Here is a 48,415-nt window from a genome sequence, read left to right as displayed (position 1 = left end):
TCATTCTCTCCCGGCGCGGTGGCTCTAGTTCTTCTTTTGCCACCGTTCTCATCTTTATTTAGTCTAAACTACAGTTAATTCTTGACTGCATAGAAATTAAAGTGGTACTATTTTTGAATATATTTCAAGCTGTGAATATGACTTCAGATCCTTTTCTCCGCAAGCTAGCAGCCATAAATCAAGCTTTATCTTCCCTATCAGCAGAAACCTGCACCGCGCCCGGATGCAATCAAGCAGTTTCAAAACCCGGTCACAAATTATGCTACGAACATTGGAAAGCTAACAACGCTCAACCGGTGTCAGCGCCCAAACCTAAACCCCAACAACCCTCTTCTCCCTCACTTCTGTCCGCTACCAGCATCAGCGATAAACTAGAAATATCAAAGCACAAAGTCAACCCAATTTTAGCAGAGTTAGGATTAGTAAACAAAGAGCGCAACGGCTGGGTAGCAACTAAGCGGGGGATTGGTTTTGGGGCGGTGCAAAAAATTCACCCTCAAGACAACACTCCTTATGTGCTTTGGCCAGAATCTATACTGACAAATCAAGTTTTTCTGGTGACTATTGAGAGTCTTAAAGGTGAAAATTCAGAACAGAGCAAAACAGAAGTCAACACAAAGCTAGGGTTCCGCGAGAAGTTTCGGGCGAGTGCACAGCATCGAACAACCGACGGTCATTTTGTGCGGTCTAAAGCTGAAGTTTTGATTGATAATTGGCTTTATATGGCGGAGCTAGTTCACGCCTATGAACGCCGACTACCCATAGAGGAAGAAGCTTACTGTGACTTTTATATTCCTGGGGGAAAGGTGTATATTGAATACTGGGGATATGAGAACAACCCGGAGTATGCGGCGCGCAAGCAAGTAAAGCAAGAACTATATCAGAAGTACGAACTCAACCTGATTGAGTTAACAGATGAACATATCAAGAATTTGGATGATTATTTACCTAGAATGTTATTAAAATTTGGCGTAATTGTAAATTGATTGTAAAAGTACGATCGCACTTTTCATCCGCGTTCATCTGCGTTAATCTGCCTTGATCAGCGGTTGACAAAAAAATCAAAGAGCGATCGCCCTTAGACCATCCCTCAAACGCGATCGTCCTGATAGGATTATATTTTATATTTTAGCCAGCCTTACTCAACAAATCTAAAATATATTGTTCAATACTAACTCCTTTCCTTTCAGCATTGTCTGCTAAACTCCGGCGCAGAGATTTAGGGATTTCCAACGATAAATTTCCGCTATCTTCAATCTCTGTTGCAGGTAAAGGAATCTCATGCCCGCACTCATAAGCAGTCTCTATCCACAATTCCCTAGCTTCCTCAATGTTCTCCATTGATTCCGACAAAGTTTCCCCTACAGACATACAACCTGGAAGGTCTTTGATGAGGACTGTATAGCCTCCTTCTGGATCTGGGTAAAAACTTATAACATATCTCAGGCTCAAGTAATATTCTAAAGATTTATTCTTCACTTCTATCTTCTGATTCATTGCTCCATTCCTCCAGTTTCAATAGCACAACAATTTGCTTTACGTATATTCCTTTTACCTTTTGACCGCCTTTTTTAGGAACTGTAATCTTTAATCCATCAGCATTGACAAAAGTATGGTGGCTTCCTTTCGATCGCTTTTCTTCAAATCCAAAAGCAGTTAGGATATAGCACACATCGTCAAACCGCACTTCAGGTGGATTTGCTAAAAATTGTTCTACCAGTTTGCCTAACTTGCCCATTACTTTATACGGATGCTTGTACTATTCTAATAAAAAAGGGCGGGCATTGCCCACCCTCGCTATGAATCAGGTGTAATTCAAAAACTAAACCTTCGCCTCATTCTTCACCAAATTACCCCAACCCAAATCCTTCAGCGAATTATTCCGGCGCAACGGACGAGTCACCAACTCCAAAATATCCCGCGCATTACCAAAGCCGTGAATTTGAGCAAAAGTAAACTCAACTGACCATTTAGTATTAATTCCCCGCGCTTCCAAAGGATTAGCGTGAGCCATACCAGTAATCACCAAGTCAATATTCTGCGCGTAAATCCGCTGAAGCTGATTGTAATTGTCTGGTTTTTCGACAATCCGAGGTGTGGGAACTCCCATCTCGTGACAAGTTTTTTCTAACAGCGCTAACTCGGCTGCTTGATAGCGCTTGTCCATGTAAGGAATGCCGATTTCCGGGCAAGTCATGCCACAGCGAATCAAGAAACGTGCTAGGGAAATTTCTAGCAAATTGTCGCCCATAAAGAAGACTGATTTGCCGCGAATTATTTGTAGGTAATCTTCCAAACCTGCCCAGATTTGCGCTTCTCTTTCGTCTAAACCTTTGGGTTCGATTCCCAAAACCGAGCAAATCTTCTCAATCCAAGCGCGAGTTCCGTCTGGGCCGATCGGGAATGGAGCACCAATTAGCTTACACTTACGACGGCGCATCAACGTAGAAGCAGTACGAGACAAGAACGGATTCATGCCAGATACATAATAGCCTTCTTCCAAAACTGGCAATTCAGTGTAGCGCTTGGAAGGAAGCCAACCGGAAACTTTGATTCCTTGCTTCTTCAATTCTAAGGTTAGCTGAGTCACAACTGGGTCGGGCAAAGAACCGAAAAGTACCAGCGGCGTGTGCTTGACATATTCGGATTCATCTGCATCAACTTCCTCTTTTTTCTTGCCGAAATTCAGCAGTTGAGAGATAGCATTGCGTTCTTGTTTCTGAGATTCGATCACCGGCGCTTTCTCAGGACATTTAGCGGCCATCGCAGCTAAAACGGTGTCTTCTCCTTGGGTGAAAGCGTAATCTAAGCCGTTAGCGCGGGCTGTGACGATGGGGATGCCGATTTCTGCTTCCAGCTTCGGTGCTAAGCCTTCCAAGTCCATTTTGATGATTTCGGTGGTGCAGGTGCCGATCCAGACGATTACACTGGGGTTACGATCGCGCTTTATCTGCAAACACAGCCGCTTCAACTCATCATAATCGTTTAATTGAGCGGAAATATCGCCTTCTTCCAACTCAGCCATCGCATAGCGGGGCTCAGCAAAAATCATCACGCCCATTGCGTTTTGCAAGAAATAGCCGCAAGTCTTGGTACCGATGACCAAGAAAAAGCTGTCTTCAATTTTTTGATAAAGCCAAGCTACGCAGCTAATCGGACAAAATGTGTGATAATTGCCTGTTTCGCATTCAAAGTTTAAAGCTTCGGGTTCGGTAGTAGTAATAGCAGTCATATTTCAAGTGTTCTCCCTTTAAATTGTTTTTTGGATCGAACTGGACTTGCGCCCGATCGAGCAAATATTTGTTTTTTGCGAATCAGTAAATCCACCTAATTAAAGGTAAAATACGGCTCGCTAAAAAGCTGGCTGTGTATGTCTTCTTCCTTCTTCCTTCTTCCTTCTTCCTTCTACTTAGCGCTTTTGCAGCGAACAATAATAGAAATACTGGTTTTGGCGTAATTATTCTGAAAAATAGATGCAGCAAACTGAATATTTTTGCAGCAGCCACAGCATCCAAAATTCAAGGTAAAAAATTCTGTGCGAGGGGCTGTAATCCCTCACAGCAGCAATTTAGTATTGTTCAAATCTAGAGATAAAAAGCCATTTGATAGTTGTGAGTTAGAGTTAATTAAAAATTAACAACTCGCAACTCACAACTCACAAATAGAGCGGAAAACGTCAAGGCTAAGATATACTTTGGCGATCGCAACTTTACTTAAAATCAGACAAAAAACCCGAAATTTCTTCATCGTCATCATCGGAATCCAAATCGCCGAGACCTAGAGCATCTAAATCATCTTCATCAGGATCTCCGGTAGTTGCTTCCCCTAAATCGTCAAGTCCGAGATCGTCAAGATCATCGTCATCAGATACAGAGAAATCGTCAAGACCGTCTTCGTCCAAGTCGCCCAGATCCAGATCCAGATCCAGATCATCTGAGGTAGCTGCCCCAAACGGATCAGGTATTGCTTCGGCGACAAAATCTGCATCTTCTTCACCAAACGGATCTGATATCTCCGCTTCGAGATCCCCAGAGGTCAAAGTCCCAAATTCTGAGGCTTCATCTTCCTCGTCATCGAGGTCGAGACCGCCCAAAACCGAGGCTTCATCTTCCTCGTCATCGAGGTCGAGACCGCCCAAAGCCGAGGCTTCATCTTCCTCGTCATCGAGGTCGAGACCGCCCAAAGCCAAGGCTTCATCTTCCTCGTCATCGAGGTCGAGACCGCCCAAAGCCAAGGCTTCATCTTCCTCGTCATCGCCCATATCGAAGTCAGATATGGCGTCTTCCTCATCGTCGCCGAGGTCGAGACCGTCCAAAGCCGAGGCTTCTTCCTCATCGTCGTCCATGTCGAAGTCGGAGACAGATTCTTCCTCATCGTCGTCCATGTCGAAGTCGGAGATAGATTCTGCCTCGTCATCTTCCATGTCGAAGTCGGAGATAGATTCTGCCTCGTCATCTTCCATGTCGAAGTCGGAGACAGCTTCTTCCTCGTCATCCTCGAAGGATTCCTCCTCCGAACTCAGTGCTGAGGCTGCTGCGAGACCTGCGACTCCAGCGACTCCGGCGACTACTCCGGCTGCTGCCAAGGCCGCACCACCTAATTTATTAGACTTGGGGGCATCAGCGGGTGCAGCTTGCTCGATCGCGACTGCGGGTGCAGAAGTTGCTGTTTGAGTGGCTGCGGGTGCAGCGGTTGTCGCAGAAGTTGCTGTTTGAGTGGCTGCGGGTGCAGCGGTTGTCGCAGAAGTTGCTGTGACAATTGGAGATTGACCGGCCGTCTGTGGCGCGGTAGTTGAGGGCATACCCAACGCTATGTCTGGGTCAAAATTTAGCCCCAACACTTCGATCAGGCTGTCTGCATCCGGCTTTAGTCTTGAGAAGGGCAGCATTAATTGCTGGAGTTCCGGCTCCAGGGCAGCCGCAATTCCCAGGATGAGGTAAGAAACAGGCCTTTTCCCGCCGTCGGGTGTGGCGACCGTGTTGTCAGCCGTCATGTGCAGGAGCAGCCAAGCTCGATTCACCTGGTAATAGTCCAACCACTTCTGTTTGAGACCAACTGAAAAAGTATCAAAAAAAGCCATAACCTCTTTATCCTCATCCTGATCGCTAGACCTATTAAACCATCATCAGGTCTAGCTCATCTTCCTCCTTCTTGACCACTGGTTGAACAGGATTTAGATAAAAATCTGACAGCAACGAGAATAATTCGCGATCGGGCGTATCATTCGGCACTACTCCTTCGGGCATTGCCAAGATTTGGTCGGCGATGTTGAGGTAGTAATCGCAGACGTAGTTGAGGGAGGGATCGCTCTCGGCCATCTCAAATAAAGTTTTGCCTTTGACGCGAGAAACACGAATGTCTTCAATCAGCGGCAGCACTTCCAGCACAGGCATTGGTACGGTGTCGATGTACTTGTCGATCAAATCGCGCTTGGAGGTGCGGTTGCCAATTAAACCGGCGAGGCGCAACGGGTGAGTGCGGGCTTTTTCGCGGACTGAGGCGGCGATGCGGTTGGCGGCAAATAATGCGTCGAACCCGTTGTCGGTAACAATCATGCAGTAGTCGGCGTAGTTCAAGGGGGCTGCAAAACCGCCGCACACTACGTCGCCGAGCACGTCGAACAGGATGATGTCGTATTCCTCGAAGGCATTGAGTTCTTTGAGCAGTTTAACGGTCTCTCCGACTACGTAGCCGCCGCAACCAGCTCCTGCGGGTGGGCCGCCTGCTTCTACGCAGTCAACGCCGCCGTAGCCTTTGTAGATGACATCTTCGGGCCAAACGTCTTCGTAGTGATAGTCCTTTTCCTGAAGGGTGTCAATAATTGTGGGGATTAAAAAGCCTGTGAGGGTAAATGTGCTGTCGTGCTTTGGATCGCAACCGATTTGCAAAACTTTCTTGCCGCGTTTGGCTAGGGCAACGGAGATGTTGCAGCTTGTTGTCGATTTGCCAATTCCACCTTTTCCGTAAACTGCGAGTTTCACTGTTTGTTCTCCTATAGGTTTCTATCAAAACTATCAGGGCTGGGGTTTCACGCTTTGATTTTGCGATCGACCAACGGAGCTCAACGGAGCTCAACTGCAATGCTCTTACTGTCAAGTTGGGAGCAGGCCCTACGTCACCTCTTTGAAAGCATTATTAGCTAACTTGCGAGGAAATGAAAGGGGGCCTCCAAATGAAAATGCTAGTAATTTTGTTTATTTTGCATCTTTGGGAATCTTAGCTTCTTTTTTGATTTACCAATCTATTTTTATAATCTTTTTATCTTTTAAATCATTTTTAGAATACTTTCTTAATATAAAGAGGTACAAAAATAAAACAAAAATTAACTTCTCAAACAATCTGGGCTTTGGGCTTTGGGGCTAGGATGCAGGCAGTTGATGACTTGTGTGGCTAACTGGAAGGGGCATAAAGGTCCTGTTGGATGAGCAAAACCGGATAGTGAGTTCGATTAATTGGGCCTGGAGATGGCAAAGTGCTCTTAGCTTTCGGCTGTTGCAGGTGATTTTGCTGCGGTTTTGAGTTTTGTGTAAAAAATTGTTAATTTTTAGGAATTGACGGACAGTTGTCAGTGGGCAGTGGGCAGTGGACAGTGGGCAGTGGGCAGTGGGCAGTGGGCAGTGGGCAGTGGACAGTGGGCAGTGGGTAGTTGTCTGTTTATGGATTACACATCGGTGGCTAGAAATACGGTTTCTGCGAGTTTTGCGTTGGGTAACGAGAAATTACTAACAAACCGGGTTTCTGAGGGCGCAAGTGCGATCGCGAAATACAGTTTTCAGTTGTTAGTGGTCAGTTTTCAGTTGTTTTTGATTAATTAATGACAACCGCCAACTGCCAACCGCCAACCGCCAACTGTCAACTGCCAACTGCCAACCGCCAACTGTCAACGGCTAACTGTCAACGGCTAACTGTCAACTGCCAACTGACTTCTGGCGATCGGAATTTCGATCGCAAATTCAGTCCCCAGTCCAACTTCGGAAACGCACTCAAGCCGCCCCCCGTGCTTTTCCACAACTAAGTGGTAGGAAATAGACAGTCCCAGCCCAGTGCCCTTACCGACTGGTTTGGTGGTAAAAAACGGATCGAATAATTGGCGGCGAATCTCATCCGGTATGCCCCCGCCGTTGTCGGAAATGCGGATCGCCACAAAATCATCAACAACTTCAGTGCGAATTGTAATAGCCGGAAGAGTCAATAGTAGATTTTCCCCATTTCCCTTTGCCAATTGGCTATTCTGGATTGTTTCATCCAAAGCATCAATACCATTGCCGAGAATATTCATAAACACTTGATTGATCTGACCGGCACAGCACTCGACGGGGGGCAAATCGCCGTATTCCTTAATAATTTGAATACCTGGATGTGCGCCTTGAGCTTTGAGTCGGTGCTGCAAAATCAACAAAGTGCTATCGATTCCCTCGTGAATGTCCACGAATTTGATGTTAGATTGATCCGATCGCGAAAAGTTACGCATCGACAAAACTATTTGGCGAATGCGATCGGTTCCTACTTGCATAGAAGACAGGATTTTAGATAAGTCTTCCACCAAAAAATCGATTTCCATATCTGCTGCTGCTTCCCGAATTTCCGAGACTGGTTCGGGATAATGCTGCTGGTAAAGTTCCAACAGTTGAATCAATTCTTTGATGTAATGACTGGTGTGGGACAGATTGCCGTAGATAAAATTAACCGGATTGTTGATCTCGTGAGCAATGCCGGCAATCATTTGTCCCAAAGAAGACATTTTTTCGGTGTGGACTAATTGACTTTGAGTTTGCTGCAACTTCCGCACAGTTTCCTCTAATTGCTGCGCTTGATTTTTTAAGCAGCTTTGCTTTGTCCGCAGCACTTCTTCGACTCGCTGGCGCTTGATAATATCCCGTCTTAATAATTCATTTGATTCTAAAAGTTGAGCAGTGCGCTCTTCTACTTGTTGTTTTAAGTCGTCGTGAGCTTGGCGCAGGGCTTCTTGGGCGCGCTGGCGCTCTAAAATTTCTTGTTGCAAAATTTCGTTGGTTTTCTGTAATTGGGTGGCTCTATCGTCTACTGCTTGTTGCAAAAGCTCGATCGTCCCGTACATTTCAGATTGGTTAAAAACTTGGGGCAAACTTGTTTGAGAGACAACACCCAAAAGTTCTCCCTGAATGCCAACTACTACCAAACGGCGGACTCCGTACCGCTGCATGGACTGGTGCGCCCGAAACAGCGAATCGGCGGGAGATATGCAAAATAAAGGCGCACTCATCGTCTCGGCAATGGATATTTGCGAGAAATTTAATTCGAGGGCGTGAAATTGCACGATGTCCCGCTCGGTGACAATGCCGATCGGTATTTGGTAATTTTCTGTAGCTGCCGCCCGCTGTGGATGCTGAATTTGCTCTTCGATAATCACGATGTAACTGACTTGATGCTTGACCATGAGCTTGGCCAAATCGATGGCTGAGGCAGTTTTTGGGGCACAAATCACTTCCTGCGTCATTACATCTGCTGCACAGCGCAAATTGGTTACTAAGTTAACCGGTTGCAGGGCTTCGTGAATGGCTTCGCGGGTGATGATGCCGATCAGTCGCGAGTTCTCATCGACTACGGGCAAGTGCCGGATCTGGTGCTGGCGCAACGTGAACATCGCTGTGAAAATATCTTGAGACTCGGATTGTTTGAGGGTAATTAGCGATCGAGTCATTACATCACCAATCGTCAGTCCGATCGCACAAGCTGCCACGGTAGTTAGCTTAACAATATCCCGTTCTGTAAAAATGCCGATCGGGCGATCGTCCTCCACGACTATGACGCAACTGCGCTTTGTCGGGCCCGGAAGAACTTTTTGTTTTTCGCTACAAAGCTGACACGAAACGCGCATCGGGTTCATGATAGCTAACACTTGGGCGATCGGCGTTTCTGGAGCCACTGTGAGCGGGTGGCGATCGATCGATCGATCTAAAGGTGACAAGTAGATCGGTGGGCTGTTGCGCTCTACAGGGGATTCTGATGGTTTAATTACTTGTTGCGGGACTGAATCTAGGAAATGCTGTAAATGTTCTTCTTGTAGCATGGTGATTATTAATCTTTCTTAATGAATTGTTACAATTTGGCGGGCGCGGGTTGGCAGACTTAGCATTAATTAAGCGGCTTACCCGGCCGAAAAACGGATACAAGCATCCCCCCTGGCTGTGGTGAAAAGCCCCAAATTTTAGACTGATGTTCGGACTCTGGCGATCGATCTGTGAAGTAAATAGAAAATAGAAAATGGAAAATTGACTGACAAAAGATCGATCGCCTCAAATCTGATTGCTAGAAAACCTCTGATTAAATTTTTATTTGTTTAAATCCTATGTCGTGGACACCATTAAATCATCGAATTCATCACTTGCCGCTCATCCTGGCCGGCCCGATTTTGCGCCGGACAGAAACAGGGGCGGTGACAGTTTGGCTGGCTCTGAAAGCACCCCGCGAAGTAGAACTCAAAGTTTATTCGACTGAGGGCGGCATCGGCGAAGTTCTCGGTGCGCCGTTGCTCCAAGGTACGAACACTACCGTGGCGATCGGCAAATACCTCCACGTAGTGGCCGTGACGGCTAAACCGACCGACAGCAAAGCCTTGACATACGGACAAATTTATGCTTATGACATAGAGTTTGCTGCGAGTCGCGACTCGCCCTCGGAGGTTGCAGTTCCAGAAAATGAGAAAGAAAATCTCCTTTCTTGCTTGTGGCCTGCCTCCCCTAATTTGTCAGTTTCTTCGCCGGAGACGATCGGTTATTTCCCTCACGGGTTGCCGACTTTTGCCCTGCCACCGCAGGATTTAAACTATTTGCGTATCGTTCACGGTTCTTGTCGCAAGCCCCAAGGAGACGGCAGAGATGCGCTGCCAATCTTGGATAATTCGATCACACAGTTTGCAGGAATGGCAAATTTCCGTCCCCACCAACTGTTTTTAACTGGCGACCAAATTTACGGCGATGACGTTGCCGATCCGATGCTGTGGGCTTTGACGGATGCTGGAGATACACTTTTGGGCTGGGAAGAAAATTTGCCCCTGATGAATGATGCCCAAATTAAAAAGAATTTGTGTATCAGTATACCTAAAAATTCGGAAAACGAAAACGTAGCTGGCCAAAAAAGAGAAATTTTTAGAGAGTCGCCTATTCCGAAACAATCTAAGGCTGAGTCTGACTACAAAAAGCCAATTGAGTTAAAGCCGGGGACTCGCAGCGATATTGCTAGAGATTTTGGCGGCTTTACGGCGATGTTGGTGAATAAACCGGATAACGCGAAAAGTCATTTGTTCGGTTTGGGGGAATATTGCGCAATGTATTTGTTAGTTTGGTCGCCTGTACTTTGGTGCGATAATTTTCCGAAGGGTAAGGATATTTGTAAAGATTCTAAGGGGGCAAAAGTCTGGGATAGAGAAGTTTCTGAACTTGGGGGTTTTGCGGGAAATTTGTGGAGGGTGAGGCGGGCGCTGGCTAATATTCCGACTTACATGATTTGTGACGATCATGATGTTAGCGATGATTTCTATTTGAATCGGGAGTGGTGTTACCGGGTGCTGGGTAAGCCGCTTGGCCGCCGGGTGGTGCAGAATGCTTTGCTGGCCTATGCTGTGTTTCAGGGTTGGGGAAATACGCCCGCACAGTTCGATCGGGGAAAACCGGGAGATAAATTATTAAAAGCTGCTGAAAAGTGGTCGGATTCGGCGGGGACTGATGTTTCTGCTTGGGAGAATGCGGCTAAGTATTTGGGAATTCCAGGACTCGATCATAAAACTCATTTACCGAGGTTGAAATTAGATGAAGATGTTTTGATTTTGGATCGGGATGGTGGGGGTGTAACGGAGGTTTTGAGTTGGCATTTTACTGTGAGAAGTTTTAAGCATGAGGTGATTGTGCTAGATACGCGGACTTGGCGGGGGTATCCGGTGGAAAGTGCGATCGATCCGCCGATGCTTTTGACTCACAAGGGTTTTGAGGAGCAAATTCAGCGGCCTTTGCGGGAGACTGATTTGTTGAATAAAACTGGGGAATTTGCGATCGAGGCGACGCTGGTGGTTTTGCCGACTAATTTGGTGGGTTTGTGGATTATTGATGCGGTGCAAAAGTTGGATTTGAAACAGGGAAAGGTTTTTAATAGTGATGCGGGAGATGCTTGGAATTTTCATGAATTGGCTTTTGTGAAGCTGTTGTCGGAGTTTTTTAAGCAGCGCGATCGGGTGATTGTTTTGACTGGGGATATTCACTATGCTGCTGCTGTGCGGCTGAGTTATTGGTCTGATAAACATTTTGGCATTTTTCGCCCGGATTTTGAGCGTTTTTCCCCTGCATCTGAGTTGGATCTAAAATCTCAAATCACAGATAGAAAACATTCTGTGTTGGCGCAGTTAACGGCTAGTGCTTTGATTAATGAAGAGTGGAAAACTCATGTGATTCATACTAAGGTTAAGTCGCTATTGCCAGAGCGATCGCACGAATGTTTGGGATGGAATGAGCCGCTGGAGTTGGTGAAGATTTCGAGAAGTGGCAGAAAGAAAGCTGTGGCTGCTGCTGTGAGGAATAAGCAATCTTTTCCTGATTGGGGCTATCGAATTGACTGGATGAAACGACAAAAAGCTAGGGTGTTTTTGCATCATGAAAATGGTGAAATGTCAACTAGAACGCACACAAATAAACAATTGTCGCGGCTGCATAGGTTGTGGAATTTTATAGCGCTGTTGTGGCGCAATCGCTGGCTGCAAGAGGGTGATGAGATTGTGGGATATAGTAATATTGCGATCGTCAGTTTTCAGTGGCCGGCTGAGGGTGATGGGGAGAAAGCGGTGATCCAGAATGTTTATTGGCGGCCTCTTTGGGAGCCTGGTAGTGTGGTTTATAGTCAGTATTTTGTGCCGCTAGGATTGGATGAGACGGCGGTTGATTGATGTGGTGTTTGTCTGCGGTTGAAACGGCGGTTGAAACGGCGGTTGAAACGGCGGTTGAGATGGCGGTTGAGATGGCGGTTGAGATGGCGGTTGAGATGGCGGTTGAGTTAAAATGGCGGTTGAAACGGCGGTTGAAACGGCGGTTGAAACCCCGTCTACACAGACAAAACCTGCCTCCGCAGGTTGAAGATAATTTTTCTTAGTCCGCGGAGGCGGACTTCGTTTGTGTAGCCGCGGTTTCAACCGCCGGGTGCTTTTCTAAGCCCGATCGCCCGATCGCCCATTTCCCGATCGCACATTAACCAAAAAAACCCGTAGATTTGGGCAAAAACCCGGCGGTTGAAACCGCGTCTACACAGACAAAACCTGCCTCCGCAGGTTGAAGAGTCGTAGCGTAGCGGGGCGTAAGCCATCGCCCGATCGCACATTAACCAAAAAAAGTCGATCGCGGGGCTCCAGAAACCGGGTTTTTTCCGAAATACTTCGTTACAACCCATAGATTTGGGCAAAAACCCGGTTTCTTTGCTGGGAGTGCGTAAATCCCGATCGCCCGATCGCCCGATCGCACTAAAACCCTTTGTATCTGTCGTCGATAGCCGAGGCCAGATCCCCCTAAATCCCCCTTAAGAAGGGGGACTTTGAGCGCTTCTTGTCCCCCCCTTCTTTAAGGGGGGCTAGGGGGGATCTGCCCGATCGCCCGATCGCCCATTCCCCAAAATATCGCACATTAACCCAAAAAAACCCGTAGATTTGGGCAAAAACGGTTTGATTGCTGCAACTGTCAACTGTCAACTGTCAACTGTCAACTGTTGAACCTACCCCAAAAATTCATCGCCCATTGCTCTCAAACATCGCCCAAATCCCCCATTCCCTCCAAACGCAGGAAATGCACCCGGCCCGAATTATCGCCCGCTACAACTGTCACTCCATCAGGGGCAAAAGCACAGCAATTAAACGCACCATCTCCTCTGAAACTAGCAACCTCGTTACCACTGAGCAGATCCCAGATTTTTAGGGTTCCATCCCATGAAGCGGAAATCGCTGTGAGGCCATCAGGTGCGATCGCCACTGCATTTACCAAGTCAGTATGACCCCTAAGAGTTCTTACTTCTGTGCCACTGTTGATATCCCAGATTTTTAGGGTTTTATCCCGTGAAGCGGAAATCGCTGTGAGGCCGTCTGGTGCGATCGCTACTGCCCATATCGAGGACACATGACCCCTAAGAGTTCTTACTTCTGTATCACTGTTAATATCCCAGATTTTCAGGGTTTTATCTCCTGAAGCAGAAATCGCTGTGAGACCGTCTGGTGCGATCGCTAATGCCCATACAGAATCAGTATGACCAATCAGAGTTCTGACTTCTGTGCCACTGTCAATATCCCAGATTTTCAGGGTTTTATCCCGCGAAGCGGAAATCGCTGTGAGGCCGTCTGGTGCGATCGCTACTGCCCATATCGAGGACACATGACCGATGAGAGTTCTGACTTCTGTGTCACTGTCGATATTCCAGATTTTCAGGGTTTTATCGTCTGAAGCGGAAATTGCTAGGAGGCCGTCTGGTGCGAACGCCACTGCGCGTACCCACCCAGTATGACCAGTGAGGGTTCTTACTTCTGTGCCACTGTCGATATCCCAGATTTTCAGCGTTTTATCCCGTGAAGCCGAAATCACTCGTTTGCCATCGGGTGCGATCGCCACTGCCCGTACCGAGGATGTATGACCCATAGGAGTTGTAGTTCTCAATTCTTTGCCGCTGCCTGTATCCCAGATTTTCAGGTTTTTATCGTCTGAAGCGGAAATCGCTGTGAGGCCGTCTGGTGCGATCGCGACTGCTAGTACCGTGCCAGTATGACCAGTGAAAGTTCTTACTTCTGTGCCACTTTCAATATCCCAGACTTTCACAGTTTTATCACTTGAAGCGGAAATTACTGTGAGGCCGTCTGGTGCGATTGCCACACCTATTATCTCTTTAGTATGACCGATGAGAGTTCTCAATGGTTTACCACTGCCGATATCCCAGATTTTCAGGGTTTTATCACTTGAAGCAGAAATTGCTGTGAGGCCGTCTGGTACGATCGCGACTGCATTTACCCACGCAGTATGACTGGTGAGAGTTCTCAATGGTTTACCACTTTCAATATCCCAGACTTTCACAGTTTTATCACTTGAAGCGGAAATTACTGTGAGGCCGTCTGGCGCGATCGCGACTGCATTTACCCAGTTAGTATGACCGATGAGAGTTCTTAATGGTTTACCGCTATCGATATCCCAGATTTTCAGGGTGTTATCACTGGAAGCAGAAATTGCTGTGAGGCCGTCTGGTGCGATCGCCACTGCTAGTACCGTGCTAGTGTGACCGGTGAGAGTTCTCAAGCAGTTACCGGTCTCAATGTCCCATATTTTGAGGATGTTATCAGTTGAAGCGGAAATTGCTGTGATGCCGTGTCGTGCGATTGCGACTGCATTTACCGAGTCAGTATGATAGCTGAGAGTTTTCAGTTCCCGGCCGCTATTGATGTCCCAGATTTTCAGGGTTTTATCCCAGGAAGCGGAAATCGCTGTGAGGCCGTCTGGTGCGATCGCCACTGCATTTACCCTGCCAGTATGACCAACAAGCGTCCGCAACGCACCTTCTCCAGACCGTTCTAAATTAGCATTCACAGGCCGCAACCAAGGACGATCTATCGACTGCTTTGCTTGTGTCAGCATCCTCTGAATCTGGGGCATTTCAAAATCCAGCAACCTCCCCAACAAATGCCCTGCAATCTGTGTTTTATCATCCTCCAAAACGTGCGCTGACTTGCGAATTGCCCCTTGAATCAATTTCATTATTTGACTTTGCTCCTCAGAGAATAACACATGATTATTATTCGCCAAATCGTAATCCTCAATTAGCAGTTGTACCCCCAACGCATCCAATTTCGCCTCAATAAAATCGAAATCCGCCAACAACTGATGCAGCCTTTCCCCTTGAACACTCTGGGCCAAATGCCCCGGCAGAGTTTCCAAAACATAAAGCCGCTTTTGCGGCGACATTTCCCCCAACCGTTGTTTAAACTTACTCATCGCCGTATAACTCCTCCCACAAATTATCAGAAATCATATTTTCGATATCCCGCAGTGAGACTCCGGCTTTTTGGACCACATCTATGCGGTGAAGAAAATTTTGGAAACTCGCGTGATAGATACTGTAACCTGGGGGAGTGTTATTGCTGCGCCGCAAAAACTGCTCCCAATCTTTCAGAACTTCCTGCACGTCTAAGGCATCTTCCTCAGCAAAATCCGCCAAAATATCGCAGGCTACTGGCTTCCGAGTTTTAGTCAACAAATAAATAACCTTCAACTTCCGGCGGCGCAATTCTTTATCCCTAACCGCCATTTCCATCCGCGCCCAGTGCTTCTCATAATATCCTTCCAACTCCCTCGGCAAATCTTGCAAACTGACATCGCTATACTTGCCGCTGTCGATATCATTCAGCACGTAGCGGAGGTACATAAAATTATTTTGGCTTTTCTGTGCCACAACTGCCACAAACTGTTCCCGGCTCAAATTTTGACGGTTAATCCAATCCTGAATTGACGAACTATTGCTCGTGCGTTTTTCAATGTTATCCTTGATATCTTCGAGACTTTCTGCACAGAACTGCATCAAATCGAAAACCTGATGATTCGCGGGCATTGACAGAGATTCCGGCCGCTTCGAGACAAGAAAATAAACGTTTTTGGGCAAAGAATCCGGCAAATAGAGGACATTGCTACCGCTACTTTGCAAACTCAAATCAACTTCATCCAGCGCATCCACCACAAAAATCAACTTTTTGCCGTTCAATTTAGCGCTAACTTCCCGCAACAACCGACTAAAAAAAATGCCATCTCTCGTCGCATTCTCCGGCAATCTTGGATAATCTAGTTTAAAGACTTGAATTAACTGAGTACAGACATTTTCCAGAAATTGTTCTGGCCGGACAATGCCTTGAGATTGCGAATTAAAATGGACAACGCAGCGGCGATCCAGCAGCAGCACGTACATAGCCATAATTGAACTTTTGCCAACTCCCGGATCGGCTTCTAAAACAAAGTAACCTTTCGGATTTTCCAGCAAGAAGCGACTCATTGCTTCAAACACAAATTTGCGGCCGGTAAAGTCTTGAACTTTATCATTAATAATCGTCTCGCACTCGTAGGGAAGTGGCAATCGGGGCGCGGAAGTATCAACTAATCTTTGCAGCAAATCCTGTATTTGCCCTAAATCGGATCGGATGCCAATTTCTATTGATGCCAATTTCGCCATCACTTGACAAATCTGCTGCTGAGTTGCCACCGCCTCCAATTTATCGAGAATTTCGCGATTTTGCAGCCCCAAATCTTTGAGTTCGCCCAAAGCAATTTGATGCAGATTCAACACCATCGCCGCAAACTTCTGCCCGCCAGTCTCCGCATCCTGTTTCAGCACTTCCCGAAACGCTTGCGGAAAAGTTGCGTGCAGTTTCTGCGCCACAAACTGCACGATTTCACGATCGAAGGATTTGCCCTCACTTGCCGCAAATTCCCTGACAAAAATCCCCCAATCTTCCGCTGTCAATCCCGTAACTTCATCAAAACTATCAGCAGAAAAAATCTTAGTAAGTTGGTCTTCGGAAATCTTTAAAACACTTGACGAATTGGTAATTTCTGTGTTAATATTGAGCCAATAGGTAATACTTTCCTCGGCTAATTGGTTGAGTGCTTTTTTAGGATCGGGCAAATGCTGAGATTTGGCAAGTTCTGTTAATTCAGTCGATCGCGCCACCGACTTGAGAATATAGCCGATCGCCTCACCCGCCGCCCTAGTCAAATCGTGATTGTCCAGGATATGCTTATTCTTCGCCAAGCGATCGACTATGTGGTTTCCCACATCATCCGCCATCAGACTCCCAGCTAGATTAGTTGCGATCGTTCCTAAGACAGAAACACCCACAACTGCGATCGGGCCACCGATCATCGCCGCTGCCGCTTCCGCCCCCGGCCCACTGAGCACAGTAGAAATAACTTGCCCGACAGTCATCACCGCGCTGCATCCAAGTACCCTAGTTTTAATATTTGCTAAATCTATCTGTGGCATAAATTAAATATTTTTCTCACTTTGCCGTAGTTTAGCGCGGCGAGAGAATTGCTACAAGGTAGGAGCAATCACGAAATAAATCCCCCCGTAGGGAAACGGCACTGCTAATATGTGTCAGCTTAAACCTGAAACCGTTGATAAATCTCGCTTTTATCCGAGGCCAGATCCCCCTAAATCCCCCTTAAGAAGGGGGACTTTGAGACGATTCTTGTCCTCCCATTCTTAAGGCCAGAATCCCCCTTAAATCCCTCCGATAGTCGGGGGACTTCGAGAAGATTCTTGTCCCCCCCCTTCTTAAGGGGGGTTAGGGGGGATCTGGCCTCGGCTACAAGCGTAAATTTTACGAACTACAAAACAGCCGCCACAGTAGCCATCAGCAACCCTTGAAACAATTTCACCCCATCAGTTTCGCCCAACATCGGATCGGAAGCCCTCTCAGGATGCGGCATCATTCCTAACACATTGCCCTCGCGATTGCAAATGCCCGCAATATTATTTAACGAACCATTCGGATTGCCAGCATCGTTAATTTTGCCTGCCTCTGTGCAGTAGCGAAATAGCACTTGATCGTGTTCTTCTAGCTCTGCTAAAGTATCGGCATCAGCATAATAGTTGCCTTCACCGTGGGCGATCGGCAAATCGATGATTTCACCCGAAGTATAAGCGGCAGTCCAAGGAGTATTACCCCGCTCAACTTTCAAAGAAGCGCGATCGCAAATAAAATTCAATCCCGCATTCCGCACCAGAGCACCGGGCAATAAACCAGCTTCAGTCAACACCTGAAAACCGTTGCAGATGCCCAATACAAGCTTTCCTTGTTTCGCGTGCTCTGCCGTAGCCCGCATCGCCGGAGAAAAACGGGCGATCGCGCCGCACCGCAAATAATCTCCGTAACTGAAACCGCCGGGAATTACAATGATGTCAATATCCGAAATATCCGTATCTTCGTGCCAAATCATCCGCGTCGGTTGGTGCAGCAACCCTTGAGTCACCCACACCACATCGCGATCGCAATTTGAACCGGGAAAAACAATAACTCCAAATTTCATAAGCTGAAGGAAGAAGGAAGAAGGAAGAAGGAAGAAGGAAGAAGGAAGAGGTGTCAACTTAAGACTGAAATCTGGCGTTGCTTAATCAGGGTATGAAACAAATAATTTTAAAATCCAGAAGCTTTGTGGACGCTGGTTTTTATGAATTGCATATTTAGCCTTTCATACCGTAAATCAGCAACGCCTGAAATCTTAGGTTTCTCTCGCTTGTATCAAAGTCTAGATCCCCCTAAATCCCCCTTAAGAAGGGGGACTTTGAGTCGTTCTAGTTCTTGTGTTTTTAACGAAGACTTTGAATGCTCTTGTCCCCGCTTTTTAACAAAGACTTTCAGAACGCTCTTGTCCCCCCCTTTTTAAGGGGGGTTAGGGGGGATCTCCGGGTTGAAAAACACCCTAGGGGCGATCGCATTTATACCCCTGCTGTCTCGACAGGTACAGCAATTGCCGTCAAATCAAAGCGATAATTCTCAATAACTGGATTCGCCAAAAGTTGGTCGCAAACGCGATCGAGTTGTTCGCGGGCCTCCGATTCGCCCGCAGCAGTCAGCGTCAATTCAACGTACTTCCCGATGCGGACGCCCTCAACATTGTCGTATCCCATGTGTTGCAAACCAGACTGTACGGCAGTGCCGGCAGGATCTAAAACCGAAGGGCGAAGGGTAACATAGATTTGGGCAAGATATTTCTGAGTCACGGGAATGTTGCGGTAGGTGATGTGCAAGTTAGCGCCATTGTATTCTACAACCAGGTTGCGCGCGATCGACCTTCCACACCAAATCCGGGCTTAAATACGCTCTTATTCCCCAGTCTGCGGAGGCAGACTTCGTATGTGTAGACGCGGTTTCAACCGCCGAGTCTTCTGTAGACGAGGATTTGGTATGACTCCCCCAAGTGAGATAGCCTAGAAGCAGGGACAAATGTGATTCCAGCAGATTACACAAAAAAATTATGAGAACCAACCGCACCCGCAGTCAGGAGCGTATTTTAGACTTGCTCAAGACCTTAAATCGATCGCTCTCAGCGCAAGATATCTACCTAGAACTGCGTAACAGCGACCAAAGCATGGGCTTAGCAACCGTTTACCGCTCCCTCGACGGTTTAAAGCGAGAGGGCTTCGTTCACGTCAGAACCCTTGCTAGTGGCGAGTCTCTCTACGGTGCCGCCCACCAAGACCAACATCACCTCACTTGTCTCGAATGCGGCGCGTCCATTACGATCGACGAGTGCCCCGTCCATCACTTAGAAAGCCAACTACAACAATCACATTCTTTCAAAATTTATTATCACACATTGGAATTTTTCGGATTGTGCGATCGGTGTACTTTGGCTCAAGAATCTTAGGGAAGGAAGAAGGAAGAAGGAAGAAGGAAGAAGGAAGAAGGAAGAAGGAAGAAGGAAGAAGGAAGAAGGAAGAAGGAAAAACTTATATCGTTCTTACTCGGCGATTGAAATCGCTGCTATACAGACGAAACCCGCCTGCGCGGGTTGAATTAATTCTTAGTCCGCGGAGGCGGACATCGTTTGTGTAGAAGCGATTTCAATCGCCCTTTCTTGCTTGTATAGGAGCGATTTCGATCGCCCTTTTTCTATTTCTTCACCTCATTACTATTACCTTCCCCAACCATCGATCGCAATCCTTCCATCGTAGCGGGGATGCTGCGCGGATCCATAAACATCACCTTGCTACTGTCGCTGCTGCCAATTTTTAAGCCCATGTCCAAATAGTTTTGAGCTAACAAAAACTGTAAAGCTTCCCGCGCATTGGGGTCATTTTGCAGGGTTTTGCCGATAATCTGCAAAGCCTCCGAAGTAGCTTGAGCTTTCAAAACCTGACTTTGGCGTTCTGCTTGCGCTTTCAGGACGATCGCCTTTTGTTGAGCTTCCGCCTCCAAAATAGTCGATTTTTGGCGCGCTTCCGCATCCAGAACCTGCGCTTCCGCCTTACCTTTGGCGCTGTTAACTGCCGACTCCCGTTCGCCCTCCGATGTCAAAATTGCCGCCCGTTTTCGGCGATCGGCTGCCATCTGCAATTCCATCGATTCCTGTACAGTTTTAGAAGGGATAATATCGCGCAATTCTACCCGCGTTACTTTCACTCCCCAAGGATCGGTAACAACATCTAAATCTCTGAGCAAGATTTCATTAATTTGAGAACGAGCCGTAAAAGTTTGTTCGAGATCCAATTGACCCATTTCCGCGCGAATTTGAGTCAGCACCATATTTACCATTGCTGACTGAAGATTTTCAACTTTGTAACAGGCTTTGTCCAAGTCTACAATTCGCCAGTAAACCACAGCATCAACCGTAAACGAAACGTTGTCGCGCGTGATGCAAGCTTGCGGGGGAACATCTAAGACTTTTTCCCGAATAGTTTGCTCGTAAACTACGCGATCGAGAAACGGTGTCACAAAATTCAAACCAGGTTCGAGTTTCCTGCCATTATATTTACCTAAAGTCTCAACCAATGCTTGATTTCCCTGATTGATAATTTTGACGGAACCGGCGAGGGTTGAACCGCCTAGTGCTAAAAACACGAGTAAAAATAATTGTTCCACAGTTGACTCCTATCAATTTTGACTGTTAAATATTGATTGACTGTTGACTGTTGACTGTTGACTACTGACTAATGACTACTGACTAATGACTAACTACTAATTGTCGGCGATCGATTACGCATTTTGTTTAAGAATGCAATAAGTTTTCTGGCAAAACTATCAGAGTAGTGCCTTTCCGTCCCACAACAATTACGTTTTGGTTGGGGGGGATGGCGGTAGAAGTGTCTTCGCAACGAGCTTGCCAAGAATTCCCCTCATAAATCACTCGACCCGATTCTCCTGATGGAATTTCTGTTAAAGTTTTTGCTTCCTGAGAATCTGCGATCGCCCTTACCTTACCTTTTGGTATCAACCGCCGGGACAGCAGCACAAAAACTGTCGAAAATACCATCCACAGGAATATTTGTAAATTAACGTAAGGTAGAACTAAAGAGCATCCAGCTACGGCGAAGGCGCTCAGTCCCATCATAAAAGCGACAAAAGCAGTCGGGAGAAATAACTCTGCCAAACAGAGCAAAGTCCCAGCTAGCAGCCAAAGGAGCGTGGGAGTCCAGATCATAAAAAGGAATAGTGATACTATTTAGATTCTTAGATTTGAAATTTGAGATTTCAGAATTGCCAACAACAGACTCTGCAAGGATTTGCGACTTGCCAGCCCTCAGGAGCGATTGTTCACATCGCGGTACCAGGTTGAGGCTTCCATTGTACTCAAAGTCAGAGTTTAGTAACTTAGATTACAAATCTAAGCCGATCGAGACTGGCAGCAACTACAATTTCTAGGGCCCCAAAGGCAGTTAAGAAATTGATAGGGGCTAAAATCAGTTTATTCTCAAGTTCGTGAATTCGAGCCTGGGAATCATATATCTTCAGAATGTTTTTACACAAACTATTTCGATATGATCAGTAGTTTCTCACAACCCATTTATTGCGCGAATCTGAGCTGTCCCGATCCCGGCAATACCTTTGGCCGCCAGCAGTGTGCAGCTTGCGAAACCAATTTAATTTATCGATATTTGTGGGCGGTTGGCCCAGCAGTCGAGGAAGTGCCCGCTGGTAGGGTAATCGCCGATCGATATTTGGTCATTGCACCCCAAATCTGGCTCGACAGCCGTCCATCTCTCACTCCAAGCGTTCCAGAACAACTGCCGGATACCATTATGCCTTACCTGCATTTGTATCCCCAACGGCTGCATACGCCCGAAGTATACGGTTTTTGTGACCTGGGGGAAGCAGCGGAAGCGACAGAAGTGCTGTTGTTGGAAAATGTGCCAGTCAATAATTTCGGTAGCCTGTATCCTTCTATTCTACAAGCTTGGTCTCAGACAAGTGCCACGCGCCAAGTTTACTGGCTGTGGCAAATGCTCCAACTGTGGGAGCCCCTGTCGGAACAAGGAGTCGCTGCGAGTTTGCTGGTACCGGAAAATTTGCGGGTGGAAGGTTGGCGGGTTCGTCTGCTGGAACTACATCGGGGTAATTTTGTACCGACGCTGAAGGATTTGGGAGATGTGTGGTCGGGTTTGGTGGAATCAGCCCAGCCCGATATACAGTCGAAACTCGGCGAGATTTGTCTGTTTATGCGCCGCCGCAGCATGAATTTAGATGCGATCGCCCTGGAACTCAACGATTTACTATTAGAACAAGCTGCTAAATTGCCTCTGCATTTAGAAGTAGTCGGCATCACCGATACCGGGCCACAGCGCTCCCAAAATGAAGATAGTTGCTATCCAACTGCTGCTGATTTTCAATCGATCAAAAGTGCCGGAAACGACAAACTAATTCCTTACTTGACAATAGTTTGCGACGGGGTTGGAGGCCACGAAGGAGGAGAAGTTGCCAGTCAATTAGCCGTGCAGTCACTGAAAGCTTTAATCCAAAATTTGCTCTCCGAAATCGCCGAACAAGAAGAGTTGATGGCACCAGTAATGGTCATCAAGCAACTCGAAGAAATAGTGAAAGTTGTCAATAACGTGATTTCCGCTCAAAATAACGAGCAGGGAAAAGAGTTGCGCCAGCGCATGGGAACCACTTTGGTGATGGCCCTCCAATTGCCTCAAAAAGTGAAAGTTTCCGAGGATGTACCGTCGAATAACAGTCACGAACTTTATTTGGTAAATGTTGGAGACAGCCGCGCCTATTGGATTGGCAAAAATTACTGTCAGCGGCTGACTGTGGATGACGATGTAGCGTCCAGGGAAGTGCACCTAGGACACAGTTTATCCTGGGAGACTCAATTGCGATCGGACGCAGGAGCCCTGACTCAAGCTTTGGGCACGCGCGACGGCGATTTTCTGCGCCCGACAATTCAGCGATTTATTGTCGAAGAAGAAGGCTTGCTGCTGCTGTGTTCCGACGGTTTGAGCGATAACGACTGGGTAGAGCAATCTTGGCAGAATTACGGCCCAGAGGTGCTTGAGGGCAAAATGTCCTTGGAAGCCGCTGCTGAGTCTTGGATTCGCCTCGCCAACGAGAAAAACGGTTATGACAACACCTCTGTAGTGATGACTTACTGTCGGATGTCGCCGGAGAGACTGGTACTGTTCGATACGGCGTCGTCGCTACCAGCATCACAGTCGATACCCGACAGTAAATCACCGTCGGTGTCGCTACCGATGTCACCCTCAGTATCAGGCTCGGTATCCCTCCAAAAGACAGGGAGAATGCCAGAATCTCAGCTTTCTGAATCGTCCAAACAGTTGCTTTACCCCGAAACAACCCCCGCCCCGGAACCAGTTCAAAAACAGAAACCCAACCGTTTGGGGCCACTGCTGGGACTGTTGGCGCTGATGCTAGCCTTCGCGGGTTTAGGTTTGTGGGTGCGCAGCCTCCAAAACCCTCAGCCTGATCCCGAACAACTGCCGCCACCCCCGGAAACTACCGCCCCAACTCCTGCGGATATTCCCTCCCCCGGTGCGGATATTCCCTCCCCCGGTGCGGATATTCCCTCCCCCGGTGCCGAGAGTCCCTCGCCTTCGGCAGAATCGAGTCCTGCGGAGATTCCCGCGCCGCCCCCAGAATCGAGTCCTGCGGAGATTCCCTCGCCAGGGGCGGAGATTCCGTCACCCTCACCGCAGTAAGGGAGAGCGAATTCAGCAGGACGTTTCAAAAAATGCAGATACTTTCCGGCGGCACGGCGACTCGAACGCTATCACCGACTTTGTGCCGCTGTAAGTCATCTCTGTGCAAGTTTTGTCTGCGAAGGGCGATCGAGCTTTTAGCAGTCAAGCGCACCGTATAGCGCGTATCAGTGCCAAGATAAATCGCCTCTTCTACTGTTCCTGGCCAGCCATTTTCAGCATCATAATTAGCCGGATAAATAGCAGCTTTTTCCGGCCGCAACACCAGGGTAACAACTTTCCCAGCCGGCAAATCTTCTGCTGTCGTAACTAACACAGGCAACTCCTGGTCAACCAACACTACTACTTGACCCTGTTGCCTTTCTACTACTTGCCCGGTCAAAAAATTGCTGTCGCCAATAAAATCAGCAACAAACCGCGTTTTCGGATATTCATAAATATCAACAGGTGTCCCAACTTGTTGCAGTTTTCCTCCTTCCATCACTGCAATTCTGTCCGACATGGTGAGCGCTTCTTCCTGATCGTGAGTTACATAAATAAACGTAATTCCCAATAATCGCTGCATTTTTTTTAATTCTAATTGCATCTCTTTACGCAATTTTAAATCCAGTGCTCCCAGAGGTTCATCCAACAGCAAAACAGAAGGCTCTTTAACCAACGCCCTCGCCAACGCTACTCGCTGCTGCTGTCCCCCTGACAGTTGGCGGGGATAGCGTTTTTCTACATCTGTTAACTGTACTAATGCTAAAGCTCCCGCCACGCGATCACGAATTTTTTGCGGAGACAAATTCTCCATTTCCAACCCAAATGCAGCATTTTGTGCTACTGTCATATGCGGAAATAAAGCATAATTTTGAAATACCGTATTCACTGGGCGGTGAAATGGCGGGCGATTCTGCATCGGTTGGCCGTGGATATAAATTTCGCCCGCTGTGGGCATTTCAAAACCCGCAATCATTCGCAAAGTTGTAGTTTTGCCGCAGCCAGAAGGGCCCAGCAAAGAAAAGAATTCGCGATCTTTAATTTGCAGGTTGAGATTGTCTACAGCCAAGAAATCTTGACTGCGGGCACTTTTAAATATTTTGGAAATGTCTAAAATTTCGACGGCGTGCATTATTATCTATCCTGGTAGGGTGCGGATTGCGCACCAACTAATCTTGTAGGGTGCGCATTGCGCACCGGTTGACTAAGTTTCAGTTTCAACTTATTGTAGGGTGCGGAGCGGGCTGAATGTGACGACCAGCTACTCAATAATTTCCTCTCTGACGCACCCCTAAAGCAAGCCTTGGTTACAAATTCAATCGGTGCGCAGTGCACACCCTACAAACTACTAATCAGCATTTAAATTACTGACCAATAAATAATCAAACTGTTGTGGGGCGGGCTTCGACGCCGGCCCAAATCGGCAATTTAAATGTGAAATCGCTTACTTTCCTGCCCCTGCTTTAACTTCCGTCGAAGCTCGATCGTACAATGCAGTTGCTTTCCCGACATCCTGCAAGAATTTCAGTTTGCCCAACACCTCAGCAGGTGGGTAAATCTGAGGATTATTCAAATCTTTCGGGTCAATTAAACCTTTGTCTATTGCTGCTTTATTCGGCGAGCCAAAGTGGGTAAAATTGGAAATTTTAGCACCTACTTCTGGCTGCAAAATAAAGTTAATAAATTTTTCAGCTAACTCTTTGTGCGGCGCACCTTTGGGAATTGCCATGTTATCAGAAAAAACAATTGTTCCTTCTTTGGGAATAGCATAGCGGAGATTTGGATTATCTTTCATCACCTGAAAAATATCGCCGCTCCATTCCATTGTCAAGTTTACTTCTCCTTGATCGAGCAGAGTTTGACCAGTGTCTGGGACAAAAGCGGTAATCATATTTTTATTTTTAATCAGCAAGTCGCGGGCTTTGTTAATTTCTTCGAGATTAGTTGTATTTGGATCAAATCCTAAATACATTAAAACCGCTGCAAAAGTATATCTGGCATCATCTTGCCATGCTATTTTTCCCGTATATTTAGCATCGAACATCGCCCCCCAACTGTTAATCTCGCCCTTGGTTACTTTTACGTTGTAGCCAATTCCCATTGTTCCCCACTGATAAGGCAATGAATATTTATTGCCAGGGTCAAATGTTTGGTTCATCCATCTCGAATCCAGATTTGTTGTGTTAGGAATTTTCTGGGAATCTAACGGCTCAAGTATATTATCGGCTGCCATGATTTTCACCATGTAATCGGCGGGAAATATTACATCGTAACCGGGATTTCCCTGTTTGAGTTTGGCGTAGAGTGCGTCGCTGTTCTCGAAAGTGTCGTATTGAATTTTAACGTTGTTATCTTTCTCGAATTGGGCGATCGTTTCTGGAGCGATATAACTTGCATAATTGTAAATGCTGAGGACTTGCTGCTGGTTGCCGCCTGTGCGGCTACAGCCGAAAACCACCGTTGCACTGATCACAAACAAAAGTAAGAAAGTCAGGAGGCGTTTCATGGGTTTTGTTAGTTGTAGGCGAAATTAATTATGACACACAAAGCAAGTTTTTTAGCTTTTTTGAACTCTTAGCGACGATACAACCAGCAATAAAGAAGCTAGCAGCATCAAAGTTGAGATGGCATTAATTGCTGGTGTTACTGCAAATTTTATCATGCCGTAAACCAATAGTGGCAGCGTCATGGAACCAACGCCTGTGGTAAAAAATGTCACGACAAAATCATCGAGAGACAGGGTAAAAGCCAGCAGTGCAGCGCTGAAAATTGCGGGCCAAATTAGAGGAAAAGTGATGCGCCAAAAAGTCCGCCATTCGTTAGCGCCCAAGTCAAAGGCTGCTTGTTCTAATTGAGGATCGAGTTCCGCCAAACGTGCCCTGACAGTAATCGTCACAAATGAAATATTAAAGACAATGTGACCGATAATTACTGTAGGTAAGCCGAGATTGAGGTGAATTCCTGTGAGATTTTCTACGATCCGAAATACTAGGGTGAAGAAAACTAGCAGCGAAATGCCGATCGTAATTTCGGGCATAATAATCGGCAAAAACAGTAAAGCTTCTACGGCTTTTCGTCCCAGAAAATGAAAGCGTTCCAGCGCTAGCGCGAGCATGGTACCGAAAATTGTCGCTAAAGCCGTCGAAATCGCTGCAATTAGCAAGCTATTGCTAAGTGCTGGCAAAATTCCGGCGCTGCTGCTGGTAGCAAGAGTCGCACCTGCATTGCTAAACAAGCTGCCGTACCAATCGAGGGTAAAACCGCGCCAAACTGCGTTAAATTTGGAAGCGTTGAAGGAGTAAATGATTAAGATGAGAATTGGCAAGTAGAGAAAGGCAAATGCTAGTGCAGCTTGTACCCAAAGCCACTTTTTGCCGATCGCCCGCACGAGCAAATCTAGTTTTGTTTTAGTCATTAGTCATTGAGCATTGGGCATTGGGCATTGGGCATTGGGCATTGGGCATTGGGCATTGGGCATTGGGCATTTTATCTTAAATGTACGGTGCGCGATGCACACCATTTATGAACTTTCATCAGAGACGCGGAAGTAAACCAAAACAGGAATCAATATAATTACTGTTAACAACATAGAAAGGGCGGAACCAAAAGGCCAGTCGCGGGCTTTCATAAACTGATTTTGAATCAAGTTTCCCACCATAATTGTTTTAGAGCCGCCCAATATATCAGGTGTGATGAAAGCTCCAACTGCGGGAACAAAAACCAAAATTGAGCCTGCAACAATGCCGCGAGTTGTCAATGGTAAAAATACGCGCCAGAATGTTCTAATATCATTTGCGCCTAAATCTTGAGCGGCTTCTACTAATGAAAAGTTGAAGCGTTCTATGCTAGAATATAAAGGTAGAACCATAAAAGGTAAATAGCCGTAAATTAGACCGATCGCCACAGCGAAAGGCGTAAATAGCAAATTTAACGGTTCGTTAATCAGATGCAGGCTTTGCAAGGCTGTGTTAACTACTCCTTCGCTACGCAGCAGAATTATCCAGGCGTAGGTTCTCACTAAAAAGTTAGTCCAAAATGGAATAATTACCAGCAAAAGCAAGGCGTTTCGCCAGCGGGGAGGACGGGTGGCGATGAAGAATGCTAGGGGATAGCCAACTAACAAACAAGCCGCAGTTGTCAAAAAAGCTAAAAAGAGCGATCGCCCAATTACCCCTAAAAAAAGTCCGCTGAACAAACGCTGGTAGTTGCTGAGAGTAAATACCCAAGTAACACCGCCATAAGTACCGCGTTCTAAGAAACTGTACAAAAGTACAATTAGCACTGGCAAAATGAAGAAAATTATCAGCCATGCGGTGGCGGGGAATAATAGCAGCAACAGGTTAGTCTGCTGGCGGTTTTTAATACTCATTATTCAATCAATGGAAATTTAGCACATAATCCAACACATTTTATATCAAATCCGCATTTTCTCAATTATCTCATGATTAATCAAGAATCAACAGGTACGCAATGTCAGCAGATACCTTGACTTTATATAGCAGTGCGTACCCTACAATGACTAAAAACTATCGCCAATAAGGCCGGCCCTTCCAAAAAATTCCCACCGTAACTCCGATTAGTGCAGCTTCCGATAAACTTGCTAAAAAAGGAGGTATGGGCAGGAATGACTTTAATACCAAACCTAAAAACACGCACAAAACTAAAACCCACAAATTAGTCCGGTTGAGCAAAAAATGCTGCTGCCAATACTCCAAAAAGTACACTGCTAAAGCTCCCATTCCCACTGCTGTAACAAAAGGTATCAATATTCCGAGGGAGGAACCGTATAGAAGTGTCAGGATGTTGCGGATTACCCGTGATTGCGTGAAACCCCATGCTAAAAATAGCTCCAGTCCAATCACAATTGAGTTGACGAGGGCGGCAATTTGCAGCATTTCTCGCCAAGGTAAAAGTTTTAAGCGGCGCAGAAAATTACTCACGATCGGCAAATTTGGTAGGTTGCTTTGATTTTATAACAGTTTTGCCCGGGCGATCGACATTAACGACTATTTGTAAAGTAAAATGAAGAGAGAGGGCAGTCTCTTGACAAATTCACCTAGAGCACCTGCCTGCTTGTTGTTGGAACCGTGAAAGGAAAAAAGTTATGGTGGAGAACACTGTCGATTGTGCTGTAGCTTGCGTCAACGGCTGCGTTTTGGGCGATCAGTGCCCGAAGCGAGAATACGCGGCGGCAACGTCAAACTTTATTGAAAATACTTCTCTCGACAAAATGCTGGAAATGGCAGAGGAAGCGATCAGAAGGAAACGGACGGAACCTCCCAAATGGGTAATTCCTGATTTTCCCGAATAGAATTAGCGCTCCTTAGAAAAAACATCGCCCATTTGAAAGGGCGATGTTTTTTGTATTCCCAATGAAATAGCCGAGCCCAATCAAGTTATTTCTTGGGATAGAAGCTAACTGCTTAAAGAGCAGTTATGATTATAATTAGTAAGGAAAATTTAATAACTCAAACATCTGCCACACTGTTCTCTATCGAGAAGCGGCGAGGTAAAGAGAGGATATTCCTCCTGATTTGCATTACTTTCGCTCTGACTGGTAACGAGCAAAACGAGCAAAAATCAATAGTTATTTAATTGTCATTCCTTGATTACAGCTATTGGCAGTTAATTACAATTCAGCTAAAGCCAATAGCAAAATCCCGAAGTATTGAATAGATTTAAAAAAACTCAGGAGAAAACATCATGGCACAGCAAAATAAACGAGCTGAAAATTTAGCAGAAGAGCGCGATAATTCCAGCAATTTGCCTCAAGAAATTACTGAATCTTACGGTACTGGCGTTATCGTTGAACCGGGATTGAACCAATACGAAATCACAACCTTGAACGACAGCAGTGCGGAATACGGTTCAACCAGTTCCCAAATCAGTGGAGACGATGGCGAGGTTGCTGCGGCGGAACAAGAAAGGGCCACTGGCGAGAAATTAGTAGGGGGAAGTGCTCCAAATCCCGACCAAGATATGGTTGATGAACTCGGAGCTGCGGCGGGTATAGAAATGGCCGATGGAGCTATTTTGCACACAGCAGATATGCTCAATCACCGAGATGAAGATAGGTGGGAATTAGACCCTAGTTCTGCGGAATATTATCAGGAACAGCCGGATTTATAGGTTTATTTGTTACAGTTTTGGAATATTTTTTTAGTCTTAAGTTGACACCAATAATTAACGGCCTCCAATTTGGGAACCGGAGGTCGCCATTTCTCTAACTTTTTGTCGAATTGGCAGCTCGATCGCAAATTCGGTTCCTTGGCCTGGTGTCGAACAACACTGCAAACTGCCGCCGTGCTTTTCTGTGACAATGTGCCAGCTAATTGACAAGCCGATTCCGGTACCTTTGCCGATCGGCTTTGTGGTAAAAAATGGGTCAAAAATACGATCGCACAACTCCTCGCTGATTCCCGGCCCGTTGTCACAAATTTTAATAATTGCCGTGTTGGAGTTGCTGACTTTCGTACTAATCCGAATCAGGAAGGGATTTGCTTTAATTTCCTCGATTTTTTTTTCACTGCTGGATTCTTCGATCGCATCGATCGCATTAGCTAAGATATTCATAAATACCTGATTGATCTCCCCGCCGCAACACTCTACATTTTTCAAATCAGGATCGTATTCCTTAATCACCTCAATCGCGGGACGATTCGCCTTAAATTTCAGCCGATTTTGCAAAATCATCAGCGTGCTATCAATACCTTCATGAATATCAATCGGCTGCATTTCCCCCCCTTCTTGCCGCGAAAAAGACCGCAGAGACAGAATGATCTCGCGAATGCGATCGCCCCCTACCTGCATCGAGTTTAGCATTTTCATTAAATCTTCCTGGATGAATTCTAGCTCCACCGCTTCTACTGTTGATGTTATTTCCGGTGCCGGATCGGGATAGTGCTGTTGGTAAAGATCTAGCACCTTGAGAATATCTTCAGCATAATCGCGAACGTAATTGAGATTACCGCAGATAAAATTCACCGGATTGTTAATTTCGTGAGCAATCCCCGCCACCATTTGCCCCAAAGCCGACATTTTTTCGCTTTGAATTAACAGGGATTGAGCTTGCTTGAGCTTGTCCAGGGACTTCTGCAAATTCTCCTGTGTTTGCTGCCTCTGGTTCACCTCTTCCTTGAGTAGGTCGTTAGTTTGAGAAAGTTCCACAGTGCGCGATTCTACCCGTTTTTCCAACTCAGCAGCCAATTGTTCTAGGTTAATTTGAGCTTGTTTGCGATCGACAATTTCCTGTTCCATTCGGACATTTTGCTGCTGAAGTTTTTGAGTCAGCTTGCAGACGCTCAAATGCGCTTTAACGCGAGCTAAAACTTCTTCATTTTGAATGGGCTTAGTAACGTAATCAACGGCCCCTAAACTAAATCCTTTTACCTTATCTTTCGTCTCATTCAGCGCCGTCATAAAAATCACTGGAATATCTTTTGTCAAATCGCCAGCCTTCAAACGCCGGCAAGTTTCAAACCCATCAATTCCCGGTGGCATTAACACGTCCAACAAAATCAAATCTGGCAGCGAGTATTCAGCTTTTTTGATAGCGCTCTCTCCCGTCCGCGCCACCAACACTTTAAACCCCGATTCCGTCAAAAACTCAAACAGCACTGCCAAATTATTCGGGTTATCATCAACGATCAAAATTGCGCTTTCTTCCCAAGGTAAGATGCTCATATTTTCACTAATTCCTGTATTGTTCTACAAATTCTAAGATTTTCACTTCTTCAAAACCTTTAACTAATTGATTGAGATGGTTGGCGAAAGAGACATATTTAACATCAAGTTTTGCCAATTTTTCTGCTTGTTTTTGAATACCTCCTAAGTCACCCATCATGGCTAAGTCAAAGAGTAAAGCGATTTCATCGGCGGGAGGAGCGATGATTTCTTGATGCTGAATTTGAGATTGATTGTGAAAAACTTCAGATTCCGCATTCGGGTATTGCAACTCCTCACAAATCCATTCTAAGCCCAAATGAACTTGCAAGCAATTTAAAAGTTCCTCAGCCCGGATCGGCTTGGGAATAAAAGCATTGCATCCCGCTGCTACACTTTCCTGCTTTTCTGCTTCCATAATACTAGCAGAAGTGCCGATGGCTACCACATTTTGCAGTTGGGGCAACTTGCGAATTTGTCGCATCGCTTCAAATCCGTCCATCACCGGCATCACCAAATCAATCAAAATACAATCCGGTTGAAATTCTAGAGCTTTATTCACACAATCTTGACCGTTTGTTGCCTCAATTATTTCAAAACCCAACGGTTCCAGCAGGTGAATTAAAACTGAGCGATTTTCCCACCGATCGTCCGCCACCAAAATCTTCTTATTAGTACCCTTGAAACCCTTAATATTTTGGGGGTAATACTTTTTATTTTGATCGGGGCTGTCAACTGCTAGCAACTCTAACTCAAAGGAGAAAATGCTACCTCTGCCTAAAGTGCTTTCTACTTTCAATTCACCGCCCATAATCTCAACTAATTGGTGACTAATCGCCAATCCCAAGCCTGTTCCCTCAGTATGGCGGGGACTATTACCTACCTGTTCAAAAGCTGCAAATATCTTTGGCAATTCATCAGCAGCAATCCCAATTCCCGTATCTTCTACTTGAAACCGAATCTTCACGTTTGTACTAAGGACTTCAGTTCCGGTTCCATCCCTTACACAATCCACTGCGGAAACCTTAAAAGTAACCCCGCCGCTTTCAGTAAACTTAACAGCATTACCAATTAAATTAATCAAAATTTGGCGCAACTTCTTTTCATCAGCAGAGATAGCAGCGGGAAGAGGCGAAAGATATTCGCAATTTAAAGCTATGTTTTTTTGACCTGCTCGAATGCTACAAATTGCAGTTATGCCTTGAATAAAATCTGGTAAATTAAACTCTGTTGGCACGAGTTCCATTCTTCTAGCTTCGATTTTAGAAAGGTCTAAAATATCCTCGACTAAAGCGAGTAAGTGTTCGCCACAGCGGTGAATAACGCCAATTCCATCCTGTTGTTTCGTTGATAAATGTTTGTCGCGCTTAAAGATTTGAGCGTAACCTAAAATGCCGTTGAGGGGCGTTCGCAATTCGTGGCTCATGTTAGCTAAAAATTCGCTTTTGGCGCGGCTGGCATCTTGGGCGGCGGCTTCTGCTTTTTGACGTTCTTTAATTTCTTCGGAAAGCAGGACATTTTTTTTGTTTAATTCTTGGGTGCGTTCTTTAACTTTTGCTTCTAGGGTAAGGTTGTATTCTGCTAGTTGTTGGTTGGCCGTTGCTAAGTTTGTGTAAAGGCGGGCATTTTCCAGGGCGATCGCAGCTTGGGAAGAAAGCAGCTTCAAAACTTCCAAGCGATCGTCCGTAAAAGCGCCGGCGATTAAATTGTTTTCTAAATAAAGGATGGCTGTTAATTTGCCTTGATAGACGATCGCCACGCATAACACTGATTTCGGCTGGTGTTCGATAATGTAGGGGTCGCTGTTGAAAATTGCCTCGCTGCAGGCATCGTGGAGGACAATATCTTCGAGAGTGCGATCGACAAAATTGATTATCGATCGCGGATACGCACAATCCAAGCCCGCCCCCGATAACACTCGCACATCTGCGCCCACTTCTCCCGCAGCTTCAATGACAAATTCACCATTTTTGGACGCGATCAGACATCCTGTTTGGGCACCGGCATTTTCCAGCAAAATCCGCATCATTTTTGCCAGCAAAGCATCGAGGACAATTTCACCGGAGATAGCAAGAGATGCTTTCATCACAGTAGCGAAATCTAAAGTTTTGTGACTATCGGTAACGGTTGCAGAAGTTACAGCCAAACTCGGGCTGCTACTTGTGAAACTTTCACTTTCCGGGATCCGTACAATTAACTGCGGATAGCGTTCCTCCAAATCAGCAACCTTAGCATTCGCACCCCAGCGGATATAACCGTAGTAAGCGTCAGTCATGTAAACCTTAGCAACTTTCTCTCGGCCCGCCAACAGATAAAACTCAGCAGCTAATTCATTAGCCAAAGCTTCTTCCTGAATGTATCCCTGTTCGCTGGAATGTTGAATTGCGCGATCGTAATAATCCATCGCCCGGTCTTTTTCGCCCAACACCCGCGCTTTTTCAGCCTCGACTAATTCATATTTGTGCTGGTAATTCATCGGTGCGTGGTGCGCCCAGTTCTGCATTTTTTCCTGATTCGCTGCTACCTGCATCAAATGTTTTTCTTGTTCTGCACGGTCAGCAGTTGGATACACAGCGAGGAGTGCTAGCGAATAATAAAAATTGTGCGTACCGATCATCATGAAGCCAATTGCTGCTGGTGCATATTTGGCTGCTAAAGATCCATCAATAACTGCTTGTTCTGGCTTTTTAAATAAGTAATTCAGCAGCAATTTAGCAAGATAAACATTGAAAGTTGACAGATAATTATTAACTTGTTGCAGCCTAGCCAATATTTCTGCCCATTTAAAATCTTTACCTGTTGATTGAGATTGGTTTGGGTATATATCTCGCAAATCTAAAATAATCTCCCCCCATATTCCCAGCATTCCTAGAGAAACTTCTTGTTTGACATTCTGTGCAAAAGTGAAGTATTGTAATTGTTTTTGTAGTACCTTTTCTAAGGGTTCCCCAATCAAGAATGATCCAGAACAACTGTTAACAGCAGAATAACAAGCATATTCTACATCTCCGGTTTCTATACCGCTTTGTATCGCCTCGTTAAAAGGTGGGATTATCTCTCTAGCGTGTTCTTTAGAGTGGCGGATAAAAGTGTTAAATATAGTATAAACTTTGCATTTCAGTTCTTGAGCATTGAATTGTTCTAATAACTTCAAACCTAATTGTCCAGAATGATATCCAGCGTCTAGATCTCCTAATGCCCCAGTCAGCAACAAGCCATACCAAGTATAGGCGATCGCTCCAAGTGCTGAATGACCGCGTTTAATGGAAAAATCGACCATTGTGAAGACAATCTGCGGGAATAGTTCTGGTTTTGCCGTAAAAACAGAAGACACCAGAACCAAAAGTATACGCATTATCGCCAACTCGTAGTCATCAGTCATTACCGGAATGTTTTCTAGTTCCTCAAGCTGAGGTAACTCAATTGCAGCCAAACCCTCTGGGGGGATTTCCGACAGGGAAAATTCCAATATTTCCAAAGCTTTTAAACCAGTATCGATGGCTGTCAGCATCTGGTTTTGAGCCATATAAGACTGGATTTGGAGTTCGTAAACTTTAATTTTGTCCAGCAGGGTAGTGGCTTGTTGCAACACGATATTGGCTAATTCTTGCGATCGCCCAAAATTAGTATTGAGATATTCAGCCTCTGCTGCTTCTACGTGCAGGTTCAGCGTCAAGTCATAATCCGTCTGCCAACTTGACCCTATACTTACGGCGGACTGAGGGGAATTAATCAGTTCCAAACCGACATTCAAATATCTGACAGTAGCTTCATAAGCATTGGATGCTTTAGCTTTTTTACCAGCCATCAGATTCAGTTTTGCCAGTTCATCTTTTTCGGCTTTTTCTGTGAGTAATTCAACACCGAAATTTAGTTGATTGACAATATCAAAGACCTTTTCTTCAATCTCAGAGGCGGGAGTATTCTCCAGCAGCAGTTGACCGATTTTTAGGTGAGTTGCTTGCTTTGCCTCATCGGGAATCAAAGAATAAGCTGCTTGCTGCACTCTGTCGTGCAAAAACTTGTAGCCAACTTTAACATCTTGCAGCCCCGACACCCCCGTTTCCGAACCCTCAAAAACCAACGGAATTTTGTAATCGTTGCTCAGCGGCAAAATTAGCCCTGCCTGAAGAGCATCCCAGAGACTTAATGCTGTTTCTTTTTGAGATTTTTGGCTGACAATTGCCAGGACTTCTAAATTAAACCGGTTGCCAATACAGGCCGCTAATTTTAAGGCTGACTGCGCTGCGGCGGACAACTTCAAAATATTTCGAGCGATTAACTCTACGACATTGCACTCAGTAATCCCGATTGCTTGGATGTGCCCGATATCCCACTGCCACCTACTCGATGGAAAATCGTAAACTAACAGTTTTTCTTGATAAAGAGTTCTGATTAACTGATTTAAAAAGAAGGGATTTCCTTGGGTTTTGTTAAAAAGTAGCTCTGCTAAAATTTTAATATCTTCGGAATTTAGGCTTTCTAAAGTTTCGGAAGTTAATAGCTGTACATGACTTAAATCTAAGGGATCAAGAACAATATTGATGACTATTCCTGGCATTTGCGCCGTAGTTTGTTGGATATTTTCGATGATTTGAATCAGCGGATGGGTGGCGCTAACTTCGTTATCTCGATAGGCTCCAATTAGCAGCAAATATTTGCTTTCTGAATCCGTCACTAGCAGTTCAATGAATTTCAGCGATGCGGAATCGGCCCATTGTAAATCGTCGAGAAAAACAACTAGCGGGTGCTCACGGGCAGTAAACACGCTAATGAATTGTTTAAACACCCGATTAAATCGGTTTTGCGATTCTGTCGGGCCCAATTGTGGGACTTCTGGCTGTTTCCCGATAATTAGTTCGACTTCGGGAATCACGTCTGTGACAACTTTGCCGTTGCTTCCCAAAGCAGCTAGCAATTTTTGTTTCCAAGTCTGGATAGATGCTGCACTTTCTGTTAGCAATTGCCGAATCAATGATTGGAATGCTTGAATCAGAGAAGCGTAGGGAATGTTGCGCTTGAATTGGTCAAATTTACCAGATATGAAATAGCCGCGCTGCTGAACTATGGGTTTTTGAACTTCATTTACTAAGCAAGATTTGCCGATGCCGGAGTAACCGGAAACGAGGATCATTTCTACGCCAGCATGGGAATCTGTATTGTTTTCTACACCGCTAACTCGGTTAAAGGCGGCTAGTAAAGCGGCGACTTCAGCTTCTCTACCGTAGAGTTTTTGGGGGATGAGGAGTTGACCGGCGCGATCGGCATTTCCGGCAGTAAAATCCGATATATTGCCAGTAGCTTGTAGTTGCGCCAGACAAGTTTCGAGGTCAAATCTCAGCCCGTCAGCGCTTTGATACCTATCTTCCGCCATCTTCGCCAACAGCTTCATCACGATGGCAGAGATTGCTTCGGGGATTTCCGGCTGCAAACTGCGGGGATTGGGGGGGATTTGAGCGATGTGACAGTGAACTAATTCTAAAGGGTCGATCGCGCTAAACGGCAATTCACCAGTCAACATCTCGTAAAAAGTGACACCTAACGAGTAAAAATCGCTGCGATAATCAATTGCCCGATTCATTCTACCAGTTTGTTCCGGCGAAATATAAGCTAACGTACCTTCGAGCAAATTGGGATAGCTGGGCGTTGCGTTTTCTCGAACCAAGCCGGAGGAGATGCTGAAGTCAGTAATTTTGACCTGATAGGTTTCGGGATGGATAATAATATTGTGCGGTTTAATATCTTTGTGAATTATTTGGTTTTGATGGATTTTACCCAAACTTTTTGCTAGTCCAACGGCAATTTCGAGAAAGTGTTTCAAGTCAAGTTTGGTGGAAATTAAAAAATTAGATAAAGCCAAGCCTCCAAAGTCTTCTAATGTCAGCGCCACACCATTGTGATTAGTTTCTAAACTGTAGCAGTTGACAATTCCTTCGATGTTTTTTAGATTAGTTCGGATTTTATATTCATGTCTCAAGCGGGTAATTTCTTCCAGAGTGGGATACTCGCTGTTCAGGGTTTTGACAATGACTGGCAAATTGTGTTTTTGCCAGATTCCCCGATAAATCACAGTATTGACACCAGAGTAAATTTTTTCGGTGATTTGATAGCCTGTTAGTAAAATCATAGTTTAATAAATGTGAAGTTAAAGGGCTTGCAGCCAATTTGCAGGAGTTGTGCTATTGACGAAAGTTAATTAGTTGTGTTAGAGGGGTGATGAGTAGGGTTGGCCGACAAAACTTGCGAGACATACTTAATCTTACTCCAAATCTCACAGCTTTGTCATTGGTTATTTGGCTTAATATTTAAGAGACTCGGCGGTTTCAACCGCGTCTACACAAACAAAACCCGGATGGTGCGCGGGTTGAAGAATGGGCGGTTTCAACCGCCGTCTTATCTTCTTCCTTCTTCCTTCTTCCTTCTTCCCTCTTCCTTCTTCCTTCTTCCTTCTCAATCATTGCGAGTCAAACCCTGAAGGCTAACTTGCAGAATCGACAAACCCAAAATCATCAAAAATAACACTAGGGCGATCGTACAAGCATAACCAATTTCCAAATCCTTAAAAGCCCGTTCGTAAAGATAATAAACAACAGTCTTAGAACTATTGCGAGGGCCGCCCTGAGTCATGATATAAACTTCTTCAAAAACCTTAGTAGCAGAAATCGCCGAAATCACCGCCACCAAAACTAAATAAGGCTTCATCAGCGGTACAGTAATATCCCAGTGTTTCCGCAAACCTTCCGAACCATCAATCGCAGCAGCTTCGTAAAGTTCTGCCGGAATAGATTGCAGCCCAGCCAAATAAATTACCATGTAATAACCCAAGCCTTTCCAGATAGTAACTGCCATCACGCTAAAGAGTACCACCTTCGGGTTGGCAAGCCAAGAAACCGGAGGTAAACCCAACAATTCCCCGAACTGATTCAGCAATCCAGTCTCAGCAAACAGCCACTTCCAAGCAATCCCGGCGACCACCATCGAAATCACCGCAGGCGTGTAGTATGCTGCGCGGAACCAGTTCATCCCCCTGAGCTTTTGATTGCACAAAATCGCCATTCCCAGCGGTAGAACAACCAATATAGGTACTACACAGAGCAGATACAGCAGCGTATTGGTCAAAGTTTGCCAAAAAGTGCGATCGCGCCACAGGCGATCGAAATTCTTCAAACCCACCCACTGCGGCATTTGAGTTAAATCGTATTCGTAATTAGTAAAACTCAAATAAAAAGCTTGCACCGCCGGCCACAAAACCGTTAAAGTCAAAATAAACAAAGCCGGAAACAAAAACAAATAAGGCGTAGAATATCGTCGGAAGAAATTTAGATACATAATAATCTGTAATTAGTAGATAAGACGGCGGTTGAAACCGCGCCTACACAAACGATGTCCGCCTCCGCGGACGGTCGAAAACAATGTAATTGCATTCGCCGTATTATCTGATTCTTCAACCCGCGGAGGCGGGTTTTGTCTGTGTAGACGCGAATTCCATTCGCCGTCTTCAATTCGCCGTCTTCAATTCGCCGTCTCTTCAACCGCCGTCTTATCTTATTTCAACCCAGAAAACAAACCCTCCCAATCTCCCGAAGAACGAGAATTTTCCCCCTCTTTTACCTCAAATGTCACCTTACAAGCCTGCGGTTCTTCCAAAGCTTGTACGCACAACTCTGCAATATCTTCCCGGCTAACTTTACCCCGAATATTGTCTCCTTGCTCGAATATCAAAGCTTTGCCGCCCGCTTCTTCAGTCAAAGCACAAGGTCTGACAACAGTATAAGGTATGCCGCTCGATCGCACGCAATCCTCCCCTTTCAACTTCCAAGTCAAAATTCCCCCCAACATATCATTCATCCTGACAGCCGGCGGTTCCTCCTCCAAAATAAGTCCTGGGCGGCCAGGGCGCGTAACTCCAGCCGAACTTACCATCACAAATCGCGGCAAAGTCTGCCCACCATCAGCTTTAATAGATTCTAATTCCAGTTGAAAAACGCCCGGTGTAAATCTCGGATTCAGCCCGCCATCATATTCAAACTTGCTCAGCATTAACTGAAAAGAATAAATACTACTAGCATCAAATTTCGAGCCATCCTTCACAGTTTTCGCGCGAAAGACAGGAATCAACTTATCGAAGGGAACGACGACAGTAATCCAAGTATTGTAAACAGTATCAAAGGAATAGCAATAGCCAATACCATCCCATTTAGCCTCGCTACGCACAATCAACTTGTAGCGCTTACCATCGCCTTTGACGCGCAGCAGGAGGCCGCTAAATCCTGCGAGATTGACCGGAGGATCGAAGTTTTGGGTGCGGACGGAAGCAAAGCCGCCGGAGTTGGCGGTGGAAACATTGCCGGTGAATATAGCTGTATTATCTGTAAGTGCGATCGAACTTTCGCTAGTGCCGCCCATCACAACATCGTCGAGAGCACCCCAAGTTTCTTTTAAATCTTGGGTAGGTTTTGTGAAGTCAAAAATGATTTTTTCGCCTGCTTTAACAAGCTGGCTGCGAACAGCTTGCACTAAATTATTCAGACCTTTGTATTCCACAATTTCGGGAACATCCACAACTTCCGGCATATAAAACTTGATGCCTTGATAGTATTTTTCCCTCGTTGGAGTGTCTCCTTCTACAGGTTGAACTTTCGTGCCAGTGCAGCAGATAACTGCTTCGATGCCCTCAGTTACTAACGGCGTTAGCGTCTCGGCGAGAGTAATATCTCCTTCGACTAATTCAACATTTTTGCCCAGAATTTCTGTTGCTCTTTTGGTATCTCTGACGAGACAGCGGACTTGATATCCCCGCTGTTGCAATCGCTTGACAACTCGCTTTCCCACGCCGCCGGTGGCACCGGCTACGAGTACGAGTTTGGGTTGGTCTTTTTTCTGGTTGCTGCTGCTTCCGAACAGTTGTTGCAGCCAGCTAATGCTGCCAATGAAGGGAATAACACCGAAATAAGCCAAGGTTTTGACAAATCTGCCGGCATCCCATTGGGCGGTATTTTTTTCTGTCACAGTCGCTTCCTCAGAATGGGATCAAATCTACTTAGCTGCTTTTGTATTTTAATCGAATTTTCGATTTGTGGATTTGGGCTATGAGCGCACTTTTTTTCATTTGACAATGGGTTTCCGATGAATTTGGCTTAAGGGAATCTCAATAATCAACTCGGTTCCCTCTCCGGGGGCTGAAATGCAGCTCAATTTGCCACCGTGTTGTTCTACCACAATTTCGTGGGAAATTGTCAAACCTATTCCTGCACCTTTACCCACCGGTTTTGTGGAAAAAAACGGCTCAAATATTTTCTGGCCGACTGTTTCTTCCATACCCCAACCGTTGTCCTTGATCCGAACTGCTACGGCTTTTTCTCCCGGACAAACTTCTGTCACAATCTGAATTTGTCCGCTCTTGGCTGGCTCTTCTTTGCCCCTGCGGTGCGACGATAAGTGCTTGTTGACAAAGGCATCTTCTAGGGCATCAATTGCATTTGCCAGTACATTCATAAACACTTGGTTTATCTCAACTGCGTAACACTCAACCAAAGGCAGAGAGCCATATTCTTTGATGAGATGAATTGCAGGGCGATCGGGCTTCGGTTTGAGTCGGTTGCTCAGAATCAACAAAGCGCTGTCCAATCCGTCGTGAATGTCAACTGGTTTAATCTCTGCTTCGTCAATTCTAGAGAAATTTCGCAGCGACTGAACTATCTCGCGGATGCGGTTAGCTCCTACTTTCATTGAACCCAACAACTTCGGTAAGTCTTCAACTATAAACTCTACTTCTGCTGCTTCTATTTCTACTTGAATTTCTGACGAAGGCGACGGATAGTGCTGAGCGTAAAGCTGCAATAAATTGATGAGTTTTTCGCTGTATTCGTTGGCATAGGTTAGATTTCCGTAGATGAAGTTAATCGGGTTAGTGACTTCATAGGCCACCGCCGCCACCAACTGTCCCAAACTTGACATTCTTTCACTTTGCACCAATTGAGTTTGCGCGCGCTGAAGCTCTGACATCGCTATTTTTAAATGAGCCGTTTTTTCGCGCTCTCTGGCGATTGATGCTTCTAATGCTGTATTTAATTTGTTGAGTTTTTCGGCTTGGCGCAGCACTATATTAATCATTGCTTTTTTAAATTCCAATGCTGCCTCTATTTCGCATTGTTTCCAAGGCAATGATTGGCAACTCACATTTTCTTTCCACAGCTCGAAGGATTTGCGAGGAGACAGTCTGGGGCTGCCATCTTCATCTATTTCAACTTGTTTTTTGGGGTTTCCAGCCCAATTCACGGTCTGAATTACTTCCGGGCGAAACCACAAAACATATATTTTTTGAATTGGCGATATTGCTACGGCTAAACACCCGCTGACTGTCTCTTTAAATCCCTCAGCTTCTGGATAAAATTTGATCAGCGAGTCTGTATAAAATATTTCTTTTGTGAGGTTTGTTTGCACCCACTTAGTTAAGTATTTGAGAGATTTTCCTTGAGGTGTTTTTCCGACTAGATAGCAATTTTCTCCAAATATTATTGCTGCTCCCTGGGCGTTGACTGCTTCCAGCAAATTGTGCTGGCATTTACCGAACACTTCAGACAAGTTTTCGGCGGTGGATATGTCTTCAAAAATCTTGGTTTGAATGGATTTTAAATAAAGTTTATAGTCGTAGTCTTCGTTTCCTTCTTTTGATTGCAGTTCTAAGGACATTACTTGTCCGATAAATTCGCAGGCGGCGCGCACTTCATAGTTGAGGTATTTTGGTGTATAGTTGTGGCAAGCAATCAATCCCCACAGTTTTTGATCTTTGATTAATGAAATTGACATCGAAGCTGCCACGCCCATATTTTGCAGGTATTCTATGTGAATGGGAGAAACGCTTCTCAATACGCAAAAACTGAGGTCTACAGGTTCGTTGGTAATAGAATTGTTGCCGGATACGAGGGGAACTGGTTGATAGTTAATATCGGGAATCAACCTCAACCAATTTAATGAATACAGTTTTCTTGCTTGTTTGGGAATATCTGTGCTGGGGTAGTTTAATCCTAAGAAAGGAGTCAGGTTTTCTGTTTTGTCTTCGGCGATGACAGCGCCGTTGCCATCGGGATCGAATTGATAGACCATTACTCTATCAAATTTGGAAATTCTTCTGATTTCTTTTACAGTTTGTTGACATAAATCTTTGAGAGTTGTGGCGCTTTGAATTTGGCTGACAGTGGATCTCACTGAATGATAAAAACTAAAAATCGAAAGATTTTCTGTGGTAGTGGATAATTCTAATTCTACCATCAAAAATCCTTCTAATCGGTGGATAATGCAGTCAAATTCTAAAGATTGGCCGGCTTTTTCGACGGACACTTTAATGGGATTGACGGTTTTTAAGTTTTCCTTTTCCAAACAGGCAGTGAATTTTTCGAGCTGAGCGCGATCGAATAATAAGCTCAAATTTTGACCGATCGCACTTTTGGCATCAAAGCCTAACAAATCTTGCGTATTTTCACTGACTTGCAGTATTTCTAGTTCAGGTTCTCGCACCACAAGTAGCACGCCGTGCGGCTGAATATGCCCTGATATGTGAATGGGTTCTCTGTCGCAGTTGGTCAAGTCAACTTCTGCGAGTGCTGGGATTGTGATTTGTCGATCCATTGTGTCTATTTCCCGCTGTAAAATTTTGAGAAGGTTCTATCGATTTGAGATTTGAGTTCAAATTTGCTTTTAAATAATCTCATCTGAGAATCAGCGAGTCGAAAATGATTGAGTCGCAAATCAGCCTACCCTTGTGTTGCAGCTCGACTGGCCCCAGCATTCTAGATCTTTTTACGAACTTAGCTCTTCTATTCGATCGCTCCCCAATCTTAATTATTGCAGCAATTGTTGCCATTTTTCAATTAGTTTTAATAATATTTCACAAAGTTAATATTTGTGGTAAACTTTTGACAGGGAGAAAAAGGAGGAGAGAAATGTGTCTTCAGACCGGCAGACTGACGAAAATATTAAGTTAAGGTAAGGGTGACAAGATATAAAAGTCAAGTCACGTTAAACTATTTAAGTATATCCAACAGGCCCGACAATTAGACTGATGCTCGACTTCAATACAGTTACTGAGTTTTCTCATACCTACTGCATAGGTATCTGTGCTTTTTTAGTTCCGGCAAACTTGCTGACTACTTTGCTGACAGGGATTTTGACAGGACTAAACCGACCTCGAATCGAAGTTTGGGCGTCTGTGGTTGTGGCCAGTCTTTGGGCTACAGCAATGTTATTTCACGTTTTTACCTGGTTTGCGATCGGCGTAGTAATGCTTCCGACATATATCTTGTTAGCGATGGCAATCACTTGTCTGGCTATCAATATCTGGGCGGTGGCGCATCCTGACAGCATGATGCAATTAATTCGAGTTGCGGTATCAGCTTTTAGGGAATTTGTGAGAAGAAGGAAGGAAGTTCGGCAACGGATTGTGTAACGGATTTAACGAATTTTAGGAAGTAAAATTTTAGCGATCTAGGATAGAAATTGGTAGCGAGAAACGTGAAAAATATCAGGGATAATATTAGTTTTTACTAAAGTATTCCCTGGTTCCAAATATTAGTTCGGAGTCCTAATTTTATACTGGTTATTCTGGTTCGTGATCGCGACATTCTTCATCTTCGGGGCCGCCCGGATGGATCGTGCAGTTGAGCAGGTGGCCGCCATCGCTTCTGCCATAATAGTAGCGGCATCCGGTGCAAATTGCGGGACGGGCGATCGCACTTCGGTAAACCGGATAATCGGCAGCCAGCAGCGAAAAGTCACGCTGCGTCTGAACAGTCCCGATCATCGCGCCTGAAAGTTCGACAGCTTGGCGGATGTTTTCGATCCTGGTGTAAGGTGGTAGGTAAATGTCAATATAAAGGCGTATGCCCTCGCCTTCGTACTCGTGGCGGGTAATATTGCCTCCGAGCAAACCGACGTGCGACGTAATGGCGGAGAAAAATTCCGCTGCAAAGGTGCAGTAACCGGAGAAAAGGTGAATGTGTTCGTCGGTTACTGCTCTCAAAGTCAGGCGAGTAGGAATCAGCACTCTCAGGTAAGCATCGAGTTCGTCAAAAACCGGTTCGGCGAGGAAAAGCATCTGGTTTGCGTCTTCGTGGTTGAGTCCAAAACCCTTAGAAACCTTGGACACGAGGGCTGCTAAAATATCAAAAACTTGGGTTAATAGCGATTGTAGTGTGCTATCAATGGCGATCGGACATTCTCTGAGCAGTTTTAAATAATCTTCCAAGCGATGGGCTATGCGCTGAATGCTGCTAAATCCCAGCATAGCTGCTCCCCCTTTAATCGAGTGCGAGGCTCGGATGAGCTGGTTTATGCTTTGGGGAGCTTGCATGGTGTTTTGCAGGCCCTGCAAGCCTTGTTCGATGATTTGAATGTGTTCTGTGGCTTCTTCTAGAAAGTAGCCGATGATGCGCTGTAGTTGTTCTGGTAGCATAATTTTATTCTCCGAAAGGCACCCGAATATTATTAGTTATTAGTCATTGGTCATTAGTCATTAGTCATTGGTCATCTTGCCCGCTCGCGAAGTCGAAGGGTGGTCATCAGTCATTGGTCATCAGTCATTAGTCATTGTCATTAGTTATTAGTTATTAGTCAGACATTTGATAGTTTTGATTGGATATTTAAATGACGAGTTATTGGCAGCGTATCAATGGGTGCTTTTGTATGAGTGCGAACGTCCCCGCTCGCTAGATATGTAAACAAGCCAGCGGAGACGCTCGCACTGAAAAACGCTTTTTACATTCATTTATATGCTACCCACTTATTTGTATTTTTTAGATCTAATCTTTTTTATTCTGACTCACGCCAACTGTAGTGGCAAGGCTGAGAATTGTTAACTGTTGACTGTGCTTTTTTTAGCTCCGAGGGTAGCGGTTGCTACGCCAAACAGCAGTATCGCAGCACCTGCGAGTACCGCCGGCGCGGGCACTTCCCGAAACAGCAAATAACCAAAAAAACTCGCCGCTACCGGTTCAAACAAGATGGCAAGAGTTACTATAGTTGGGGAAATTTGCATTACTGCCCAGTTTAAAATGGTGTGGCCGACTAATTGAGGCAAGGCGGCGGTTAACAAAATATAAAAATATACAATGTGCGGATAACCGGTATAACTGATGCCGAAGGCGAGGGGGAGAGGGAGCAGGACGATCGCACTAACAGTATAGGCGATCGCGATATAACCGCCAATTCCCAGTCCTCGCCGCTGAGCTTCCCGCCCCAACAGCAGGTACAAGCTGACAGCCCAGGAACCAGCCAGAGCCAGGAAATCGCCTAGGAGTTTACTGCTACCGGCACTTTCTGCGCCCCCACTCCCCAGGGCGATCGCCATTCCGCCTGCAAGCGCTATAGTAATGCCAGCGATCGACATTTTGCTGAGTTTTTCGCCAAACCAGAAGCGCGACAATAGCGCTATCCAAACGGGAGTTGTGGTGACGAGGGCTGTGGAAGCCGCAATCGAAGTATAAGAAAGTGAGGTAATCCAGAGAGCAAAGTGCAGGGCGAGACACAAACCAGCCGCCGCAGCATAGCGCCGAGCTCCCGGTTGTAAGGCTTTCCACTGAATTTTCTGCCAAGCCGGAAGCAGAATTAAGGAAGACAAACTCAAGCGAGATGCGGCGAGTATCAGACTGAAACCGAGGCCGCCCGCGCCTGCTTCCATGTTCGCCAGCCGAATTAAAATCGAAGAGGTTGAGACTGCCAAAACGCCGATAATTAACAATAGGGCGATCGACCAATTCTGCGGTTGTTTAGGAAAATTCATTTGTTCGAGAATTGGTAAGGGGAAATTGGAAATTGCCGAAAATAAAATTTATATAGCAATTTTCGCACAATTCTGAACTAGACTTATTGCATAAATTTTGGATGAATAGGTCAATCGCAGAGGCAAGGCAGATCAACGCAGATCAACGCAGATGCGTTTCAAGAAGAGCGAGGGAATGAATTCAATTCAACTCTACTGTTGATCTTGCCTTCTCTTCTCCTCTTTTCCTTCGTGTCCTTTGCGTCTTCGCGGTTCGTTTTTAAAAGCCCGCTCGCCAATATTTAAAATTTGTTATATTCAAGACAAACTATTAATATAGAACGCGCCCAAAAATACTTGGCATCTGTTATAGTTTCCATACAGCAGCAAACGAAGCCCCCACTTACAAAGTATAACTATCTATGGCTCCTACAGTTTTGATGACAGGCGCTTCTCAAGGAAGCGGCAAAGCAACGGCACTGTTATTTGCCAGCAAAGGTTACGATGTGGTGATGGTGGCTCGCGAGCCAGAGAGATTGGCAGCAGCAGCGGCTCAGGTGCAGCGTGAAGGCACTTCCGCTGTCCCTATTGCGGGGGATGTAGGCGACATTCAACAAGTGCGGGCGATCGTCCAAAAAGCCCTAGATGTGTGCGGAAACATTGATGTTTTGGTGAATAATGCCGGGATTTGTCTCGCGGGGGCGATCGAGCAAACCACCTCCGAAGATTGGCAGCAATTAATGAATACCAATTTTTGGGGTTGCGTTAACACAATTCAAGAAATTTTGCCACATTTTCTCGATCGCAAAACGGGTACAATCGTCAATGTTGGCTCCATAGGCGGCAAAATGCCCTTGCCTCAAATGACCGCTTATTGCGCCAGCAAATATGCAGTAACCGGTTTAACAGAAAGTTTGCGATTGGAATTAGCGCCCCAAGGTATTCACGTTTGCGCCGTACATCCGGGCTTGATCAACAGCGATTTTTTGGAAAGAGCTCAATTTCGCGATCGAGACGAACCAGCAGTCGAATTGCGCCGCCAACAAATGAGCGAAATGTTGAAATCTGACTGGGCTTCTCAGCCGGAAGATATTGCTAAAGCTATCTGGGATGCTGTCAAGAATCAGCGTGCAGAAGTTACCGTCGGCCCAGCTTTTTTTGCATCGGAAGCCTATCGATTATTCCCCGGTTTGATGCAGTGGGCAATGGCAAAGAGTAATTAGTCATTAGTTATGAGTCATTAGTTTGTAGGGTGTACACTGCGCACCGGTTGACTTTGTAGCTAACTAATCTTAGAGAGCGCTTCGGGGGAAAACTATTGAGTAGGCGATCTTCACATTCAGCCCTCGATCGCACCCTATAATAACTAAAGCCAGTGCACATTGCGCACCCTACACCTACCAATTAAAGCAAAGAACTAGCATTAACCAAACGACCGGTTAAATCCGCAGGTGTCACATTCAACACAGTACCCAATAAAGCATTAGTAACACCGAACCTAATATTAGTAGCTTCCACACGACCGTTGCCATCTGGATCGAGACTTTGCTGCGAGATGCCACCCTTGGCTAACAAACTCGTTCCCCCCGATATACTTGCAGGATCGATCAGCAGCAGTCTCGGATCGTTCAAGCTATAATTTACCTGTTCAAAAGAGATATTGCTGCTGGTAAAAGCTGCACTAATTCCGATCGAATCACTAGATTTATCAAAATCCACAATTACCGCGTCAGGAACTTCATTCCCAACCAATCTAATTCCCGCTTGATCGACTCGAAAAACAAAGACATCGCTCCCAGCACCACCTTTGTAAATATCCACATCTCTGTCGCCAATTAAAGTATCGTTACCGTCACCGCCAACTAACAAATCAACACCTTGTCCCCCGCGTAGCAAATCATTTCCCGCACCGCCATCAAGGAAATCGCTATTTCTATCCCCTGTCAATAAATCGTCACCAGTTTCTCCCAAAAGATCGTCATCATCTTTGCCGCCATAAAGAGAATCACTGCCGGCGCCGCCTAACAGACTGTCTTTACCATCGTTGCCGAAAATCCGTTCTGCATCTGACGAGCCCCTGACAGTATCATTGCCGCCCAGCATCCAAACTCCCCCAGGAAAACTAGCAAGTTGTCCCGGTGCAAGTGTAATATTTTCAGCAGAATTGTCTCCTACCAAACGAGAGATGCCTGAATTATCGGGGGTGAGTACCATAGTTGTAAATTTTGTTTGTGTAATGCGATCGTGGACAGGGCTATTTCATTCTGGTTGAGTAGCTGATATGATAATAAAGTATTGTAGTCATTCACATGATATGTCATGTCT

39 protein-coding genes are annotated in these 48,415 nt (G+C 45.6%); 11 read left to right on the top strand and 28 right to left on the bottom strand.

Annotated elements, in window-relative coordinates:
* Positions 1-137: 137 nt before the first annotated feature.
* The gene (locus QUB66_RS22835; RefSeq protein ID WP_332970572.1) at positions 138-986 is read left to right on the top strand and encodes a hypothetical protein; all 849 of its coding nucleotides are present in this window, start codon (positions 138-140) and stop codon (positions 984-986) included.
* A 142-nt stretch (positions 987-1,128) separates the two neighbouring features.
* Here the strand turns inward: QUB66_RS22835 and QUB66_RS22830 are convergent, their stop codons facing one another.
* The 6 genes from QUB66_RS22830 to bchL form a co-directional block, all read right to left on the bottom strand.
* A complete protein-coding gene (locus QUB66_RS22830; RefSeq protein WP_332970571.1) occupies positions 1,129-1,497 on the bottom strand; it encodes a type II toxin-antitoxin system HicB family antitoxin in 369 nt (122 codons plus the stop codon).
* Positions 1,469-1,738, bottom strand: a complete 270-nt coding sequence (locus QUB66_RS22825; protein ID WP_332970570.1) for a type II toxin-antitoxin system HicA family toxin — start codon at positions 1,736-1,738, stop codon at positions 1,469-1,471. The genes QUB66_RS22830 and QUB66_RS22825 overlap by 29 nt, the downstream gene beginning before the upstream one ends.
* 84 nt (positions 1,739-1,822) lie before the next feature.
* Positions 1,823-3,232: a ferredoxin:protochlorophyllide reductase (ATP-dependent) subunit N gene (locus QUB66_RS22820; protein WP_265237946.1), complete on the bottom strand. Its 1,410-nt coding sequence runs from the start codon at positions 3,230-3,232 to the stop codon at positions 1,823-1,825.
* An 82-nt stretch (positions 3,233-3,314) separates the two neighbouring features.
* Complete coding sequence (locus tag QUB66_RS22815; protein ID WP_332970569.1) at positions 3,315-3,506, bottom strand: hypothetical protein; 192 nt, start codon at positions 3,504-3,506, stop codon at positions 3,315-3,317.
* A 203-nt stretch (positions 3,507-3,709) separates the two neighbouring features.
* Complete coding sequence (locus QUB66_RS22810) at positions 3,710-5,080, bottom strand: DUF5331 domain-containing protein (protein ID WP_332970567.1); 1,371 nt, start codon at positions 5,078-5,080, stop codon at positions 3,710-3,712.
* A gap of 34 nt (positions 5,081-5,114) precedes the next feature.
* Entirely contained in the window at positions 5,115-5,981 is an 867-nt protein-coding gene (bchL, locus tag QUB66_RS22805) for a ferredoxin:protochlorophyllide reductase (ATP-dependent) iron-sulfur ATP-binding protein (protein ID WP_265237962.1), read from the bottom strand.
* A 675-nt stretch (positions 5,982-6,656) separates the two neighbouring features.
* On the opposite strand from bchL, the gene QUB66_RS22800 reads away from it, so the two are divergent.
* Positions 6,657-6,815 carry a hypothetical protein gene (locus tag QUB66_RS22800; protein ID WP_265237964.1) on the top strand — a complete coding sequence of 53 codons (159 nt, stop codon included), beginning with the start codon at positions 6,657-6,659 and terminating at the stop codon, positions 6,813-6,815.
* Between the two features lie 86 nt (positions 6,816-6,901).
* Here QUB66_RS22800 and QUB66_RS22795 read toward each other — a convergent pair whose 3' ends face one another.
* Positions 6,902-9,049 carry a CBS domain-containing protein gene (locus tag QUB66_RS22795; RefSeq protein WP_332970565.1) on the bottom strand — a complete coding sequence of 716 codons (2,148 nt, stop codon included), beginning with the start codon at positions 9,047-9,049 and terminating at the stop codon, positions 6,902-6,904.
* 279 nt (positions 9,050-9,328) lie between these two features.
* On the opposite strand from QUB66_RS22795, the gene QUB66_RS22790 reads away from it, so the two are divergent.
* Together QUB66_RS22790 and QUB66_RS22785 are read left to right on the top strand one after the other, a co-directional pair.
* Entirely contained in the window at positions 9,329-11,911 is a 2,583-nt protein-coding gene (locus QUB66_RS22790) for a PhoD-like phosphatase (protein ID WP_332970564.1), read from the top strand.
* On the top strand, positions 11,911-12,114 hold the full coding sequence (locus QUB66_RS22785) for a hypothetical protein (protein WP_332970563.1): 204 nt from the start codon (positions 11,911-11,913) through the stop codon (positions 12,112-12,114). The genes QUB66_RS22790 and QUB66_RS22785 overlap by 1 nt, the downstream gene beginning before the upstream one ends.
* A gap of 36 nt (positions 12,115-12,150) precedes the next feature.
* On the opposite strand, the gene QUB66_RS22780 is transcribed toward QUB66_RS22785, so the two are convergent.
* The 5 genes from QUB66_RS22780 to purS all read right to left on the bottom strand — a co-directional run bounded on the left by QUB66_RS22780 (position 12,151) and on the right by purS (position 18,756).
* On the bottom strand, positions 12,151-12,408 hold the full coding sequence (locus tag QUB66_RS22780; protein ID WP_332970562.1) for a hypothetical protein: 258 nt from the start codon (positions 12,406-12,408) through the stop codon (positions 12,151-12,153).
* A gap of 347 nt (positions 12,409-12,755) precedes the next feature.
* Positions 12,756-14,978, bottom strand: a complete 2,223-nt coding sequence (locus tag QUB66_RS22775; RefSeq protein WP_332970561.1) for a hypothetical protein — start codon at positions 14,976-14,978, stop codon at positions 12,756-12,758.
* Entirely contained in the window at positions 14,971-17,013 is a 2,043-nt protein-coding gene (locus QUB66_RS22770; protein WP_332970560.1) for an ATP-binding protein, read from the bottom strand. The genes QUB66_RS22775 and QUB66_RS22770 overlap by 8 nt, the downstream gene beginning before the upstream one ends.
* 347 nt (positions 17,014-17,360) lie before the next feature.
* Positions 17,361-18,062: a phosphoribosylformylglycinamidine synthase subunit PurQ gene (gene purQ / locus QUB66_RS22765; protein ID WP_332970559.1), complete on the bottom strand. Its 702-nt coding sequence runs from the start codon at positions 18,060-18,062 to the stop codon at positions 17,361-17,363.
* A 409-nt stretch (positions 18,063-18,471) separates the two neighbouring features.
* The gene (gene purS, locus QUB66_RS22760; protein ID WP_332970573.1) at positions 18,472-18,756 is read right to left on the bottom strand and encodes a phosphoribosylformylglycinamidine synthase subunit PurS; all 285 of its coding nucleotides are present in this window, start codon (positions 18,754-18,756) and stop codon (positions 18,472-18,474) included.
* A 254-nt stretch (positions 18,757-19,010) separates the two neighbouring features.
* On the opposite strand from purS, the gene QUB66_RS22755 reads away from it, so the two are divergent.
* On the top strand, positions 19,011-19,403 hold the full coding sequence (locus QUB66_RS22755; protein WP_265237977.1) for a Fur family transcriptional regulator: 393 nt from the start codon (positions 19,011-19,013) through the stop codon (positions 19,401-19,403).
* A complete protein-coding gene (locus tag QUB66_RS22750) occupies positions 19,370-19,591 on the top strand; it encodes a hypothetical protein (protein ID WP_332971277.1) in 222 nt (73 codons plus the stop codon). Before QUB66_RS22755 ends, QUB66_RS22750 begins: the two co-directional genes overlap by 34 nt.
* A 57-nt stretch (positions 19,592-19,648) precedes the next feature.
* Here QUB66_RS22750 and QUB66_RS22745 read toward each other — a convergent pair whose 3' ends face one another.
* The gene (locus QUB66_RS22745; protein WP_332970355.1) at positions 19,649-20,617 is read right to left on the bottom strand and encodes an SPFH domain-containing protein; all 969 of its coding nucleotides are present in this window, start codon (positions 20,615-20,617) and stop codon (positions 19,649-19,651) included.
* Between the two features lie 127 nt (positions 20,618-20,744).
* Positions 20,745-21,176, bottom strand: a complete 432-nt coding sequence (locus QUB66_RS22740) for an NfeD family protein (protein ID WP_265237983.1) — start codon at positions 21,174-21,176, stop codon at positions 20,745-20,747.
* Between the two features lie 337 nt (positions 21,177-21,513).
* Between QUB66_RS22740 and QUB66_RS22735 the strand changes: the two genes are divergently transcribed.
* Positions 21,514-23,691, top strand: a complete 2,178-nt coding sequence (locus QUB66_RS22735) for a protein phosphatase 2C domain-containing protein (protein WP_332970354.1) — start codon at positions 21,514-21,516, stop codon at positions 23,689-23,691.
* Positions 23,692-23,716: 25 nt separating this feature from the next.
* Here QUB66_RS22735 and QUB66_RS22730 read toward each other — a convergent pair whose 3' ends face one another.
* The 5 genes from QUB66_RS22730 to QUB66_RS22710 form a co-directional block, all read right to left on the bottom strand.
* A complete protein-coding gene (locus tag QUB66_RS22730) occupies positions 23,717-24,805 on the bottom strand; it encodes an ABC transporter ATP-binding protein (protein ID WP_332970353.1) in 1,089 nt (362 codons plus the stop codon).
* A 312-nt stretch (positions 24,806-25,117) separates the two neighbouring features.
* Positions 25,118-26,179 (bottom strand): ABC transporter substrate-binding protein, encoded by a 1,062-nt coding sequence (locus QUB66_RS22725; protein ID WP_332970352.1) that lies wholly within the window; start codon positions 26,177-26,179, stop codon positions 25,118-25,120.
* A gap of 51 nt (positions 26,180-26,230) precedes the next feature.
* Entirely contained in the window at positions 26,231-27,088 is an 858-nt protein-coding gene (locus QUB66_RS22720) for an ABC transporter permease (RefSeq protein ID WP_265237989.1), read from the bottom strand.
* A 105-nt stretch (positions 27,089-27,193) separates the two neighbouring features.
* Entirely contained in the window at positions 27,194-28,042 is an 849-nt protein-coding gene (locus QUB66_RS22715; RefSeq protein WP_265237990.1) for an ABC transporter permease, read from the bottom strand.
* A 157-nt stretch (positions 28,043-28,199) separates the two neighbouring features.
* Positions 28,200-28,613 carry a peptide chain release factor 1 gene (locus tag QUB66_RS22710; protein ID WP_265237991.1) on the bottom strand — a complete coding sequence of 138 codons (414 nt, stop codon included), beginning with the start codon at positions 28,611-28,613 and terminating at the stop codon, positions 28,200-28,202.
* A 164-nt stretch (positions 28,614-28,777) separates the two neighbouring features.
* On the opposite strand from QUB66_RS22710, the gene QUB66_RS22705 reads away from it, so the two are divergent.
* Entirely contained in the window at positions 28,778-28,984 is a 207-nt protein-coding gene (locus QUB66_RS22705) for a hypothetical protein (RefSeq protein ID WP_332970350.1), read from the top strand.
* A gap of 392 nt (positions 28,985-29,376) precedes the next feature.
* The gene (locus tag QUB66_RS22700; protein WP_332970348.1) at positions 29,377-29,802 is read left to right on the top strand and encodes a DUF6335 family protein; all 426 of its coding nucleotides are present in this window, start codon (positions 29,377-29,379) and stop codon (positions 29,800-29,802) included.
* A gap of 54 nt (positions 29,803-29,856) precedes the next feature.
* Here the strand turns inward: QUB66_RS22700 and QUB66_RS22695 are convergent, their stop codons facing one another.
* The 6 genes from QUB66_RS22695 to QUB66_RS22670 form a co-directional block, all read right to left on the bottom strand.
* Positions 29,857-31,356 (bottom strand): hybrid sensor histidine kinase/response regulator, encoded by a 1,500-nt coding sequence (locus QUB66_RS22695; protein WP_332970347.1) that lies wholly within the window; start codon positions 31,354-31,356, stop codon positions 29,857-29,859.
* Positions 31,357-31,363: 7 nt separating this feature from the next.
* Positions 31,364-37,462 (bottom strand): hybrid sensor histidine kinase/response regulator, encoded by a 6,099-nt coding sequence (locus QUB66_RS22690; protein WP_332970346.1) that lies wholly within the window; start codon positions 37,460-37,462, stop codon positions 31,364-31,366.
* 196 nt (positions 37,463-37,658) lie between these two features.
* Positions 37,659-37,793: a hypothetical protein gene (locus QUB66_RS22685; protein WP_265238994.1), complete on the bottom strand. Its 135-nt coding sequence runs from the start codon at positions 37,791-37,793 to the stop codon at positions 37,659-37,661.
* Positions 37,786-38,664, bottom strand: coding sequence for a carbohydrate ABC transporter permease (locus QUB66_RS22680; RefSeq protein WP_332970345.1), 879 nt, complete (start codon positions 38,662-38,664; stop codon positions 37,786-37,788). The genes QUB66_RS22685 and QUB66_RS22680 overlap by 8 nt, the downstream gene beginning before the upstream one ends.
* 216 nt (positions 38,665-38,880) lie before the next feature.
* Positions 38,881-40,344, bottom strand: coding sequence for a CIA30 family protein (locus tag QUB66_RS22675; RefSeq protein WP_332970344.1), 1,464 nt, complete (start codon positions 40,342-40,344; stop codon positions 38,881-38,883).
* Between the two features lie 96 nt (positions 40,345-40,440).
* Positions 40,441-42,963 (bottom strand): ATP-binding protein, encoded by a 2,523-nt coding sequence (locus tag QUB66_RS22670; protein WP_332970343.1) that lies wholly within the window; start codon positions 42,961-42,963, stop codon positions 40,441-40,443.
* Between the two features lie 433 nt (positions 42,964-43,396).
* Between QUB66_RS22670 and QUB66_RS22665 the strand changes: the two genes are divergently transcribed.
* Positions 43,397-43,780 carry a hypothetical protein gene (locus tag QUB66_RS22665; RefSeq protein WP_265238998.1) on the top strand — a complete coding sequence of 128 codons (384 nt, stop codon included), beginning with the start codon at positions 43,397-43,399 and terminating at the stop codon, positions 43,778-43,780.
* 150 nt (positions 43,781-43,930) lie between these two features.
* Here QUB66_RS22665 and QUB66_RS22660 read toward each other — a convergent pair whose 3' ends face one another.
* Positions 43,931-44,785 (bottom strand): Hpt domain-containing protein, encoded by an 855-nt coding sequence (locus QUB66_RS22660; RefSeq protein ID WP_265238999.1) that lies wholly within the window; start codon positions 44,783-44,785, stop codon positions 43,931-43,933.
* Between the two features lie 399 nt (positions 44,786-45,184).
* The gene (locus tag QUB66_RS22655) at positions 45,185-46,111 is read right to left on the bottom strand and encodes a DMT family transporter (protein ID WP_265239000.1); all 927 of its coding nucleotides are present in this window, start codon (positions 46,109-46,111) and stop codon (positions 45,185-45,187) included.
* A gap of 401 nt (positions 46,112-46,512) precedes the next feature.
* On the opposite strand from QUB66_RS22655, the gene QUB66_RS22650 reads away from it, so the two are divergent.
* Positions 46,513-47,313 carry an SDR family NAD(P)-dependent oxidoreductase gene (locus QUB66_RS22650; protein ID WP_332970342.1) on the top strand — a complete coding sequence of 267 codons (801 nt, stop codon included), beginning with the start codon at positions 46,513-46,515 and terminating at the stop codon, positions 47,311-47,313.
* A gap of 181 nt (positions 47,314-47,494) precedes the next feature.
* Here QUB66_RS22650 and QUB66_RS22645 read toward each other — a convergent pair whose 3' ends face one another.
* On the bottom strand, positions 47,495-48,304 hold the full coding sequence (locus tag QUB66_RS22645; protein ID WP_332970341.1) for a calcium-binding protein: 810 nt from the start codon (positions 48,302-48,304) through the stop codon (positions 47,495-47,497).
* Positions 48,305-48,415: the final 111 nt, after the last annotated feature.

The organism is Microcoleus sp. A2-C3 (genome assembly GCF_036706065.1).
In the GTDB taxonomy this organism is placed as follows: domain Bacteria; phylum Cyanobacteriota; class Cyanobacteriia; order Cyanobacteriales; family Microcoleaceae; genus Microcoleus.
Note: the sequence above shows the minus strand (reverse complement) of the source record. Positions and strands in the feature narration are given on the sequence as shown.

What these genes read in the sequence shown, in the direction of transcription:
- QUB66_RS22740 (WP_265237983.1), bottom strand. Translation starts at nt 21,176, where the DNA reads ATGATCTGGACTCCCACGCTCCTTTGGCTGCTAGCTGGGACTTTGCTC.
- QUB66_RS22755 (WP_265237977.1), top strand. Translation starts at nt 19,011, where the DNA reads ATGAGAACCAACCGCACCCGCAGTCAGGAGCGTATTTTAGACTTGCTC.
- QUB66_RS22820 (WP_265237946.1), bottom strand. Translation starts at nt 3,232, where the DNA reads ATGACTGCTATTACTACTACCGAACCCGAAGCTTTAAACTTTGAATGC.
- QUB66_RS22650 (WP_332970342.1), top strand. Translation starts at nt 46,513, where the DNA reads ATGGCTCCTACAGTTTTGATGACAGGCGCTTCTCAAGGAAGCGGCAAA.
- QUB66_RS22825 (WP_332970570.1), bottom strand. Translation starts at nt 1,738, where the DNA reads ATGGGCAAGTTAGGCAAACTGGTAGAACAATTTTTAGCAAATCCACCT.
- QUB66_RS22695 (WP_332970347.1), bottom strand. Translation starts at nt 31,356, where the DNA reads ATGAGCATCTTACCTTGGGAAGAAAGCGCAATTTTGATCGTTGATGAT.
- QUB66_RS22735 (WP_332970354.1), top strand. Translation starts at nt 21,514, where the DNA reads ATGATCAGTAGTTTCTCACAACCCATTTATTGCGCGAATCTGAGCTGT.
- QUB66_RS22730 (WP_332970353.1), bottom strand. Translation starts at nt 24,805, where the DNA reads ATGCACGCCGTCGAAATTTTAGACATTTCCAAAATATTTAAAAGTGCC.
- purQ (WP_332970559.1), bottom strand. Translation starts at nt 18,062, where the DNA reads ATGAAATTTGGAGTTATTGTTTTTCCCGGTTCAAATTGCGATCGCGAT.
- QUB66_RS22725 (WP_332970352.1), bottom strand. Translation starts at nt 26,179, where the DNA reads ATGAAACGCCTCCTGACTTTCTTACTTTTGTTTGTGATCAGTGCAACG.
- QUB66_RS22720 (WP_265237989.1), bottom strand. Translation starts at nt 27,088, where the DNA reads ATGACTAAAACAAAACTAGATTTGCTCGTGCGGGCGATCGGCAAAAAG.
- QUB66_RS22830 (WP_332970571.1), bottom strand. Translation starts at nt 1,497, where the DNA reads ATGAATCAGAAGATAGAAGTGAAGAATAAATCTTTAGAATATTACTTG.
- QUB66_RS22785 (WP_332970563.1), top strand. Translation starts at nt 11,911, where the DNA reads ATGTGGTGTTTGTCTGCGGTTGAAACGGCGGTTGAAACGGCGGTTGAA.
- QUB66_RS22690 (WP_332970346.1), bottom strand. Translation starts at nt 37,462, where the DNA reads ATGATTTTACTAACAGGCTATCAAATCACCGAAAAAATTTACTCTGGT.
- QUB66_RS22800 (WP_265237964.1), top strand. Translation starts at nt 6,657, where the DNA reads ATGGATTACACATCGGTGGCTAGAAATACGGTTTCTGCGAGTTTTGCG.
- QUB66_RS22665 (WP_265238998.1), top strand. Translation starts at nt 43,397, where the DNA reads ATGCTCGACTTCAATACAGTTACTGAGTTTTCTCATACCTACTGCATA.
- QUB66_RS22835 (WP_332970572.1), top strand. Translation starts at nt 138, where the DNA reads ATGACTTCAGATCCTTTTCTCCGCAAGCTAGCAGCCATAAATCAAGCT.
- QUB66_RS22790 (WP_332970564.1), top strand. Translation starts at nt 9,329, where the DNA reads ATGTCGTGGACACCATTAAATCATCGAATTCATCACTTGCCGCTCATC.
- QUB66_RS22810 (WP_332970567.1), bottom strand. Translation starts at nt 5,080, where the DNA reads ATGGCTTTTTTTGATACTTTTTCAGTTGGTCTCAAACAGAAGTGGTTG.
- QUB66_RS22715 (WP_265237990.1), bottom strand. Translation starts at nt 28,042, where the DNA reads ATGAGTATTAAAAACCGCCAGCAGACTAACCTGTTGCTGCTATTATTC.
- QUB66_RS22770 (WP_332970560.1), bottom strand. Translation starts at nt 17,013, where the DNA reads ATGCCACAGATAGATTTAGCAAATATTAAAACTAGGGTACTTGGATGC.
- QUB66_RS22775 (WP_332970561.1), bottom strand. Translation starts at nt 14,978, where the DNA reads ATGAGTAAGTTTAAACAACGGTTGGGGGAAATGTCGCCGCAAAAGCGG.
- QUB66_RS22660 (WP_265238999.1), bottom strand. Translation starts at nt 44,785, where the DNA reads ATGCTACCAGAACAACTACAGCGCATCATCGGCTACTTTCTAGAAGAA.
- QUB66_RS22795 (WP_332970565.1), bottom strand. Translation starts at nt 9,049, where the DNA reads ATGCTACAAGAAGAACATTTACAGCATTTCCTAGATTCAGTCCCGCAA.
- QUB66_RS22645 (WP_332970341.1), bottom strand. Translation starts at nt 48,304, where the DNA reads ATGGTACTCACCCCCGATAATTCAGGCATCTCTCGTTTGGTAGGAGAC.
- QUB66_RS22705 (WP_332970350.1), top strand. Translation starts at nt 28,778, where the DNA reads ATGGTGGAGAACACTGTCGATTGTGCTGTAGCTTGCGTCAACGGCTGC.
- QUB66_RS22670 (WP_332970343.1), bottom strand. Translation starts at nt 42,963, where the DNA reads ATGGATCGACAAATCACAATCCCAGCACTCGCAGAAGTTGACTTGACC.
- QUB66_RS22680 (WP_332970345.1), bottom strand. Translation starts at nt 38,664, where the DNA reads ATGTATCTAAATTTCTTCCGACGATATTCTACGCCTTATTTGTTTTTG.
- QUB66_RS22700 (WP_332970348.1), top strand. Translation starts at nt 29,377, where the DNA reads ATGGCACAGCAAAATAAACGAGCTGAAAATTTAGCAGAAGAGCGCGAT.
- QUB66_RS22780 (WP_332970562.1), bottom strand. Translation starts at nt 12,408, where the DNA reads ATGGGTTGTAACGAAGTATTTCGGAAAAAACCCGGTTTCTGGAGCCCC.
- QUB66_RS22655 (WP_265239000.1), bottom strand. Translation starts at nt 46,111, where the DNA reads ATGAATTTTCCTAAACAACCGCAGAATTGGTCGATCGCCCTATTGTTA.
- QUB66_RS22685 (WP_265238994.1), bottom strand. Translation starts at nt 37,793, where the DNA reads ATGATTGAGAAGGAAGAAGGAAGAAGGAAGAGGGAAGAAGGAAGAAGG.